At 71.7% G+C, this 51,785-nt stretch carries 69 protein-coding genes and 1 pseudogene (2 of these 70 only partly in view); 33 read left to right on the top strand and 37 right to left on the bottom strand.

Features of this window, described 5'->3' with window-relative positions; translation table 11 throughout:
- The 5 genes from lepB to ACFVXG_RS20275 all read left to right on the top strand — a co-directional run.
- Positions 1–555 carry the 3' portion of a signal peptidase I gene (gene lepB / locus ACFVXG_RS20255; protein WP_387929285.1) on the top strand. 201 nt of this gene lie to the left of the window's left edge, so 555 of the gene's 756 nt are visible here — the last part of the coding sequence; the start codon falls outside the window, past its left edge; it ends in the stop codon at positions 553–555.
- Between the two features lie 112 nt (positions 556–667).
- Positions 668–1,141 carry an NUDIX hydrolase gene (locus tag ACFVXG_RS20260; RefSeq protein ID WP_387929287.1) on the top strand — a complete coding sequence of 158 codons (474 nt, stop codon included), beginning with the start codon at positions 668–670 and terminating at the stop codon, positions 1,139–1,141.
- Between the two features lie 54 nt (positions 1,142–1,195).
- On the top strand, positions 1,196–1,522 hold the full coding sequence (locus ACFVXG_RS20265; protein ID WP_030056781.1) for a DUF2469 domain-containing protein: 327 nt from the start codon (positions 1,196–1,198) through the stop codon (positions 1,520–1,522).
- A gap of 168 nt (positions 1,523–1,690) precedes the next feature.
- Entirely contained in the window at positions 1,691–2,203 is a 513-nt protein-coding gene (locus ACFVXG_RS20270) for a YraN family protein (protein ID WP_387929289.1), read from the top strand.
- Position 2,204: 1 nt separating this feature from the next.
- Entirely contained in the window at positions 2,205–4,085 is a 1,881-nt protein-coding gene (locus ACFVXG_RS20275) for a recombinase family protein (RefSeq protein ID WP_387929291.1), read from the top strand.
- 60 nt (positions 4,086–4,145) lie between these two features.
- On the opposite strand, the gene ACFVXG_RS20280 is transcribed toward ACFVXG_RS20275, so the two are convergent.
- Positions 4,146–4,940 carry a helix-turn-helix domain-containing protein gene (locus ACFVXG_RS20280; protein ID WP_387929293.1) on the bottom strand — a complete coding sequence of 265 codons (795 nt, stop codon included), beginning with the start codon at positions 4,938–4,940 and terminating at the stop codon, positions 4,146–4,148.
- Between the two features lie 119 nt (positions 4,941–5,059).
- On the opposite strand from ACFVXG_RS20280, the gene ACFVXG_RS20285 reads away from it, so the two are divergent.
- The 13 genes from ACFVXG_RS20285 to ACFVXG_RS20345 all read left to right on the top strand — a co-directional run bounded on the left by ACFVXG_RS20285 (position 5,060) and on the right by ACFVXG_RS20345 (position 13,065).
- Positions 5,060–5,287: a helix-turn-helix transcriptional regulator gene (locus tag ACFVXG_RS20285; RefSeq protein ID WP_387929295.1), complete on the top strand. Its 228-nt coding sequence runs from the start codon at positions 5,060–5,062 to the stop codon at positions 5,285–5,287.
- Positions 5,284–5,484 carry a hypothetical protein gene (locus ACFVXG_RS20290; protein WP_387929297.1) on the top strand — a complete coding sequence of 67 codons (201 nt, stop codon included), beginning with the start codon at positions 5,284–5,286 and terminating at the stop codon, positions 5,482–5,484. Before ACFVXG_RS20285 ends, ACFVXG_RS20290 begins: the two co-directional genes overlap by 4 nt.
- Before the next feature lie 146 nt (positions 5,485–5,630).
- Positions 5,631–5,933: a hypothetical protein gene (locus ACFVXG_RS20295; RefSeq protein WP_387929298.1), complete on the top strand. Its 303-nt coding sequence runs from the start codon at positions 5,631–5,633 to the stop codon at positions 5,931–5,933.
- On the top strand, positions 5,930–6,142 hold the full coding sequence (locus tag ACFVXG_RS20300; protein ID WP_387929300.1) for a hypothetical protein: 213 nt from the start codon (positions 5,930–5,932) through the stop codon (positions 6,140–6,142). Before ACFVXG_RS20295 ends, ACFVXG_RS20300 begins: the two co-directional genes overlap by 4 nt.
- Positions 6,139–6,546, top strand: coding sequence for a hypothetical protein (locus ACFVXG_RS20305; protein ID WP_387929302.1), 408 nt, complete (start codon positions 6,139–6,141; stop codon positions 6,544–6,546). The genes ACFVXG_RS20300 and ACFVXG_RS20305 overlap by 4 nt, the downstream gene beginning before the upstream one ends.
- Positions 6,543–7,577 carry a bifunctional DNA primase/polymerase gene (locus tag ACFVXG_RS20310; RefSeq protein ID WP_387929304.1) on the top strand — a complete coding sequence of 345 codons (1,035 nt, stop codon included), beginning with the start codon at positions 6,543–6,545 and terminating at the stop codon, positions 7,575–7,577. The genes ACFVXG_RS20305 and ACFVXG_RS20310 overlap by 4 nt, the downstream gene beginning before the upstream one ends.
- Positions 7,574–9,175 carry a phage/plasmid primase, P4 family gene (locus ACFVXG_RS20315; RefSeq protein WP_387929306.1) on the top strand — a complete coding sequence of 534 codons (1,602 nt, stop codon included), beginning with the start codon at positions 7,574–7,576 and terminating at the stop codon, positions 9,173–9,175. The genes ACFVXG_RS20310 and ACFVXG_RS20315 overlap by 4 nt, the downstream gene beginning before the upstream one ends.
- 520 nt (positions 9,176–9,695) lie before the next feature.
- Complete coding sequence (locus tag ACFVXG_RS20320) at positions 9,696–10,157, top strand: hypothetical protein (RefSeq protein WP_387929308.1); 462 nt, start codon at positions 9,696–9,698, stop codon at positions 10,155–10,157.
- Positions 10,158–10,242: 85 nt separating this feature from the next.
- On the top strand, positions 10,243–10,785 hold the full coding sequence (locus tag ACFVXG_RS20325) for a hypothetical protein (protein ID WP_387929310.1): 543 nt from the start codon (positions 10,243–10,245) through the stop codon (positions 10,783–10,785).
- Positions 10,786–10,892: 107 nt separating this feature from the next.
- Entirely contained in the window at positions 10,893–11,120 is a 228-nt protein-coding gene (locus tag ACFVXG_RS20330; protein WP_387929311.1) for a hypothetical protein, read from the top strand.
- Complete coding sequence (locus tag ACFVXG_RS20335) at positions 11,117–11,563, top strand: hypothetical protein (RefSeq protein WP_387929313.1); 447 nt, start codon at positions 11,117–11,119, stop codon at positions 11,561–11,563. The genes ACFVXG_RS20330 and ACFVXG_RS20335 overlap by 4 nt, the downstream gene beginning before the upstream one ends.
- A gap of 102 nt (positions 11,564–11,665) precedes the next feature.
- Positions 11,666–11,974 (top strand): helix-turn-helix domain-containing protein, encoded by a 309-nt coding sequence (locus ACFVXG_RS20340; protein WP_387929435.1) that lies wholly within the window; start codon positions 11,666–11,668, stop codon positions 11,972–11,974.
- 92 nt (positions 11,975–12,066) lie between these two features.
- Complete coding sequence (locus ACFVXG_RS20345) at positions 12,067–13,065, top strand: tyrosine-type recombinase/integrase (RefSeq protein WP_387929315.1); 999 nt, start codon at positions 12,067–12,069, stop codon at positions 13,063–13,065.
- A 320-nt stretch (positions 13,066–13,385) separates the two neighbouring features.
- On the opposite strand, the gene ACFVXG_RS20350 is transcribed toward ACFVXG_RS20345, so the two are convergent.
- Entirely contained in the window at positions 13,386–13,739 is a 354-nt protein-coding gene (locus ACFVXG_RS20350) for a hypothetical protein (RefSeq protein ID WP_387929317.1), read from the bottom strand.
- 115 nt (positions 13,740–13,854) lie between these two features.
- Here ACFVXG_RS20350 and ACFVXG_RS20355 point away from each other — a divergent pair, with 115 nt between their 5' ends.
- Entirely contained in the window at positions 13,855–14,112 is a 258-nt protein-coding gene (locus tag ACFVXG_RS20355; protein WP_387929319.1) for a hypothetical protein, read from the top strand.
- A gap of 93 nt (positions 14,113–14,205) precedes the next feature.
- On the opposite strand, the gene ACFVXG_RS20360 is transcribed toward ACFVXG_RS20355, so the two are convergent.
- The 26 genes from ACFVXG_RS20360 to ACFVXG_RS20485 all read right to left on the bottom strand — a co-directional run bounded on the left by ACFVXG_RS20360 (position 14,206) and on the right by ACFVXG_RS20485 (position 26,431).
- Positions 14,206–14,469, bottom strand: a complete 264-nt coding sequence (locus ACFVXG_RS20360) for a hypothetical protein (RefSeq protein WP_387929321.1) — start codon at positions 14,467–14,469, stop codon at positions 14,206–14,208.
- 43 nt (positions 14,470–14,512) lie between these two features.
- Positions 14,513–14,677 (bottom strand): hypothetical protein, encoded by a 165-nt coding sequence (locus tag ACFVXG_RS20365; RefSeq protein WP_387929323.1) that lies wholly within the window; start codon positions 14,675–14,677, stop codon positions 14,513–14,515.
- A gap of 58 nt (positions 14,678–14,735) precedes the next feature.
- Positions 14,736–14,882: a hypothetical protein gene (locus ACFVXG_RS20370; protein WP_387929325.1), complete on the bottom strand. Its 147-nt coding sequence runs from the start codon at positions 14,880–14,882 to the stop codon at positions 14,736–14,738.
- Positions 14,883–14,924: 42 nt separating this feature from the next.
- The gene (locus tag ACFVXG_RS20375; protein ID WP_387929327.1) at positions 14,925–15,272 is read right to left on the bottom strand and encodes a hypothetical protein; all 348 of its coding nucleotides are present in this window, start codon (positions 15,270–15,272) and stop codon (positions 14,925–14,927) included.
- A gap of 38 nt (positions 15,273–15,310) precedes the next feature.
- Positions 15,311–15,493, bottom strand: a complete 183-nt coding sequence (locus tag ACFVXG_RS20380; RefSeq protein WP_387929329.1) for a hypothetical protein — start codon at positions 15,491–15,493, stop codon at positions 15,311–15,313.
- A gap of 50 nt (positions 15,494–15,543) precedes the next feature.
- Positions 15,544–15,894, bottom strand: a complete 351-nt coding sequence (locus tag ACFVXG_RS20385; protein ID WP_387929331.1) for a DUF6248 family natural product biosynthesis protein — start codon at positions 15,892–15,894, stop codon at positions 15,544–15,546.
- A gap of 7 nt (positions 15,895–15,901) precedes the next feature.
- Positions 15,902–16,108, bottom strand: coding sequence for a hypothetical protein (locus ACFVXG_RS20390; RefSeq protein ID WP_387929333.1), 207 nt, complete (start codon positions 16,106–16,108; stop codon positions 15,902–15,904).
- 14 nt (positions 16,109–16,122) lie between these two features.
- Positions 16,123–16,725: a hypothetical protein gene (locus tag ACFVXG_RS20395; RefSeq protein ID WP_387929335.1), complete on the bottom strand. Its 603-nt coding sequence runs from the start codon at positions 16,723–16,725 to the stop codon at positions 16,123–16,125.
- Between the two features lie 58 nt (positions 16,726–16,783).
- Positions 16,784–17,017 (bottom strand): hypothetical protein, encoded by a 234-nt coding sequence (locus tag ACFVXG_RS20400; protein ID WP_387929336.1) that lies wholly within the window; start codon positions 17,015–17,017, stop codon positions 16,784–16,786.
- A gap of 1 nt (position 17,018) precedes the next feature.
- Positions 17,019–17,300 carry a hypothetical protein gene (locus ACFVXG_RS20405; RefSeq protein WP_387929338.1) on the bottom strand — a complete coding sequence of 94 codons (282 nt, stop codon included), beginning with the start codon at positions 17,298–17,300 and terminating at the stop codon, positions 17,019–17,021.
- Positions 17,301–17,400: 100 nt separating this feature from the next.
- Positions 17,401–17,706: a hypothetical protein gene (locus tag ACFVXG_RS20410; protein ID WP_387929339.1), complete on the bottom strand. Its 306-nt coding sequence runs from the start codon at positions 17,704–17,706 to the stop codon at positions 17,401–17,403.
- 31 nt (positions 17,707–17,737) lie between these two features.
- The gene (locus ACFVXG_RS20415) at positions 17,738–18,103 is read right to left on the bottom strand and encodes a hypothetical protein (RefSeq protein WP_387929341.1); all 366 of its coding nucleotides are present in this window, start codon (positions 18,101–18,103) and stop codon (positions 17,738–17,740) included.
- A gap of 256 nt (positions 18,104–18,359) precedes the next feature.
- On the bottom strand, positions 18,360–18,788 hold the full coding sequence (locus ACFVXG_RS20420) for a hypothetical protein (RefSeq protein ID WP_387929343.1): 429 nt from the start codon (positions 18,786–18,788) through the stop codon (positions 18,360–18,362).
- A gap of 20 nt (positions 18,789–18,808) precedes the next feature.
- The gene (locus ACFVXG_RS20425; protein ID WP_387929344.1) at positions 18,809–19,045 is read right to left on the bottom strand and encodes a hypothetical protein; all 237 of its coding nucleotides are present in this window, start codon (positions 19,043–19,045) and stop codon (positions 18,809–18,811) included.
- A gap of 14 nt (positions 19,046–19,059) precedes the next feature.
- On the bottom strand, positions 19,060–19,305 hold the full coding sequence (locus tag ACFVXG_RS20430) for a hypothetical protein (protein WP_387929346.1): 246 nt from the start codon (positions 19,303–19,305) through the stop codon (positions 19,060–19,062).
- A gap of 215 nt (positions 19,306–19,520) precedes the next feature.
- Positions 19,521–21,977, bottom strand: a complete 2,457-nt coding sequence (locus ACFVXG_RS20435) for a hypothetical protein (protein WP_387929348.1) — start codon at positions 21,975–21,977, stop codon at positions 19,521–19,523.
- Positions 21,978–22,059: 82 nt separating this feature from the next.
- Positions 22,060–22,230 (bottom strand): hypothetical protein, encoded by a 171-nt coding sequence (locus tag ACFVXG_RS20440; RefSeq protein WP_387929349.1) that lies wholly within the window; start codon positions 22,228–22,230, stop codon positions 22,060–22,062.
- Positions 22,231–22,276: 46 nt separating this feature from the next.
- Entirely contained in the window at positions 22,277–22,789 is a 513-nt protein-coding gene (locus tag ACFVXG_RS20445) for a hypothetical protein (protein WP_387929351.1), read from the bottom strand.
- Between the two features lie 44 nt (positions 22,790–22,833).
- A complete protein-coding gene (locus tag ACFVXG_RS20450; RefSeq protein WP_387929353.1) occupies positions 22,834–23,025 on the bottom strand; it encodes a hypothetical protein in 192 nt (63 codons plus the stop codon).
- Between the two features lie 112 nt (positions 23,026–23,137).
- Positions 23,138–23,578, bottom strand: a complete 441-nt coding sequence (locus ACFVXG_RS20455) for a hypothetical protein (protein WP_387929355.1) — start codon at positions 23,576–23,578, stop codon at positions 23,138–23,140.
- 54 nt (positions 23,579–23,632) lie between these two features.
- Positions 23,633–23,875 carry a hypothetical protein gene (locus ACFVXG_RS20460; protein ID WP_387929357.1) on the bottom strand — a complete coding sequence of 81 codons (243 nt, stop codon included), beginning with the start codon at positions 23,873–23,875 and terminating at the stop codon, positions 23,633–23,635.
- Complete coding sequence (locus tag ACFVXG_RS20465) at positions 23,872–24,015, bottom strand: hypothetical protein (protein WP_387929359.1); 144 nt, start codon at positions 24,013–24,015, stop codon at positions 23,872–23,874. The genes ACFVXG_RS20460 and ACFVXG_RS20465 overlap by 4 nt, the downstream gene beginning before the upstream one ends.
- Before the next feature lie 85 nt (positions 24,016–24,100).
- Positions 24,101–25,345, bottom strand: coding sequence for a hypothetical protein (locus tag ACFVXG_RS20470; RefSeq protein ID WP_387929361.1), 1,245 nt, complete (start codon positions 25,343–25,345; stop codon positions 24,101–24,103).
- Positions 25,342–25,611, bottom strand: a complete 270-nt coding sequence (locus ACFVXG_RS20475) for a hypothetical protein (protein WP_387929363.1) — start codon at positions 25,609–25,611, stop codon at positions 25,342–25,344. The genes ACFVXG_RS20470 and ACFVXG_RS20475 overlap by 4 nt, the downstream gene beginning before the upstream one ends.
- Complete coding sequence (locus ACFVXG_RS20480; RefSeq protein WP_387929365.1) at positions 25,608–26,129, bottom strand: hypothetical protein; 522 nt, start codon at positions 26,127–26,129, stop codon at positions 25,608–25,610. Before ACFVXG_RS20480 ends, ACFVXG_RS20475 begins: the two co-directional genes overlap by 4 nt.
- A complete protein-coding gene (locus ACFVXG_RS20485) occupies positions 26,126–26,431 on the bottom strand; it encodes a WhiB family transcriptional regulator (protein ID WP_387929366.1) in 306 nt (101 codons plus the stop codon). The genes ACFVXG_RS20480 and ACFVXG_RS20485 overlap by 4 nt, the downstream gene beginning before the upstream one ends.
- Before the next feature lie 213 nt (positions 26,432–26,644).
- Here ACFVXG_RS20485 and ACFVXG_RS20490 point away from each other — a divergent pair, with 213 nt between their 5' ends.
- On the top strand, positions 26,645–27,448 hold the full coding sequence (locus ACFVXG_RS20490) for a GntR family transcriptional regulator (RefSeq protein WP_387929368.1): 804 nt from the start codon (positions 26,645–26,647) through the stop codon (positions 27,446–27,448).
- 241 nt (positions 27,449–27,689) lie between these two features.
- On the opposite strand, the gene ACFVXG_RS20495 is transcribed toward ACFVXG_RS20490, so the two are convergent.
- From ACFVXG_RS20495 to ACFVXG_RS20505, 3 genes are read right to left on the bottom strand one after another with little or no spacing between them, the layout of a single operon-like run.
- Entirely contained in the window at positions 27,690–28,031 is a 342-nt protein-coding gene (locus ACFVXG_RS20495; RefSeq protein WP_387929370.1) for a hypothetical protein, read from the bottom strand.
- A complete protein-coding gene (locus ACFVXG_RS20500) occupies positions 28,028–28,669 on the bottom strand; it encodes an RNA polymerase sigma factor (RefSeq protein ID WP_387929372.1) in 642 nt (213 codons plus the stop codon). Before ACFVXG_RS20500 ends, ACFVXG_RS20495 begins: the two co-directional genes overlap by 4 nt.
- Positions 28,666–29,148, bottom strand: a complete 483-nt coding sequence (locus tag ACFVXG_RS20505) for a hypothetical protein (RefSeq protein ID WP_387929373.1) — start codon at positions 29,146–29,148, stop codon at positions 28,666–28,668. Before ACFVXG_RS20505 ends, ACFVXG_RS20500 begins: the two co-directional genes overlap by 4 nt.
- A gap of 123 nt (positions 29,149–29,271) precedes the next feature.
- On the opposite strand from ACFVXG_RS20505, the pseudogene ACFVXG_RS20510 reads away from it, so the two are divergent.
- The 4 genes and pseudogenes from ACFVXG_RS20510 to ACFVXG_RS20525 form a co-directional block, all read left to right on the top strand.
- Positions 29,272–30,624: pseudogene (locus tag ACFVXG_RS20510) on the top strand (YifB family Mg chelatase-like AAA ATPase); the annotation flags it as partial.
- 158 nt (positions 30,625–30,782) lie between these two features.
- Positions 30,783–31,967 (top strand): DNA-processing protein DprA, encoded by a 1,185-nt coding sequence (dprA, locus tag ACFVXG_RS20515; protein ID WP_387929375.1) that lies wholly within the window; start codon positions 30,783–30,785, stop codon positions 31,965–31,967.
- 523 nt (positions 31,968–32,490) lie between these two features.
- Positions 32,491–33,297: an RNA polymerase sigma factor WhiG gene (gene whiG, locus ACFVXG_RS20520; RefSeq protein ID WP_387929437.1), complete on the top strand. Its 807-nt coding sequence runs from the start codon at positions 32,491–32,493 to the stop codon at positions 33,295–33,297.
- Between the two features lie 112 nt (positions 33,298–33,409).
- Positions 33,410–33,994: a TetR/AcrR family transcriptional regulator gene (locus ACFVXG_RS20525; RefSeq protein WP_387929439.1), complete on the top strand. Its 585-nt coding sequence runs from the start codon at positions 33,410–33,412 to the stop codon at positions 33,992–33,994.
- 93 nt (positions 33,995–34,087) lie between these two features.
- Here the strand turns inward: ACFVXG_RS20525 and ACFVXG_RS20530 are convergent, their stop codons facing one another.
- Positions 34,088–34,627 carry a peptidoglycan DD-metalloendopeptidase family protein gene (locus ACFVXG_RS20530; RefSeq protein ID WP_387929376.1) on the bottom strand — a complete coding sequence of 180 codons (540 nt, stop codon included), beginning with the start codon at positions 34,625–34,627 and terminating at the stop codon, positions 34,088–34,090.
- Positions 34,628–35,319: 692 nt separating this feature from the next.
- On the opposite strand from ACFVXG_RS20530, the gene rpsB reads away from it, so the two are divergent.
- From rpsB to rlmN, 6 genes are all read left to right on the top strand, one after another.
- Positions 35,320–36,198 carry a 30S ribosomal protein S2 gene (gene rpsB, locus ACFVXG_RS20535; RefSeq protein ID WP_387929378.1) on the top strand — a complete coding sequence of 293 codons (879 nt, stop codon included), beginning with the start codon at positions 35,320–35,322 and terminating at the stop codon, positions 36,196–36,198.
- A 129-nt stretch (positions 36,199–36,327) separates the two neighbouring features.
- Positions 36,328–37,167, top strand: a complete 840-nt coding sequence (tsf, locus tag ACFVXG_RS20540; RefSeq protein ID WP_188307062.1) for a translation elongation factor Ts — start codon at positions 36,328–36,330, stop codon at positions 37,165–37,167.
- Between the two features lie 262 nt (positions 37,168–37,429).
- Positions 37,430–38,194, top strand: a complete 765-nt coding sequence (pyrH, locus tag ACFVXG_RS20545; protein WP_030056790.1) for a UMP kinase — start codon at positions 37,430–37,432, stop codon at positions 38,192–38,194.
- 96 nt (positions 38,195–38,290) lie between these two features.
- Positions 38,291–38,848: a ribosome recycling factor gene (frr, locus tag ACFVXG_RS20550; protein ID WP_350508283.1), complete on the top strand. Its 558-nt coding sequence runs from the start codon at positions 38,291–38,293 to the stop codon at positions 38,846–38,848.
- A 341-nt stretch (positions 38,849–39,189) separates the two neighbouring features.
- Positions 39,190–40,488 (top strand): phosphatidate cytidylyltransferase, encoded by a 1,299-nt coding sequence (locus ACFVXG_RS20555; RefSeq protein ID WP_387929440.1) that lies wholly within the window; start codon positions 39,190–39,192, stop codon positions 40,486–40,488.
- Positions 40,489–40,561: 73 nt separating this feature from the next.
- Positions 40,562–41,662 (top strand): 23S rRNA (adenine(2503)-C(2))-methyltransferase RlmN, encoded by a 1,101-nt coding sequence (rlmN, locus tag ACFVXG_RS20560; protein ID WP_387929380.1) that lies wholly within the window; start codon positions 40,562–40,564, stop codon positions 41,660–41,662.
- Between the two features lie 15 nt (positions 41,663–41,677).
- On the opposite strand, the gene ACFVXG_RS20565 is transcribed toward rlmN, so the two are convergent.
- The 4 genes from ACFVXG_RS20565 to ACFVXG_RS20580 all read right to left on the bottom strand — a co-directional run bounded on the left by ACFVXG_RS20565 (position 41,678) and on the right by ACFVXG_RS20580 (position 45,726).
- A complete protein-coding gene (locus tag ACFVXG_RS20565; protein ID WP_387929381.1) occupies positions 41,678–42,829 on the bottom strand; it encodes a hypothetical protein in 1,152 nt (383 codons plus the stop codon).
- Positions 42,830–42,870: 41 nt separating this feature from the next.
- Entirely contained in the window at positions 42,871–43,626 is a 756-nt protein-coding gene (locus ACFVXG_RS20570) for an ABC transporter ATP-binding protein (protein ID WP_387929382.1), read from the bottom strand.
- A 235-nt stretch (positions 43,627–43,861) separates the two neighbouring features.
- Positions 43,862–45,256 (bottom strand): aspartate aminotransferase family protein, encoded by a 1,395-nt coding sequence (locus ACFVXG_RS20575; protein ID WP_387929384.1) that lies wholly within the window; start codon positions 45,254–45,256, stop codon positions 43,862–43,864.
- Positions 45,253–45,726, bottom strand: a complete 474-nt coding sequence (locus ACFVXG_RS20580; protein WP_030306695.1) for an Lrp/AsnC family transcriptional regulator — start codon at positions 45,724–45,726, stop codon at positions 45,253–45,255. The genes ACFVXG_RS20575 and ACFVXG_RS20580 overlap by 4 nt, the downstream gene beginning before the upstream one ends.
- A 268-nt stretch (positions 45,727–45,994) precedes the next feature.
- Here ACFVXG_RS20580 and ACFVXG_RS20585 point away from each other — a divergent pair, with 268 nt between their 5' ends.
- The 3 genes from ACFVXG_RS20585 to ACFVXG_RS20595 all read left to right on the top strand — a co-directional run bounded on the left by ACFVXG_RS20585 (position 45,995) and on the right by ACFVXG_RS20595 (position 50,248).
- The gene (locus ACFVXG_RS20585; RefSeq protein ID WP_387929386.1) at positions 45,995–47,470 is read left to right on the top strand and encodes a gamma-aminobutyraldehyde dehydrogenase; all 1,476 of its coding nucleotides are present in this window, start codon (positions 45,995–45,997) and stop codon (positions 47,468–47,470) included.
- Between the two features lie 145 nt (positions 47,471–47,615).
- Positions 47,616–48,974, top strand: a complete 1,359-nt coding sequence (locus tag ACFVXG_RS20590; protein ID WP_387929388.1) for an aspartate aminotransferase family protein — start codon at positions 47,616–47,618, stop codon at positions 48,972–48,974.
- Between the two features lie 71 nt (positions 48,975–49,045).
- On the top strand, positions 49,046–50,248 hold the full coding sequence (locus ACFVXG_RS20595; RefSeq protein WP_387929390.1) for a spermidine/putrescine ABC transporter substrate-binding protein: 1,203 nt from the start codon (positions 49,046–49,048) through the stop codon (positions 50,246–50,248).
- Positions 50,249–50,294: 46 nt separating this feature from the next.
- On the opposite strand, the gene ACFVXG_RS20600 is transcribed toward ACFVXG_RS20595, so the two are convergent.
- Positions 50,295–51,785, bottom strand: partial view of a PucR family transcriptional regulator gene (locus ACFVXG_RS20600; RefSeq protein WP_387929392.1) — the 3' portion only. The gene runs 165 nt beyond the window's last position; 1,491 of the gene's 1,656 nt are visible here — the last part of the coding sequence; its start codon lies off the right edge, out of view — the gene reads right to left on this strand; its stop codon occupies positions 50,295–50,297.

Here is a 51,785-nt window from a genome sequence, read left to right on the forward strand (position 1 = left end):
ACCGTGCTCGCCCGCAAGGTCGACGGCGGCGCCGTCGGCCGGGGCGACGTGGTGGTCTTCCGCGACCAGTCCTGGGGCGGGGAACTCATGGTCAAGCGGGTCGTCGCGGTCGGCGGCGACACCGTCGCCACCACGGCCGCCGACCCCCGGCTGACGGTCAACGGACAACCGGTGGACGAGCCGTACCTCGCGACCCAGGGCCGTCAGGGCGATTCGTTCAGCGTGACGGTGCCGCCGGGCCGGCTCTTCCTGCTCGGCGACAACCGGGTCGGCTCGCTCGACTCCCGCACCCACCTGGAGGTGGACGGCGGGACCGTCCCGGCCACGGCCGTCGAGGCCAGGGTCGAGGCCACCCTGCTCCCCATGGGCCGGACCGGCCTGCTGGACCGGACCCCGGCCTTCGACGGTTTCGCCGGCCCGCGGGCCGCGGACCCGGGCCCGCTGGAGCCCGCCGCCTACGCCACCGTCGCGGGTGCCGCGCTGATCGTCGTGACCTCGGCGGCGGGCGGGGTGGCGGGCCTGGTGCGCCGGCTCCGCCGGGGGCGCAGCTCCTGAGCGCGGGCGTCGCAGGTCGGGCCGCTCTGCCGAACATCGCCCCGGACGGACGCGGCGGGTGGCAGGATCGGAAGCGCCACCGATGCGAACGGAAGGAGCGTTGAGCGCTGCCATGACTGCACAGCGTCGCCGGGCGGCGCGGATCCTGCTGCTGGACGGGCAGGACCGCATCCTCCTCTTCCTGGGCGTCGATCCCGCGGTGCCCGACGAGGCGTGGTGGTTCACGCCCGGGGGCGGCTTGGAGCCGGGGGAGGACGTGCGGGCGGCCGCCGAGCGGGAGCTCGTGGAGGAGACCGGCTTGCGGGGTGTGGACCTGGGGCCCTTGGTGGCGTACGGCACGGTGTCGTTCTCCTTTCAGGGACAGCGCTACGAGCAGGAACAGTGGTTCCACCTGGCCCGGACCACGGAGACGGGTCTGGACCACTCGGGCATGGGCGAGGAGGAGCACGCCCAGCTGCTCGCGGCGCGCTGGTGGACGGTCGAGGAACTGCGGGGGACCGCCGAGACGGTCTATCCGGCCGGACTGGCGGACTTCATGGGACGGCTGCTGGCAGAGGGCCCGCCGGTCGATCCGGTACGGCTCTGAGCGTGGGTGCAGTGGTCCACAATGGGTGGACTGACAAGTTGAGGGGACGCCTGGATGAGTGCCGAAGATCTCGAGAAGTACGAGACCGAGATGGAGCTCAAGCTCTACCGGGAGTACCGGGACGTCGTCGGCCTGTTCAAGTACGTGATCGAGACCGAGCGACGTTTCTACCTCACCAACGACTACGAGCTGCAGGTGCACTCGGTCCAGGGCGAGGTGTTCTTCGAGGTGTCGATGGCGGATGCGTGGGTCTGGGACATGTACCGGCCGGCCCGGTTCGTCCGCAAGGTCCGGGTGCTGACCTTCAAGGACGTGAACATCGAGGAACTCGCGAAGAGCGATCTGGAGCTGCCCTCGGACGAGTCCGGCTTCGGGAACTGACGTTGGACGACTCCGTCCCGCGTTGTCCAGCCGAATTTCGCGTGACGGGGGCTTCTCACTCCTGCGGGTGACAAGAGTTGTCCACAGGCCCGGGTTATCCACAGGGGAAGGGAATTTCCCGGCGCCGGTGCGCACGGTGGTGCAGCCTCCTCGGCGGAGGTGGTCACCATGCAGAACACCATCGTGCAGGACCAGGCCGTACCGAACGCGGCCGCAACCGGAGCGGACGGCGGGGCCGGCGGGGCCGGTGAGGACCGCGGCACCAGGAACGCGCTCGGCCGCTACGGGGAGCGGGTCGCCGCCCGCCATCTCGTGGAGGCCGGGCTCCGCATCCTCGACCGCAACTGGCGCTGCGTCGAGGGCGAGCTGGACATCGTCGCCCTCGACGGCGACACCGTCGCCGTCTGCGAGGTGAAGACCCGCTCCGAGCGGGGCTTCCAACAGCCCAGCGAGGCCATCGACCGGGCCAAGGCCGCCCGGCTGCGGCGGCTCGCCGAGCGCTGGCTGGCCGAACGCTGGCCCGGGCACTTCGCCCTGCTGGCCGGGCCCGGGTACGACCCCGGGCCGTCCGATCCGCAGTGGCCGCCCGCCCCGCCGGGCGGGGTGCGGATCGACCTGGTGGCCGTGGTCAACCGGGCCCGGGGTGCGGCCCTGGTCGACCACCTGCGGGGGGTGGTCTGAGATGGCCTTCGCCCGTACCTGTTCCGTCGCGCTGGTCGGGGTCGACGGGGTGATCGTCGAGGTCCAGGCCGATCTGGAGCCCGGGGTGGCCGCGTTCACCCTGGTCGGCCTGCCCGACAAGGCACTCACCGAAGCCCGTGACCGGGTCCGCGCCGCGGTCTGCAACAGCGGGGAGGCCTGGCCGCAGCGCAAGCTGACGGTCGGGCTCAGTCCGGCCTCGGTGCCCAAGAGCGGCAGCGGCTTCGACCTGTCAACGGCTGGACGAAGACAGTTTTACGGGCCTACTCTGGGAGCCATGAGGACTCATCAGATGGAGGGGCGGCGCCGCAGAGTAGTCATCTACTGCCGAATCAGCGATGACCGCGAAGGTAGGCGCTGGGGCGTCGATAGGCAAGAGCGAGTCTGCCGCGAGCGAGCCGACGACAACGGCTGGGACGTGGTCGCCGTCCTGATCGAGAACGACGTCTCCGCCTACTCCGGCAAGCGCAGGCCCAAGTACGACGAATTGCTCCGCATGCTCCGCGACGGCGAAGCCGACGCCGTGCTCGCCCTCTCGAACAAGCGACTCCAGCGGCAGTACAAGGACGCCTTCGAGTTCCTCGACCTGGTCGAACTCCGAGACATCGCCGTAGACACGATCAAGTCCGGCAGGTACAACCTCAACACCGCCGAAGGCCGCGGTCGCGCCAGGAAGGCGGCGATCGAGGCCCAGGAGGAGTCGGAGGAGATCGGCGAGCGCGTACGCGACGCCAAGAATGACAACGTGGTCGCCGGCACCTACCGAGGCGGCCCCCGGCCATTCGGGTTCGAGGCAGACGGCGTCACCGTTCGCGAAGACGAAGCCCAGTGGGTGCGCTACGCCACCCGGGCGATCATCGACGGCGAGTCGTTGCGTTCCATCTGCCGCACGCTCTCCGAGAAGGGCGTGCGCACCGTCGCGCGCCGCAAGCGCCTGGAGGACGGCACCCGCACGGAACCGGAATCCCGTGAGTGGAAGCCCGAGGAACTTCGGAAGCTCCTGCTTCGCGCCCGCAACGCCGGCCTGATCGAGGTTGCGCCCCGGACCCGGGACGGCAGTAGGCAACCACGGGAGATCGTTGGCAAGGCCGTCTGGCCAGCGTTGGTGGACGAGGAGACCTGGCGCGCCTGCAAGAGTGTGCTGGAGAACCCCGCCCGCCGCACCACGACCGGCAACGGTCGAAAGTTCCTCGGCAGTGGGATCTACAACTGCTACTGCAGCTCCACGATGCGCGGCTCCACCACCGGCATCGGGGGCGTCCAGAAGGCGCTCAAGCTCGTTCGGCAGGACGACTCGGAGGATGGGTCCGCCAAGCCGAAGACGCACAAGCCGGCCTATCGGTGCAACGCAAGCGCCAGCCACAACATCCGAGACGCAGCCTCCCTGGATGCCTTCATCGAGGGCCAGGCCCTCGCGAGGCTTGCTCGGCCGGACGCCGCAGCTTTGCACCTGAAAGCGGTGCAGGAGAACCCGAGCGAAGATCTAGCTGCACAGGCCGGGAACCTGCGGGCCAAGCTCGACTCCATCGCAGCGGACTACGCCGAGGACCGGATCACCCGGCAGCAGATGCTCGACATGACCGCCATCTCACGCGAGAGGCTCAACGTCGTCATGGCGAAGATGGCCGGCCGGGCAGCGAACTCGGTCCTGGCCTCGCTGCCCCTTGGCAGCCAGAAGATCGAAGAAGCTTGGAAGGGCTACCACATCGACCGCCGCCGCCAGATCATCAGCGCGCTCATGGTGATCACGGTCAACAAGGCTCGCCGTGGCCGACCGCCAGGCTACAAGGCGCCCGCTAACGGCGAGCGTGGAAGCTACTTCGACCCCACCACGATCGACATCCAGTGGAAGCCGCCAGCGTAGCCCCACCGATGCAGAAGCGGCCCAACCGGGATGACCGGTCGGGCCGCTTTTTCCGTGCGCTCAGGGCTTCGGATTCGAGATGTCTTCGAGGGCTTCGTCTCGCTGCACGGCCACGTGCGAGACGAGGCCGGGGAACTGGGCCTTCAGCTCGTCCAGCCCGTCCCCCGTCTCTAGGACTTCCGCGACCTCTTCGAGGCTCGAGTTGATCGTGTCTACCCGACGCTTGGCCATGCGGATCCACCGCAGGCGATCGTCTCGGTCGCCAGGAGCGACGGCAACATCCTCGACGAAGTCTCGGAGTTGGGTCGCAACGTGAACCAACGGGTGGTCATCCGCCTGGCGGATCTCCGGCGGCAGCGAGAGCCGCATGTACTCGGTGCGCTGGCGTGAAAACTCCAGGTCACGCTCGAACGCCGCCTTCGCCATCGCGGGATCCGCGCTGGGATCGCCCAGACTGGCTCCCCCGCCGGGCTCCCAATCCATGGCGGGGCGCCGCCCGAGCGCCCACAGCCACGCTGCCCGGGCGGTCAGCGTGTGGGTAGTCGTCAGGTTGCACACCCGGCCATCGGCCCTCGGCGGAAGCAGGAGATCGAGCGGGCTGACATTCAACGCGAGTGCCAGAGCCACGAGATCGTCGCTATCGACCCGACGTACTTGCTTGGGCGTCGGAGTGCCCGGCGGAAGAGTCCGCCCGTTTTCGATCTTGTTGATCGCATCCGCGCTGAGCGTGCCACCAAGCTCACGCACCCGCTCCGATAGTGCACGAAGGCTGAGACTCCTCGCCTCGCGGAGCCGGCGCAGGTTGTCAGCGACCTGACGCCCAGTGCCACCCGTTCCCGTGTCTTCAGTCGCCATGTTTCAGAAGGTAACACGCCTGGATTTTCCAGGAGAGTGCATGGAGGGTTGCGACAGGTGTCGTCCGGGCGTACCGTCTAGAACATCCCGGAACTTCCCTGGACTACGCAGAGGAAATCATGGATATTCCAGGCATTGCCGCGCCTGCTGTCCCCGATGACACGTGGCTTACGTGTGACGAGACGAGCAAGTTGACGAAGCTCAGCCCCAAGACACTGGCGAACTGGCGGGCGCGGGGGATCGGTCCCGCCTACATCAAGCTCAGCCCCGGAAAGGCCGGCCGAGTGCGGTACTCCGCGTCCGCCGTGAAGGCGTGGCTCACCGAGCGGGGGGTTAGGGCCGCGTGAGCGACACGCCCGAACGCCTCGAAGATCGAAAGATCCGCGAAGCCGAAGCCTGCGGCGACCGCGCTGCAGCGCACATGTGGCAGGTGATCAAAGCCAACACCGACCGAGCCCCCGAACTCGGCCCCCGCCAGAAAGCACTGCTGAGCACCCTGCTCAACCCGCCGGTGCTCGCGCCGACAAGCCCGCAGGCTGCCTAGCAACGGAAACGGCCCCCGCCTGGCCGCCGGTCTCGACCGACGCACTGACGGAGGCCCCAGCCCAACCCTGAAAACGACGAAGCCCCGGTGTGAGCTGGCCGGCCCCCGGGGCTGTTCGTCTCCCTCGCAGAGAGGACGTGGTTCCAGTGAACCACAACAGCCCGTCCGGGATAGAGCGATACCCGGATCTCCTTCCCGCCGTCCTCGCCGATGGCGACAGGGCCACCATCAGCACGACGATGGCCAACGATGCCCTGCGCGACGCCGTCCAGCTTGCCCAGCAGTTCCGGGCCATCGGCTTCACCGCCAGCGACTTCGACCGCTTCGCCGGCGCGTTCACCGCGCCCGACCCGGCCGCAGTCTTCGCCTGCTGGGCCGACCGCGAAACCCGGACAGGCATCCGCCGCACGCTCCTCGCCACCCTCGTCACCATCGAGGAGGCCCAGTGAGCGTCCCGCAGCGGCCGCGCGCCGCCCTACTGCCGCTCCTCACCAACGCCAGCCGCCACCCGGTCCGGCCCGTCCAGGTCGACGCCGGCGTCTGGATCGTCGGCTACGACCGCTTCCGCGTCACCCGCGCCGAGGTCGCCGGCATCGTGCGGCACCTGTTCCAGGCGGACGTCGCCGTCATCGACGAGCCCGGGGGCACCGCCCAGTGACCAACCAGCACGCCGAGCAGCCCGGGGTGGGGCACCACCTACCCGCCCCGGGGCTGCCCGCCCGCACCATCCACCGGGGCACGCCCTCGCCCTCCGTCCCCGGCTCCCTCCCCGACCACTCCCACATCCCGGAGCCCCCCGTGCACACCTTTCCCGGCCGCCCGAGGGCAGAAGCGGCCAGCCCACGCCCCGTCGGCGCCTGGCCTGTCCCCCGCAGCCAGCAGGTCCGGACGACGTGCACCGACGAGACCCGCGTCCGCTTCCACGTCGTCCTCGACACGGCCAGGGTGATGCTGGAGGAGCAGCCGTCAGAGCGGACCGTACGCTCCACGGCCCGCAGGCTCTGCGCCGCCGTCACCCTTCTCGCCGACGAGATCGCTGCCGGGAAGCAGGAGGCGGAATGAACCGCCCCGACGCGCTCAAGGTGGCCACCTGGTGCATTGGCAAGGGCTGGTACGTCCACCTGCTGATCCCCGGCGGCAAGATCCCCCCGCGCGGCTGCAACCGGTGCTTCCGCGGCGCCGACGGCCGCCCGAACCCCGAGTACGTCGAGCACACCGCCGACGACTGCCCCTGCATCCCCGCCGGCCGTTGGTGTCACGGCGTCCGCGCCGCCACCAACAACGTCGAGACGTTCGAGCAGTGGCTCTCCCACCTGCCGAACGCCGGGGTGGCCGTCGCCATGGAACCGTCCAGGCTGATCATCCTGGATGTCGACAGCCACGACGTTACGCGGCCCGACGACGGGGACTATCTCCCCGGGCTGCAGCTGCCCGCAGACCTTAACCCCGATTCGATCCGGGACGGTTGGGACACCGTTGGCCTGCTCTGCGAGATCCGCAACGCACCGCTGCCCACCGTCGCGCCGCCGACCATGTGCGTCGCCACCCCGGGCGGCGGTGTCCAGGTCTGGTATGAGACCGGTGACACCTGGAGGCAGAGCGCCAGCCGGCTCGGCTGGCAGCTCGACATCAAGGCCGGTTGGGCGTATGGCATCTGCCCCGGGACCGTCACCAGCAAGGGCACGTACCGGCCGCTCGGCGACTGCCGGACGGTTGCCCCGCTGCCCAACTGGCTGGCCGCCGACCTCAAGCGCACCGGGCACCACCGGGTCGTCGAGACGGACGCGCCCAGGCCTACAGCCCGCCAGCTCCTGGAACGCCTCCAGCGACCCAAGGGCGCCCAGTACGTCAACGCCGCCATCCGGGCCGAGGTTGAACGCGTCGTGACCGCCAAGTCCGGGACCCGCAACGACACGGTCAATGCAGCAGGGCGGGCGCTCGGGCGCTTCGTCCCCGGCGGCCTGGTCACCGAGTCGGAAGTCGAGGAGCTCCTGGTGGCCGCCGCCGTCTCTGCCGGCCTTTCCGGCAACGAGGCCAGGGCCGCCGCCCGCTCCGGAATCAAGATCGGAATCACCAAGGGGAGGGCAGCGTGACCGACACCGCCATGACCGCCGACGTCGTCAGCATGCTGTCCGCCATGGCTGACCGGCTCGACAGCCAGGACAAGGACAAGACGACCACCGACAACGCCGAGAAGGAGAAGAGGCCCAAGAAGAGCCGCAACGTCTCCGGCATCGTCGCAGTCACCGACAGCTTCTTCGTCGAGCGTGTCGCCGACGAATGCCTGCGCGGCAGGTACTGCTGGTGCCCGCAATTCGGCTGGATGCACTGGAACAACCGGATCTGGGAGCGCATCGATGCCGAGGCCGTCCGCGACGAGGTCCGCCAGTACGTCGCTCAGTGGATCATCGAGCAGATCGCCCAACCCACCCTCGGCATCCCGCACGAGGACATCATCCGGCTCGCCAGCAAGGGACGCATCAGCGCGATCACCGACCTGGCCTCCGGGATCCTGCTGGTACCGGGCGAGACGTTCGACAACGACTCCGACGTCATCACCGTCGAGAACGGCGTCATCGACCTGCGGGAAAGCACGCTCCTCCCGCACGACCCCGACCGCTACCTCACCCGCTACGTGCCCACCGCGTACCATCCAGACGCCGCCCACGAAGACTGGACCGCGGCGCTCGGAGCAGTCGAACCGGAAGTCGCCACCTGGCTCCAGCTCCGACTCGGGCAGGGAGTCACCGGCCACACCCCGGACGACGACGTCATGCTGCTGCTCCATGGCGACGGAGAGAACGGTAAGTCCACGCTGATCGACGCGCTTACGGTCGCCCTGGGCGGGCGCGCCACGAACGGCGCGATCACCTTCCTGGACGACGCCGTACTGTCGGGCGACCGGGACGCCAAGGAAGAGCGAATGGCCCTTCGGGGTGCGCGTCTGGCATTCGCCGAGGAGCTGCCCGAAGGGCGTCGACTCAACGTGGTGCAGCTGAAGAAGGCAGTCGGCACCGCGCTGATGAAAGCCCGACACCTGTACCAGCGTGAAGTGCAGTGGGTCGCCAGCCACAGCCTGGTCATCACCACCAACTACAAGCCGGCCGTGGCCGAGACAGACCACGGCACCTGGCGCCGCCTGGCGATGGTCCCGTTCCCCTACACCTTCGTGAAGGGCGAGCCCACGGCGGAGTTCGAGCGTGCCGGGGACAGCGGCATCAAGGACCGGATGATGGGCCAAGAGCAGCGCGAGGCGGTGCTGGCCTGGTTGGTCGCTGGTGCCCGCCGCTGGTACGAGGGCAACCGGAAGGTGCCGGCTCATCCCGTAGCAGTACGGGAAGCCACCCGGCAGTGGCGCTCCGAGTCGGACATGATCATGCGCTTCTGGGACGAGTGCCTGACTGCCGATCGTGAAGCGCACGTCATGTCCACGGATCTTTTGGCCGAGCTGAACGCCTTCCTCCGAACCCAGGGCCAGAAGGAGTGGAGCCAGAAGACCGGGGCCGACCGCTTCGGATCTCACGAGGACACGAAGCGGTTCAAGGTCGTCAAGGACGTCATCCGTACGCGTCCCGGACTGTCGAGGCCGCCTCGGCCTGTGACCCCGGACAGCGCTTTCCAAGCGCCGCGCGCGCCGGTCCCTGCCCAATACACAGCGTGGTTGGGGGTCAGGTTCTCCAGCCTTGAGTAAGCCCCCACTGTGAAGGCTGTGAAGGCAGTTTGGAAACTACCTCTCCCCCTAGCGAATAGGAAGTTTCCAACGACCCTTCACAGCCTTCACAGGGGAAGCCTTGAAAGGGTCGCTGAACTGCGGATACGCCCATCGTTCCTGCCGTGGCAACACCGCTCAGAACAGGTCCAGCAAGGGGTGCCTTCGCCTCGCTCTGGACACCCACCCAACCGCCCGGCGTGGGATGCCCGAAGCATCCTCAAATTGATCACTCACAGTAATGATGGTCGAGAGGAAGTCGTGATCGGACCCGACCGCTACGGAACCTCCGAGCGCCTCCTGCGACGAGCCCTCGCCCCTTTCCTCGCCTCCCAAGGCATCGCCATCCACGTCGACTGCCGACCTTCCTCAACAGCCGTTCGGCTGCCCTGACCACCTCGTGGCTCAGTGGCTCGAATGCCCGAGGTCGTGACCGTCGGCCCCGGACCCGAACGTCATGACCATCCCCAGTACACGCCGGCCTGGACCCAGGAGCGCAGCCGTGTCTAACTACCCGTCGATCATCGCCCGCCCCACCCCCACGGGCTTCCACGGCCGGTACGTCGCCAACGACGGCCAACCCACCGCACGCGTCCCCCAGCTCCAGCACCTCTACCACCGCGCCTACCGGCACGACCTCGACGCGATGCTCGCCTTCCTCATCGACCAGCACCCTGCCGGCTGGTCCCAGCTCGGCACCGACCCCACCGCCGACTGCGGATGGATCAACCCGCTCCCGCCCATCGGGGACCGCGGCTTCCGCTGCTACTGCCACGGCGACCGTCACGAACCCGAGGCCCTGCTGACGAAGGAGACCGCCGACCCGCTCTGGCACGAGTGGATCTATGTGCTTCGGCCGGGAGGCATCACGGTCACGGCCGCCGACCCGGACGGAGACACCTGGCTGGAGCCGGTGTTCGTCCCGTGGTCCAACGACGCACGCCCCCGCATCGGAGCGGCCTGACCCAATGACCTGCCGGGTACGGCCCTCCAACAGCCGTGCCCCGAGAACCCCGCCAAACCGGCGATACCCCAGCAAGGAGACCACCATGGCCGACCAGTTCGTCGACCTCGCGGACGAGGCCCAACACAAACTCGACACCGCCACCGTGCTGACCACCGACCAGCTCCAGCACCTCATCGGCCTGGCCGGCCGCATCTACGGGCCGGCGTTCCTCGCCCAGGCCTACAGCGACGGCAAGGTCGACAACGGCACCGTCCGGGCGCTGGTGGGCAACGTCTGGTCGGCGTGCGAGTACCCAGACCGGGAGCTCGACCGGGACACGTGGCAGTGGCTGTTCGACGTCGCCGGCTACACCGAGGACGGCGAGCTCGCCGAGCGGCCGACCGAGCCGGTCGAGCTGTGGCGCGGCTCGGTGCCCGAGCGGCGTACCGACTGGTCCTGGAGCAGCGACCGGGCGGTGGCCGAGAAGTTCGCCGCCGGGATCCGTGGCCGCCGACCGGGCCACCTGTACCGACTGGTGTGTCCGCCGGAGGCGCTGCTGGCCGCGAACAACGACCGCTCGGAGGCCGAGTTCGTCGTCGACACGGCGATGGTCGAGCACCTCATCGAGGACGCCAGCGCCGACTAACTCCCTCGACTTGCCGGGGTCGGGCCCACCCGCAGTGAGCCCGCTCCCGGCACCCTCCAGGGTCCGGCATCCGGCCGGGCCCGGCCAACCCAGCAAGGAGCAGCACCATGAGCTACACCTCTGAGGCCAACCCCGTCCCGCACGTGCGTGCCAGACGCCTCGCCACTACCGGCCACCTCCAGGCGATCGTGAGGTGCCCGAAGTGCAACGAGCTGCACCGGCACCTGGGCCTGGGCGTTCGCCGCGGTCCGTGCGGCGTCATCTACGTCGTCCAGGCGCCCCGCATAGCGGCGCCGCGTCTTGTCCGCGCCGCGCTCGCGGAGGCCGGCCGATGACCGGGCCCTGGGAGACCTTCGACGGCATCGTCCCCGAGATCCAGCACGAGGGCCTGGCCTTCCACGCCGCCTTCAACGAGGCCCGCCAGGCCGCCAGACGCGCTGGGGAGTCCGTCGACGTCCGCGAGTACGGGCGCCGGGCCTGGCAGCAGCTCACTCCCGTCCAGCGCGCGTACGCCCTCGACGGCCTCTTCGGCGCCTACTTCTGGCGGATCCACGAGGAGGAGACCGAGCTGCGTCACCAGGCCGACACGGAGGCCGGTAGGACCTACCTTCACCCGGACGACCTGGTGACGCTGGGCGAGTCCCTGCTCTACCAGGATGGCGGGGGCGAGGAGGCGACGGTCACCACCCTGGCGTCCTCCCTGTCCAACGTCCTCAGCGAACTCGATCTGCTGCGGCACCAGCTGCGTCAGGCCCGCGCCGTCGCGGAGGACGAGTGAGACGGGGATCGAGTGCCGCCTTCGGGTGGGCCGGAGCCACGCGGGGACGCTTGGTTGGCCCGGCGTTGGTTGGCAGAGGCGCCAACGGCGGTTGTGGGGGTGATGGTCTTGCCGGGCGGTGACGTACCGGCGCCGGCGCGGCGGGAGCGCCGGCTGCCGCCGCCGGAGCTGGGCGGGGTGCTTCGGGCGGCTCGGCAGCGTGCCGGGCTGGGCCTGCGTGAGCTCGGCCGCCTGGTCGAGTTGTCGCCGGGGTACCTGGTGAATCTGGAGGGCGGGCTGCGCTGCCCGTCGCGGACGGTGGCGCTCAGGCTCGCCGATGCGCTCGCGCTCGCCGAGGGCGAGCGGGCCGTGCTGATGGGTGCCGCGGTCGGCGATGCGGGGCTCGACCACCCGTGGCGGACCGCCTCCTGATGCGGAACGACCGACTCAACCTGTTCTCCTAGGAAAGCGTTCTGACCCTCCATAAGTCAGGTTATGGAGGGCCAGAGCAGTGAGGCTGCAGCATGTCCAGCGAACTCGTCCCGGCGGCCGAGAACCTCCCGGCCCACCCGGACAACCAGATCTCCGACTCCACCCGCGACCGCATCGAGCAGTCCGTCCCCGAGAACACCCGCGCCGCCTACGCGCACCAGTGGAAGGCCTTCGCGGCGTGGTGCTCGCCAGCCGGCCGCACCGTGCTGCCCGCGACCGCCGAGACGCTGGCCGAGTACGTGGGCCACCTCGCCGACCTCGACCGGGCACCCTCGACCATCGAGCAGGGCATCGCCGCGATCCGCACCGTCCACCGCCACAACGGGCACCCGGGCCTGCCCGACACCAGCGCTGCCCTGGCCGTGCTGAAGGCGCACCGGCAGGACAGGGCCGCCGCCGGCAAGCGCAAGCGCAAGGCGCCGCCGATCACGCTCGATCCACTGCGCGCGATGATCGATGCCACCGCCCCGAGCACACTGGCGGGGCTGCGCGACCGGGTGCTGCTGGTGCTCGGCTTCGCGATGATGGGCCGCCGCTCCGAACTCGCGGCCCTGGACATTGCGGACGTGACGTTCACCGAGGACGGCCTGGTCGTCCTCATCCGCAAGTCCAAGACCGACAAGGACGCGGTGGGCGCCGAGGTCACGATCCCTCGGGGCTCCCACCCGGACACGGACCCCGTGCGCGTCCTCCGGGCCTGGCTGGATGCTCTCGCTGAGCACGGCCTCGTCGACGGGCCGCTTCTGCGCCGGATCAACCGCTGGGGCCGGCTACAGGACGGCCGGATGAGCGGGGCGGCGGTCAACGAGCGGGTCCGCTGCCTGGCTCGTGCGGCCGGCCTTCCGCGAGCGGACACGTTCACTGCTCACGGGTTGCGGGCCGGTGGCCCGACCGAGGCGGCGAAGGCCGGCACACCGGTGGCGTTCATCGCCGAGCATGGCCGCTGGTCGCCGATGAGCCCCCAGGTGCACGAGTACGTGCGCGCGGTCGACCGCTGGAGGGACAACCCGATGCGCGGCATTGGCCTGTAGGACCGCCCTGCGCACCGACCACGGAGCCTCGCACCAACTCGGTGCGGGGCTCCGTCTTGTTCAGGACCGCGGCCGGGTGAAGGCCTCAGTCTGCGTCCCGGGTTCCGGCGACCGCCGGCGGAGGGCCTGCTGGCCAGACCTGCGCGCCCTCTGCATAAGGGTGGGGTGCCCCCGGGTGCCACCGGGGTCATGAGGGTGGGGGTGCCGCCCCAGCTCGGGGCACCGAACTTCCCCGCGCCGGATCTCCTCAAAACTCTTCTCAGGCTGGAAAGCCGAATGGCCCGCTCCCCGAGTCCGGGGGCGGGCCATCAGTCGTGTCACTACTCGCCGTCGTACAGGTCCGCGGCGATCGTGATGTGCACGCCGTGGTAGTCGTCAATCTTGGCGCGGAGCCGCGCGCGCCCGCCCGGCCCGGCGTGCTCGGGCCAGCGGACTGCGTCGAGGTAGCTGGTCCACCGGTCGAACGCGGACCGCTTCTCTTTGCTGTCAAAGGTCGGCTGCTGCACGGTGCCGTACAGGCTGCTGCCGGTACCGAGGCGCCAGTCGAGGGAGGGCAGCTTCTCGTGGAACGCATGGGTCAGCAGCTCGACGAGCACTTTCGCCCCTTTGAGCTGCCAACGGGTCATGTCCTGCTCAGTGGCCGGACCGAGGAGGCTCGGAGTGTCGTTGCTCATGTCATGCACGCTTTCTGCTAGTTGGATACTTCGTCCGGATGTCGTCGCTCCGGAGGCTGACGGCGGGGCAGTACCGGGCAGTCGCCTGAGTACTGGAGAAGAGGAGGAAGCAGCGATGACCAAACGGGTGACCGTCGCCGGTGGCAGTAAGGGCCCGGTGCCGGCCCAGGCGAACGCCGCGCCGGCCGGCGGGAGCACGGCGATGGACCGCAGGTCCTGGTACATGCCGAAGGCCAGCGCGGACGCGCTCGCCGAGCTCGTGGACGATCTGCACTGGGAGACCCGCCGGCCGAAGCAGGAGATCCTGGCCGCCGTCGTCGCCGAGGTCCTCGCCCGCCGCGCCCAGGTCGAACGGCGCCTCAGGAAGTCCTGACGCACCCCTCGCAGGTCCCGCACTGCTCGCACGCTGCCCGCGAGTCCGGACAGCGGAAGACCCCGGCCGTAACCGGGGCCTTCCGTGCTTCCTCTAGGCCGCGCGGCAGCTGGCGGCGTGGGTGTTGGCGGCCTGGTTGGCCTTGTCGCGCTGGTGGGCCTGGTACGGGTCGCCGTGGACGTTGGAGGTCCCGCGGGTGCCGCAGCCGCGGCACTGCCAGACGATGCCGTCCACGGTCTGCTCCTCCGTGCCGGGGTAGCGGTGTCCGTGGGCGTACCGGGTGGTGAACCGGAGCGACTGGAGCTCGACGGTGGCGCCGCCGAGGGTGGTGAACCGGGCGAGCACGGTGTCGGTCATGGAGTGGTCCTCTCAGGTGCGGCGGGGGCCTGCCATGGCGGGGTCAGTACGGCCAGTACTCGCCGCGGTAGCCGTCGGGCCATCCGGCCTCGCCGCCGGCGAACGCCGAGACGGGGCAGTCGTCGTCGTGCTCTGCGGGTAGCTCGGGGCTGTCGGTGGTGCACCGGCCGGTGCACAGGTCGGCGACGGTGTCGGCGTTGACGTTCATGGTGAGCTCCTCGGGGTGGGGCCTGCCGCCGGGTGGGCGGCAGGCCGGGGTGGGTTGGTCAGCCTTCGTCGATCCGCTGGCCGTAGATGTCGCGGGGGCAGTCGCAGCCGCAGGCGCAGTCGGCGTGCTCCTCGCCGGTGCCGTAGCAGATGCAGTGGCCCTCGCCGCAGGGCTGGCGGTCGCTGATGTAGTCGTGGGTGTCCATCTCGGTCTCCTCGGTGGGTGGTTGGGGCCGCCAGTAGGTGGGCTAGCTGATGACGACGAGCGTGTACGGCACGGCGTGCTCGGCGTCCGGAGCGCAGTCGTCCATGACCCACATCCAGCACGGGTCCTCGTCCAGGTCGAGGCGGGGCCGGCGGAACTGGGCGTGCCCGCGGCGGATGTTGTCCACGGCGCTCCCGCTGGCGGTGATGGGGTTGCGCAGCCCGCTCCTTTGCCTGGCGTACCGGTTGCAGGCGGCGAGGACCCTGCGCGGCGGGTGGTCGCCGATGGCGAGCAGGTCGTCGTCGTCATCGTCTCCGGCGCCGATGACGGGGACGCCGTAGTGGGCGCCCTCTACAGCCAGGTCGGCGGCGGTGAGGTAGGTGTCGGGCATGTCAGCTCCAGGGGGTCAGGCGTGGTTGTTGATCCAGGTCAGGCGCTGGCCGCGTTCCAGATCTCCTCGCTCGTGACCCCGGCCGCCAGGGCCTCGTCGATCGCGTCACGAGCGGCCTGGCGGGCCGCCTCGACCTTCGAGGGGTCGTCGCCGTGTTCGATGGAGACCTGGGCGGCTGCGGCCATCGCATCCAGAGCTGCGCGGGCAAGGGGGTTTTCCATAGGGGCTCCGTCAGGCTCGGGCTGCGGCGGCGCGCAGCAGCGTGTGCTGGTCAGATCAGGGAGAGCTGGATGTCGCCGGCGTTGTTGTGGTCCGCCTGCTCCGGGAGCCTCCCGGTGTGGCAGGAGCACCCGCATCGCGTCCAGCGACAGGCGCGGTCGGCGAGCCATACCGGGGTGTGGCCGACCATCGGCACGCCGCTGGTGCCCGCCAGGTAGGTCTCCGGGTCCGGGCGGGTGGAGACCGGACCGCGGCAGGCACTGTGTCGGCCCGTGTGGCACTGGCCTGTGAGGGTCCACTGGCAGATGCAGCGGTCCCAGTAGTCGGGGGTGTCGTCGCGGTCGGACCGCATCCGGCGTGTCCAGACGTGGCGGCGGATCCATTCGGCGTCGGTGTCGAGCACAGCGTGCCTACCGCTGGGTGATGACCAGGTCGACGACCGTGCCGGGCAGGCCCAGCATGGTGGTGAGCTCGGCTGCGAGGGTGCCGAGAGTGCGCGGCTCGGTCACGGTGATGTCGCCCTCCTTCCAGCCTGCCGTGGTGGTGAGGGTCATCAGGTGGGTGCCGAGCGGAACGGCGGTCCCGGATCCGTAGTGGCGCAGGGACATAGTGGTCATGACGTCGGGTCCTCTCAGGTGCGGGCTGCGGCGGTGCGCAGCAGGGTGTGGACATCGGTCTGGGTGGTGCCGGGGCTGTCGTTCCAGGTGTCGACGGGGATCGGGGCGCCCTGGTAGCCGAGGGCGTTGCCGATCGCGAGGCGGGCCTGCCAGGCGGTGGCGGGGGTGCCGTAGCCGACGGCTAGGACGCGGACGTGGGCGCCGAGGACGCACACCGCGCCGTCCGTGTCCCAGAGCTGGCCCTGGGTCCAGCCGTGGGCGGTGATGTAGCGGTCCATCAGCTGGAGGTGTTGGCGGGCGGTGACGGGGACGGTCGGGCGTCGGCGCAGGATCCGGTCGGTGAGGGTGGGCGCGGGGGTGGGGTAGCCGTCCCACCAGGGCCCGGCCGGGGCCGTGTCCGCCGGGCTCGGGGCCTGGAGCGGGTCGGCCTGGAGGTGCTGGGCGATGCGGTACCAGGCCGGGCCGGGCAGGCCCGCGGTCTGCGGGGCCCGGGCGGGCGCTGGCGCCGGGGTGTGCTGGCGGGCGGCGGTGGCGAGGTAGGCCTCGACCTCGGCGACCAGGAGGGGGCCGAGCAGCTCGGCGAGGTCGACGTCGAGGTCGGCGGTCGTGGTGGGCATCTCGGCCTCCTTCCTGGTCAGCGTGTGTGCGAGAGGTGCGGGGAGTGGGAGGGGTGCGTCAGGCGGGGATTCGGCGGCAGGTGGCGGCGTGCTCGCGGGCCCAGCCGTCCGCGTCCTCCTGCGGCGGGATGCCGCCGAGGACGTTCGGGTTGACTTCCGCGGTGACGGCGGTGTCGCAGCCGGTGCACCAGGCGTCGTAGCTGGTGTCGAGCAGACCGAAGAGCGCGTTGCGTTGGACCTCGACGGTCGCCCCGCCGGCGGTGGCGTAGCGGGCGATGACGGTCATCGACATGTCAGTCCCCCAGCCCGGCGAAGAGGGCGTTGTACAGGTCCATGCGGCCGACCTCGTTCTTGGCGCCGGCGTACCTGTGGATCCGCTCGGTCAGCCGGGCCTGCAGCGCGGGGTCGCGGTGGGCGTCGCCGAAGGGGGTGGTGCCGGCGGTGGCGAAGATCCGGTCGGCGTCCGGGTCGGTCACGCGGAGGCGGGCGAGGTTGGCGTCGCAGCGGGCGGCGCCCTCCCGCTCGGTGCGGTCGTCGAGCCTGCCCCTGGCGGTGAGCTTGTCGAGGAGTCCCATCGGGGATGCCTTTCTCCTGGTCAGATGGCGTGCGATGAGTACGGGCTGTGCGAGAAGTGCGGCTAGTGCGGCATCTCGCACAGCCCGTGGCGATGAGAGGTCAGATGCTGAGGCGGATGTCCTTGGCGCCCTGCTCGGCGGCCTCCAGGAGGCGGCCGGCCTGGGTGAGGAGCGTGTGCTGGGAGGGGCCGGAGATCGCGAGGGCGGCCCGCAGGAGGGCGGCGGCCTCGACCAGGTCGTCGGCCTCTCCGTAGTGGGTCAGGGACTCCAGCTCCTCGACGGCCTCCTGGACCAGGTCGGTGAACTGCTCGGGGGTGAGGTCGGCGGCGGCCTTGCTGGTTTCGAGGCCGGAGGCGAGGTAGGTGACGTCGTCGGCGTAGCGGCGGATCAGGTCGGCGAAGGTCATGGCGAGTCCCGTCTGGTGGTTGTGGGGTGGGTTAGCAGCCGTACGGGCCGTAGTCGGAGCAGGCGCCGAGGTGCCCGCCAGCCATCCGGATGCACTCCAGGAAGTAGGCGATCGAGGCCTCGTCCCGGCCGGCGCGGAGGGCGCGCAGGGTCTCGGCGTCGAGGGTCCAGTCGGCCCAGTCCGCGATGTCGACCGCGAGTTCGAGGGCTGCGGCGCGGTCCCGGGTGGAGGCGATGTAGCGGCCGGAGTGGTGGCCGATTCGCCAGCGGCACGGGTCGGCGGGCTCGATCCCTGCAGGGATCTCGTAGACGTGGAGGCCGGACGCGAGCCGCTCGGCCTGGATGATGTAGGGGCCGTCGGTGGTGCGGATCTCGTGCGGGACGGTGGTGATGGTCATCTGCTCCCTCTCCTACTCGTGCGGGTGGTGCGAGGGGTGCGACATGTACGGTTCGCCGCACCCCCGCAAGTGGTGGGTGGTCAGCAGCTGTACGGACGGGGCGGGTAGCTGCCGTTCTCCACGCATCGGGCCCATCCCCAGACCCAGGTCGAGAGGTCCGAGAGCATGACCCTCCGGAGCTCGGCATCGAACACGGGGCGCCACTCCGTCGGCAGGGCGTCCTGGACGTCCGTGAGCGAGGCGGTGACCGGGAGCTTCACCTGGCCGGGTCGATCTCGTGGGTCCAGACGACGGAGTAGCCGCCGCCCCGGATGACGATCCCGATCAGGCCGTCCTGGTCGCCGGTGCCGACATGGGCGATCTCGGCGTGGGTGCCGACGGGGTGCTGGTCCGGGGCGGCCGGGTTGGTGATGACGACCTGGTCGCCGGGCTCGTAGGTGGCCATGGGGCAGACCTCCGCGATGTAGTGGTGTCCGTAGGCGCCGTCGTGGCCGGCGTCCTCGACGCGGGTCCAGCCGACGGTCCGGCCGAGCAGGGCGGCGGCCCAGGCCTGCGCGGCCCGGATGTCGTCGGCCTGCGGCGCGTGGAACGTGGGGTGGACCTCGGAGATGGTGCGGTCGTCGGAGGTGAACTCCCAGCCGTAGCTGTCGACGTCGTAGTAGCCGGGGGTGAGGGTGTACTGCATGGTTCGCTCCTGGTGGCGGGTCAGGTCTGGGCGGTGTAGCGGCGAGGCCCGCAGGGGTCGGCCCGGGCGGTGAGCACCCAGGTCTGCGGGGTGCCGAGCAGGTCGTCGGCCCAGGCCTGGGCGGCGCGGGCGTCGGCGGCCGGGTCGGAGTCGAACACGCCGTCGCGGTAGCCGAGGTCGCGCTCGGCTGCCGTGAGGAGCCAGCCCCAGCGGCGGCCGGGGCCGATGCCGCCGGAGGTCAGCGCGTAGGTCGTCACCTTCCTCAACCCCCTCACCGGAGGCCCCACTGGTCGGCGCCGACGAACAGCTGGTGGTAGTCGCCGGGGCGGCCCTGGCGGTGGGTGACGGCGCCGTACTCCTCCAGCTGGCGGGCGAGCTCGTCGCCGCGGCCGGTGCGGTGGGCCTCGGCGAAACCGACCTTGAAGATCCTGTTGAGGTCGGGGTCGCTGCGGCGGAGCCAGGTGAGGTTGTGGTCGAGGACCTGGTGCTCGCGCTCGGTCTGCTCGTCGTCGGTCATGCCTGGTTCCTCCTGGTTTGACGGGACCGGATGGCCCTGGTGGTGTCCTGATTTGCGGGTGTTTGTCACCCCGTCCTGCGGGGGCTGGGGGGCGTCCTGGGGACGGGGGTCCGGCCTGTCCGGACGGGGTGACATACCTGGTCAAAGCGGGCGCGGACGGGTGACGGGTGCCCGTGGACGCTCGGCTGGACGGGGGATGTATCGGGGTGAATCGGTCAGGCGGCGCGGGCGGTGGCGGCCTCGGCGAGCTGCTCGCGGAGGTAGCCGGACGCCTTCGCGACGCCGTCGACCGCGCCGATCCGGGCGGTGGTGCCCGCGCCGGCTTCGCGCAGGCGCACGCCGAGGCTGGTCTCGGTGAGGTCGTGCCAGTGCTCGGGGGCGAGGGCGGCCATCCACTCGGCGAGGACGACCAGGCGGGCGCGGTCGACGCCGTGGGCGTCCATCGCGGCGACCGCGTCGGTGAGGACCTTCTGGCGCTGGACGCGTTCGCGCTCGTCCTCCCAGCGGGCCAGGGCCTGGCCGGTCAGGGTGCCGCTCTTGAGCCGCAGGTCGCGGCCGCGCTCGCAGATCAGCCGGAAGTCGTCCAGGTTGATCACGTCGGCGCGGACGGTGTCGTGTCCCTCCTCGCCGCCGTCGTCGAGGACGACGACGCCCTTGTGGTGCTCCATCAGCAGGTGCGGTGCGGCTCCGTTGTCGACCGCGTCGTCCCCGAGCACCATCTTCGAGCTGAGGCGGCCCTTGACCCGGTAGCAGGCCCGCTTGGGGGCGACCTCGCGCAGGAGCGTGGGCACGCTGTTGGAGTCGGGCCGCTGGGTGATGATGACCTCCATGCCGCCGACGTAGCGGGCGACCCGGATGAAGCGGGCGAACAGCGAGACCAGGACGTCCTTCCCGTTGCGGCCCGCGGGCTTGCGGCCGCCCTCGTCGAGGTCGGCTTCGTCGTCGGTGGAGTGCAGCTTCATCCCGGCCGCGGCGTCGAGGATCTCCTGGAGCTCCTCGACGACGAGGAGCGTCAGCTCCAGGCCCTCGGTCCTGGCGAGCTCCGGCGTGATCTTCCCTTCCGGGCACGCCTTCGGGTCGTCCTCGAAGAGCCGCTCCAGGCGCTCGCCCTTCGCGGACATCTCCGCGATCGTGTCCTCCATGACGGTGTGCATCTGCCGGATCACCGCCGGGGAGTTCCCCGAGACGTAGGAGTCGGCGACCAGCTTGAGCGCGGCCCAGTCGGCGCCGGTCTTCCCGGTCAGGAGCACGATCTTCACGTACGGGTCGAGGGCCGCGGCCGCCGCGATCAGGCGCGCCAGGTAGGACTTGCCGTAGTTCATCAGCCCGCCGATCAGCAGGCTCGACCAGATCATGTTGAGGACCTTGCGCACGCCCCGGGCGTTGGAGCCCAGCGGTACGCCCTGGCTCCAGAACTCCCACCGCTCGGCGTCGATCAGCTCGGACTTCACGATCGGCCCGGCGTACGGGTTCGCCTTGTTCGCGCACCAGATGACGAACCGGCCTTCGTGGCCCTCCTCGCTGGTGTCCGCCGACAGCTGCAGCTGCGGGGCCTTGACCTTGAGCGCCGACGCGAGTTCGGTGTCCTTGCTGATCGCCTGCGCGGCCGTCTTCCCCCCGGGTAGTTCGATCGTGACGGTCCAGCCCGGGCCGTCGGGGCGGATGACCCCGATGACCTTCGTCTCGTCCTCCTCTCCCCGCCCGATGATGCCCGCCTTGAGGAGAGCGGTGATCAGGTCAGACGACCCCTGGACCTGGGCGGCCTGCTCGGCGGCCTCCGCCACCTGCCGGGCGGCGACCGCACCGGGGGTGACCGCCTGCTCCGCCGCCTGACGCGCGGCCAGCACGGCAGCGGCGAAGCCCGGACCTGGAACCTCCTCCTCCTGCACCTCCCGCTGCGCGGGCTCCGCGCCGGGCAGGCCCTGCGAGGCCATGACCGCCGGGGCGCCGTCCTCGCCGGGGACGGGCTCGTCGGCCCGCACCCCCGCCCGCCACAGGGCGACCGCGGCCGCCGGGAGGCTCGCCAGCAGCAGGCGGGGGTCCTGCATCGGCAGGACGACACCGCCACCGACCACACCTCCCACCAGGGCGGCCGCCCGGCCCGCCTTCCGGCCCCAGCGGGCCCGGGCCAGCTCACCCTCCGTCGGAGCCACCGCCATAGCCTCGCCCGCAGTGTGCTGGTGCTCCTCCAACTGGGCCTGGACCAGTTCCCGGCGGCCCTTGAGCGCGACGACCTCGGGCCCGTCGCGGTGCGGGTCGTTGTCGGCCCGGGTGGTCTCGGTGCGCTTCGCCGTGACGATCTGGGACGAGATCCGCGCCAGCTCCTGGCGCAACTGGGTCTCGCGGGCCTGGTACTGACGGCGCCGGTCCTCCAGCACAGCGGTGGTGACGTCCTCGGTGGTGAGGTCGTCGGTCCGCAGCCACGACCGGGTGTTGCGGGCCGCGCGGCGCAGGTGGGCGGCGAGCGGGCCGTCGGCGGCCGCGGCCTCCCCCGCACCCTCCTTCAAGCGGCTTCCCAGCCCCCGGCGCTCCTCCTGGGCGGGCCGGGCTTCGTCGCCGGGCACCGCCTGGCCGTGGCGGGCGTCTGGGGCGGTGGTCTTGGTCAGGTCGACGGGAACAGCGGGCGGCTGCTCGGGCTGGGCCGGGATGCCGGCCGGGACGGTGGTGGTCACCTCGGGTCCTCTCTCATCCGTGCGGGTGGTGCGAGGGGTGCGACACGTGCGGTGCGTCGCACCCCTCGCGGCTGGCGGCCGGTCAGGCAGCGGGCAGGAGCCCGTACAGGCGGTTGATCTCGGCGCCGACCTCGCGGATCCGGTCGGCCAGGCGCCGGCGCTCGGCCGGGTCGTCGGCCGCGTCCACCAGGTCCTGGACCAGCCGGTCGGACTCGATCTCGGCGGCGGCCAGCTGCTGCTCGATGGTGGTCATGGCGGTCCTCCTGTAAATGCGGGTGGTCGAGGGGATACGGGGTCGGTCAGGCCGCGATGGCGGCGACGGTGGCCGGGTAGGCGTGCTCGATCCGGCGGCTGAGGTTCTGGTAGTCGGCGGTGGCGTAGAAGCGCCGGAGGGCCTCCTGCGCCATCCACGGCTCGATCCGGGCCTCGAGCTGGGCGTCGGCGGCATCCTGGTCGCGCTGCGTCCACTGCCGCTCGGTGGACAACGGCCCGCACTCACGCCACAGGCCCCAGCTGGTCGCGTTGCTGTCCGCTGCGATCCACTGGCCGGTCAGCGGGCCGAACTTGGAGCGGCGGTCGAACACGACGTCGGTGTGGATGGGGCGCTGGATGTGGCCGGCCAGGACCAGGTCCATGCCCAGGGTCGGCAGCACGGTGTAGTAGGGGACGCCGGGCTGAACCTCGGCGGCCCACTTGTCGTGCTCCGCCCGCACCTTGCGCATCGCGCGCTCGCTGGTCATCCGGTCGTCGATCCGGGCGATCCGGCCGGCCGCTCCGGCGGCTCCGCGGCTGATCAGGTCTCGCAGGCCCATCGTGGTCTCCTGTCCGCTCAGGTGATCGGGTGGTGGTGGGTGGGTCAGAGCTGGGTGAGGTGGACGCTGTACCGGTAGCCGGGCCGGCGGAGGTGCGCCGGCAGGTCGTTGATGATCGACTGGCAGATCGAGTCCTTCGACTCGCTGTCGTCGGGGACCGTGTTGTCGCCTCCCAGCTCGGCGACCAGGCGGCCCGCCTCGTCGGTGACGTTCACGTGGAAGTTGAAGCGGCGCATGTGCGTCTCCTTCGGTCATGAGCTGCACCTTCTGGCGGCTCTCCTTGCCGCCCCGGCCTGGGGTAGGTGTGTGGGGGCCGGGGCGACGTGGGCAACCGTCAGCTGGGCTGCATCAGCGCATGGTGGTCTGGCCGACCGTGTTGGAGACGGAGTTGCCGACCGAGTCACCGGTCGACTTCACGGTGCTGTTGAAGATCCCGAAGATGCCCCAGGACCCGATCAGCACGGTCGCGACGGCGCCCAGGACGAACGCGCGCTTGACCTCCTTGGCCTGCTGCTTCCACTTCGCGGCGGTCCAGATGATGATTCCGAGGCCCAGCAGGGCGCCGCCGGACAGGCCCGCGATGGCGCCGCCGCCGGGGCTGCCGGCCTGGGTGTAGGCCGGGGTCACCTGCTGGGCCTCGGCGATCTGCACGACCGCCTGGGTGTGGCTGGCGGAGGCGTAGGAGGCGTGCAACAGAGTCGGCATGTGCGCGGTCGCGGTGGTGCCGGACGCGGTGGTCCAGGCGACGGGGACGGTGGTCTGGGCGGCGGCGGTGATGGCGAGGGTCATGACGGTGGGCTCCTTGGCGGACGGTCTTGACGGTGCGGGGGGACGGGTCGGGGGTCAGCGGAGGCTGTCGCCGGGCCCGGAGGCGAGGGTGTTCGGGCGGGTCTCCGCCTCGATCTGGGCCTGGACGGCGGCGGCGGCGATGAGGGCGTGGCTGACGGCGACCCAGGCCTGGGCGGTCTCCGGGCGCGGCGGGTCGATCCGCAGGGCGGACTCGGCGTTGGCGGCCGCGGCGATGGCCCGGCGGCGGAGCTCGTCGGTGGTGAGCGGGACGCCCTTGCGGTCGTTGATGGCGGTCATCGCGGGTTCTCCTTCGCGGTGGTGCGGATCGGGCAGTCGGGGTCGGGGCAGGGGATCGGCCGGCCGCCGTCGCGGGGGACGACGGTCCCCCAGTCCTGGCAGGTGGCGCAGCGGAAGCGGGGGCAGGAGACGATCGGCATGGGGGTGCCTCCGGGGTGGTGCGAGGTGTGCGAGTCATGCGGTGGGTGCGAGAAGTGCGAGGACTCGCACTCGTTGCGGCTGCTGCTAGCGGGCGCCGGCCATCTCGGGACCGTCGCCGCCGTCCTTGGGCTGCACGGCGTTCCGCAGGCGGATCGCGTACTCGTTCCGGCAGCCGATGAGCTTGCGGATCTGGGGGGCGGTCAGGGCCTGGCCCGCGTCGGAGAGGACCTTGGCCAGGGCCCGGACCTTCTCCAGGTGCTCGGGGTCCAGGGGCCGTTCCCCGCCCGTCTCACGGCCGTTCCCGGCGAGATCCTTCCGGGGCGCCGAAACGGCCTTCTGCGGGCCTCCCCGGGGCGCCTGGAGCCCAATTCCCCCAAGGGATTCCGGGTTCTCCAGGCGCCAGCGGGACGCGGCTTCCAGCGCCTCGGGAACAGCGGCCCGGTAGACCGAGTCCTCGTCGTCGAGGAAGGGGTCCGGCGGCATGTCCGGGTCCACGGTGACCGGCCTGGGGACAGCGACCTCGGTCACCCGGGCCTGGGCCTGGAGCTGGGCGGCGATCAGGTCGGAGGTCACTCCGGTGACCGCGACACCGTGGACGTAGTGCCACGCGGTCTGCCAGGCGTCGTCCGGGTTCAGCGCGCCGAACGGGCTCGCGGACAGCAGCCGTTCGGCGACCTCCATGACCTCGGGGTGGTGTGCGGCCCTGGCCTTGGCGTGCGCGGCCCGCTCGACGGCGGCCTGCTTCTCCGCCTTGGTGGGCCCCTTGCCCCCGTGGGTCTGGAGATCGGTGATCCACACCGCCGCGACCGAGGACAGCGCGAGCACGACCGCCACCCACCGGTGCTCGGTGTACTGGCTCCAGCCGTGGGCGAAGTTGATGGCTCCCGCGATCGCGCCGGCCACCCAGGCACCCGCCCGGTAGGTCCGGGTCGACCGCTCGCCCTCGGCCTTCGAGCCCATCGCGACCAGGGCCCAGGCCAGGCCCTCCAGCATGGTCGCCAGCAGCGCGGCCATCAGCACGAAGACCGTGGCGTCGGTGAGGGCACCGACCTGCGAGACGACCGCCGGGACGATCGAGCAGACCTGGACCAGGCGGACGAACGCCCTCGCGGGGTCGGCCCGGACCCAGCCGGTCAGCCGGGCGACCTTCGCGGCCCGCTTGCTGCGGGCCTCTGCCTTGCGCTGGTCGCGCTCCTTGCGGTCCGCGGCCTGGCGGCGGCGCTCGGCGTCGGCGTCCTTGCGGGCCTCCGCCCTCTCCGCGGCCAGGTCCTGCCGGGCCTCGGCCCGCTCGGCGGCCTTGTCCTTGCGGCGCTCGGTGTAGAAGCTCACTTCTCCTCACCACCCTTGCGATGCGGCGGGACCGTCGGGGCGACCTTCGGGGTCGTGGTCGGGGAGGTGGTCTTCCTCGGCTTGCCAGCCGGGGCGGCCGGCACCCGGGCGGTCGCCAGGAAGGCGCCGACCGCGAGCAGGACGATCCGGGTCAGGCCGTCGGCCGGCGCGTAGAGGGCGAGGGCCAGGACCAGCAGCGGCCAGCCGACGGTGAGCCGGGCACGGACGTTGGCGAGCGCCTGGTCGAGCATCGGGTGCGCGGTCACCGGGCACCGTCCCTCGGGCCGTAGCCGAACAGGGCCGCGATCTTGTCCGCCTGGTCCTCGACCATGGCCTCGTCCTGGATCGCGCGGACCCGGATCCGGCGCCACTCGTCGCCCGTCATGCCGACCGGGCGGGCGGTCAGGTCTACCCGCGACGCCTCCCAGGTCCTCAGCGCGGCGGAGGCGTCCTCCATCCGACCCCGGACCAGCTCGGCGGTGGGGAACTCGGCCTCGACCGCGGCGCACTCCTCGCAGGCACCGTCCCTGGGGGTGTAGCCGTACAGGTGGGCGATGCGCTCCGCGTACTCGTCGACCTGGCGCTCGGCGCGGGCCTCCCGATCCTGCCGCTCGCACCAGTCGTCGTCCGTCAGGCCCTTCGGGCCGCGCTGCAGATCGGCCTGCGCGGAGCTCCGGGTCGACAGGGCGGTGGACGCCAGCTCCAGCAGGATCTGGATCCGCTGCCCGGTCGAGTAGTGCATGACCGACGGGTAGAGGCGGTCGTGGCGGTGGTAGGCGTTCACGCGGCGACTCCGATCAGCTTGGCGGCCTGCCGGCCGCGGATGATGGTCTTGCGCTGGATGGCGGTGGTCCCGCCAACGACGCCGTACTGGTCGTCGAGGGGGAAGCTCAGGGCCTCGTCGAGGCAGGCGGCGCGGCGGGCGAGCGGGCAGGTGGCGCACACCCGGAGGGCGATGCGCTCGCGGGCGGTGGGGTGGCGGAAGTTGGAGCCGTCGGTCTGCGGGAAGAAGACGCTGAGGTCGTCGAGGCTCCGGCAGGGGGCGGTGGGCTCACCCCGCTTCTCGGATCCGTTGATGCTGGGCATGGCGAATAAGCCCTTCTGGGATGGATGGTTGAGCGGACCGTCCGCAGAGGAGGCGGACGGATTCTGGGATGGCGAAGCCACTCCGAAACAGTTAGGTGCTAGCACCTAATCGGTAATCTGATGGTGGCTCAGGGTGGCCGTCGCCGTCAAGGGGAACGTGCTAGCACGTAAGCTTGGGTTGCCCCACCGGGGACCGACTGAGAGGAACCCCCAATGCCACGATCCGCAGAGGAGATCGCAGCTGGCCTGCGTGAACGCATCCACAGCGGCGAACTCCAGCCCGGCGACCGGCTTCCCACGATGGAAGCCCTCGTCGACGAGCACGGCGTCAACCGCCAGACGGCCCGCCAGGCGCTCACGATCCTGAAGAACGAGGGCCTGGTCGAGTACAAGGGCGGCCGCGCCGGAACCTTCGTGCGCCAGAGGCCCACCACCCGCATGGTCCGAGCCAGGGCCATGGAGCGAGACAACCTCGGCTACTACTCCGGAGCCAACGTCCAGCACTGGCGCCTCATCGAGGGCACCCGCACCGAGGTCGGCGAAGAACCGGTGCCGGCCGACATCGCGGGCTACCTCGGCGTCGAGCCCGGGACCCCCGTCGTGGCCCGCAAGCGGATCAACGGCGACCCCGACGTGCCGGCCTACCGTCAGCTGACCGACAGCTACCTGCACCCCGACGCCGTCGCGGCCGTCCCCGTCATCGCCGGAAACTCCGGCCTCGGCGGGATCTACGACCGCATCGAGGAGTGGGCACAGCAGCCCATCAGCTGGGAGGAGGAGATCACCGCGATCACCCCCAGCCCGGCCGAGACGGCAGCACTGCTGATGCCGCCCGGCGTCCCGCTCCTGCGGGTCATCCGGACCTCGACCGTCAAGGTCGACGGGAAGCAGCTGGTCGTCGAGGTCAACGACATCAGGTTCAGCGCCGAGGTGTTCTCGATCCGCTACCCGATGACCCGCCGCGGTGAGGCGAAGTGGCCGGTGCAGCCCGCATCGGCCGACTTCTACACCTCCTGACCCTGCGGGAGCTGTGCCCTGGCCGACCCAACCGGCCGGGGCACAGCCGTTCGTTAGGCCGGCACAGCCAATCCGCTCGCACGGTCCAGCAGCTTGCGGATCAGCAGAACCGCCAGCCGGTCCCGCCGACGAACCGCCACGGCGAGGTGCCTCAGCAGCATCGCCGACGACGGGACCCGGCACTCACGGACCCGGGCGAGGGCGGCGTCCTCGGTCGGCCGAGGCACCTTCGACGGGCGGCTCACCGCTCCGCCTCCGGCCCATCGACCGCGAGGCGAGCCGACCCGAACACCGGGATCCCGTGCAGCGCCGCGTGGACGTACAGGAACTGGACCCACCCGCCGTCCCTGGACTCCACCCTGCCGCCGTCCTCGACCTCGACGCTGAAGCCCTTCGCGATGGCCTCGATGTCCGTGCGGCGCTGCGGGTCGGTGCCCCGGAACGCGAACGAGATGTCGTTCGACTCGGCCATCCAGTACGCCGGCAGCGCGGCCAGGCCGGGATGGGCGGCGAGGAAGACGTGCAGCGCCGCGACTGCCGGCAGGACGCTCTCCTCGGGCGCCGTCCTCTTGTTCTCGCTCACCGGGCACCCGCCAGCGCGGTGCACTCCTGGGCCGCGGCGTTCCAAGCGGCGCGAGCCCGAGCGACCCGCATAGCCGCCGCCGAGAACTCGGCGAGCCTCACCGAGAGCGTGGCGCTCGTCGCCGCCGCCCGCGCAGCACACCGCCCGACCGCCTCGGGCCGGACCGCGTTGGACACCGACCGGCGAGCCATGGCGTCATCGCCGGCCGCCGCCCGGTACCGCCGCGCGGCCTCGGCCAACCGCGACTTGGCTTCCTCCAGCTCGGCGTACAGACCCGCCAGGTGCGGGACGTCGATCGGCGAGGCGGCCATCATGCGGGCGACGCGAATACGGGGGTCCGTGAAGTCGAGGGCCACCTCGTGGCTCCGCATGCGGCGCAGGTGGTGGCAGATCATCTGCCGGGCGATCCGGGTGAGGAGTCCGAACACCCGCTCGTCGAGGGGGACGCCGCGGCTGATGTGGTACCGCCACAGGTGCACGAAGGTGTCCTGGGTGAGGTCCTCGGCGAGCTGCCAGTCCTGACGGGCCAGGTGGGCCGCGATGTAGCCGACGACCCGCTTCTCGTAGGTGGCGAGGATGTCGGTGAGGATCTGCTCGGGCGTCCCGGTGAACGCCGGCGGGAGGGCGACGGTGGTCATGCCGCCACCGCCTCGGCGAGCACCGGCACCTCGACCAGGGTGACCTTCAGCGACGGCGCCGACTGCTTCATCGGCACGGCGCCCAGGCCGTGGGCCTTGAAGATGGCGCGCACCGCGTTCAGGTCGACGGTCTCCCGGCCGGACGGCACGCGCTCGACGGACCAGCCGGAGTAGACGCCGGCGGGGAGACGGTCGAGGACCTTCTTCGCGGCGCGCTTGGCGCGGTCGGAGCGGCGGGCCTGGTCGGCGGCGTGGTAGTAGGAGCGGGCGGCGGCCTCGATGGCCTCGGCGGCCGGCATCTCGTCCGGCGTGTACTCGCCGGTGATCTCGGCGGGCACCGTCGGGGCCAGCGCCGGAACGGCGGCGGTGGTGAAGAGCGAGGCCGGGTTGACCGCCGAGCGGATGGCCCGGGCGATACCACGGAATCGGGCGGGGCTCTCGCCTACACGGCGGGCACCGGACATGAGAAGCTGCAACACAGCTGGTCTCCCTGGTTCAGTCAGGTGAGCTCGGTCAGGCCCGATAGGGGAGGTCAGAGACCCCTGTCGGGCCGTTTTCGTCGGCGCTGTTCCTGTCGACGAAAGAACTGTCTCACTCTCTGATTCGACCTCGCGGTGGCCTGCGCCGTGCTGGCCGCCGCCGAACGGCTCGACCCGTCCTCGATCGCCGACCTGCTGCTGATCGGCGAGCTGGGGCTGGACGGCCGGGTGCGGCCGGTCCGCGGGGTGCTGCCCTCGGTGCTGGCCGCCGCCGACGCCGGGTACGAGCGGGTCGTGGTCGCCGAGCAGACGGCGCCCGAGGCCTCGCTCGTGCCGGGGGTGACGGTGATCGGGGTGCGCAGCCTGCGCCAGCTGGTCGCCACCCTGACCGGTGCGACGGCGCCGGAGGAGCCGCCCGACCCGATCGGCGGCCGACCGGATCCGCTCATGGCCGGCCTGATGCTGCCCAGCGCGGGAGTCCGGGGCCTGCCCGACGACCGGGCCCTGCGCCTCGACATGGCCGACGTGGCCGGCCAGTACGAGGCCCGGCGAGCCCTGGAGATCGCCGCCGCCGGAGGCCACCACCTCTACCTCAAGGGGCCACCGGGCGCGGGCAAGACGATGCTCGCGGAGCGGCTGCCCGCGCTGCTCCCGCCGCTGACCCAGAAGGAGTCGCTGGAGGTCACCGCCGTCCACTCGGTGGCGGGCCTGCTCCCGGCGGGGCGTCCGCTGATCGACACCGCGCCCTACTGCGCGCCGCACCACTCCACCACGATGCCCGCGATCGTCGGCGGCGGCAGCGGCCTGCCGAGGCCGGGGGCGGTCTCCCTCGCCCACCGGGGCGTGCTCTTCCTGGACGAGGCGCCCGAGTTCCCCGTGCGGGTGCTGGACGCGCTGCGCCAGCCGCTGGAGTCGGGCGAGGTGGTGATCGCCCGCTCGGCCGGATCACTCCGGCTCCCGGCCCGGTTCCTGCTCTGCCTGGCCGCCAACCCGTGTCCGTGCGGCCGGTACTCACGGCGGGGCGAGGGCTGCGAGTGCACTCCGGTCATGGTCAGCCGGTACCAGGGGCGGCTCTCCGGGCCGCTGCTGGACCGGGTCGACCTCCAGGTCCAGGTCGCCCCGGTGACCAGGATCGAACTCATGGAGCGGGACACCACGGCGGAGACCACCGAGACCGTCGCGGCCCGGGTGCTGGCCGCGCGGGAACGGGCGGCCGCCCGGCTGGCGCACACCCCGTGGCGGACCAACGCGGAGGTGCCGGGCCATGAACTGCGCACCCGCTGGCAGCTCGCGGCCGGCGCGCTCAACGACGTCGCACGGCAGTTGGAGCGCGGACTGCTGACCGCCCGCGGCCTGGACCGGGTGCTCCGGGTCGCCTGGACGGTCGCCGATCTGGCCGGCCGCGACCGACCGGACCAGCGGGACGTGCGCACCGCCCTGGTCCTGCGCACCGGCGTCGAGCAGGGGCTGCCGCTGCCCGAGCGCCCGTACGGCCGGCTCGGGGGCATCCCGGCCCAGCGCCGGAGCGGCCCCGACGACGACTGGCCCGGAGCACGGCCGGAGCCCCCGGAAGCCCCGGAGCCCCCGGAGGCCCCGGAGCCCCCGGAGCCCCCGGCGAAGGACGAGGAGGCGGCATGAACCAGCTGTTGCGGCACCCCCGAGCACCCCACCCGGACGGGAGCGGTCCGCCGGCCGCGCCCGAACCGGAGCGCCTCGCCCGCGTGCTGCTCAACCGGCTCAGCGAACCGGGTGACGCCGTGGTCGGCCGCTGGCTCGGCGAACTCCCCGCCGTGGAGGTGGTGCGGGCGATCCGGGAGGGCGCCGTCCCCGACCACCCCGGGCTGGACACCGCCCGGCTGGCCGCCTACCAGGCACGACTTCCGGGCCTCGACCCGACGGTCGACCTGAAACGGGTACGGGACGTCGGTGGACGCTTCATCATTCCGGGGGACACGGAATGGCCCAGTCAACTGGACGACCTGGGCGACGGACGCCCGATCGGGCTGTGGACCGCCGGCACCGGTTCACTGCGGCTGCTCGCCCTGCGCTCGGTTGCGGTGGTGGGCTCCCGCGCCTGCACGGCCTACGGCGCGCACGTCGCCGGGGAGCTCTCGGCCCAACTGGCCGAGCGCGGCTGGGTCGTGGTGTCCGGAGCCGCGTACGGGATCGACGCGGCGGCCCACCGAGGAGCGCTGGCCGTCGGCGGGATGACCCTCGCGGTGCTCGCCTGCGGGGTCGACGTGGCCTACCCGAAGGGGAACGCCGAACTGATCCGGCGGATCGGCGTGCAGGGCCTGCTGGTCAGTGAGCTCCCGCCCGGCGAGCATCCGAACCGGTTCCGCTTCGTGCTCCGCAACCGGGTCATCGCGGCGCTGACCAGGGGCACCGTGGTGGTCGAGGCGGCCCTGCGCAGCGGCGCCCTGAGCACGGCCAGACGGGCGCGGGACCTCAACCGCCACACCATGGGTGTCGCCGGCCCCGTCACCTCGGAGCTGTCCGCCGGGGTGCACGCCCTGATCCGCAGCGGCGGCGCCACGCTGGTCACCGACGCGGCCGAGATCGCCGAGCTGGTCGGGGCGATCGGGGACGACCTGGCCCCGCAGCGCAGCGGCCCGGTGCTGCCGAGGGACTTGCTGGAGCCGCCGGTGGCCCGGGTACTGGAGGCCGTCCCGGCCACGGCCGAGGGCGCTCCGGTCGAGCGGTTGGCCCGTCAGTCCGGTCTTCCGCCGGACGAAGTCCTGCAGCGGCTCTACGAGTTGGTCTCGCTCGGCTTCGTGGAGCGACACGGCGCGCACTGGCGCGTGGTACGGAGGAGGTGATCGCCGGGAGTGCGAACACGGGTGCGCCCGGGGAAGAGCGGGCCGGAACAGTCCGGCTGACCTGCTGATCCGGCCCTTCCGCTCGTGTGCCCGGATCCGATGGGTGAACGCCACCGGATCGGGGGACGACCGAGTGGCGGTAGCGCTTTGCAGTGAGTCGGTCACGCTACGCTCCACATGCCTTCCCTATCAGCACATGACTCGGCAGAACGGCGCAGACCTACGTATGCCCACACACATTCCCGGACACAGAGTGACCGGTGGCGCTCGGTCCGCGGGAGGGCCGCGGACCGAGCGGCGCCCCGCGACCGAGTTCCCGCCCAAGTCGGCGGGGACGATGGGAGGCCTGTCGCGTCAGGGCGGCAGGCCGACGGTGGTGCCGGGCCAGCCGGCGGACACGGCCAGGGACGCCGACCCGGTCCAGCATGCCGACGCCGCCCACGCGGTCGAGACGGTCCACGGCACCGGGGCGCTCGACGAGGCGGACGCGCCGGGGGGTGTGGCCGTCACCAGCGCCCCCCGGTTGCCTTCGAGCGCCCCCACGCCGGACGCCACCTCCCCACCCGTGGCGCGCAGCGCGCTCGAAGAGCTCTGGCGCTCCTACAAGGAGACGGGCGACCAGCGGCTGCGCGAGCAGCTGATCCTCCATTACTCACCACTCGTCAAGTACGTGGCGGGGAGGGTCGGGGTCGGCCTGCCCTCCAATGTCGAGCAGGCCGACTTCGTCTCCTCCGGGGTCTTCGGGCTGATCGACGCGATCGAGAAGTTCGACATCGACCGCGCCATCAAGTTCGAGACCTACGCGATCAGCCGCATCCGCGGCGCGATCATCGACGAGCTGCGCGCCCTGGACTGGATCCCCCGCTCGGTCCGGCAGAAGGCGAAGGCCGTCGAGCGGACGTACGCGACGCTGGAGGCCCGGCTGCGCCGGACGCCGCACGAGCCCGAGGTCGCGGCCGAGATGGGCATCGCGATCGAGGATCTGCACGCGATCTTCAGCCAGCTGTCGCTCGCCAACGTGGTGGCCCTGGACGAACTGCTGCACCCGGTGGGGGAGGGCGGCGACCGGCTCAGCCTGGTGGACACCCTGGAGGACCACGGCGCGGACGACCCGGTCGAGGTGGCCGAGGACCGCGAGCTGCGCCGACTGCTGGCCCAGGCGGTCAACACCCTCCCCGAGCGGGAGAAGACCGTGGTGACGCTCTACTACTACGAGGGCCTCACCCTCGCCGAGATCGGACAGGTGCTGGGGGTGACGGAGAGCCGGGTGAGCCAGATCCACACCAAGTCCGTCCTCCAGCTGCGGGCCAAGCTCTCGGACATCCGGTAGCGGGCGTCGGAGCCGCCCGCCGGGCCCGCTCCTCGCCCGAATGCGCGGCGCCGTTCCGGTCGCGAGTAGGGCTCCGTACAGTGGGTCCGTGCCGAAGATCCGAGCGGCCACGGTGGCCGAGCATCGCCAGCTGCAGCGGGCAGCCCTCCTGGACGCTGCCCGCACCCTGCTCACCGAGGGCGGTATGGAGGCCCTGACCTTCCCGTCGCTCGCCGCCCGTACCGGGCTGGCGCGCTCCTCGGTCTACGAGTACTTCCGCTCCCGTGCCGCCGTGGTCGAGGCACTGTGCGAGGTGGACTTCCCGCTCTGGGCGGCCGAGATCGAGGCCGGGATGGCGAGTTGCGAGACCGCCGCCGAGCGGATCGAGGCGTACGTCCGGGGCCAGCTGGCGCTGGACGGGGACCCGAGGCACCGGGCGGTCACCGCCATCTCGGCGCTGGAACTGGACGAGGCCGCGCGGGAGCGCATCCGGGCGGCGCACGGCGGGCTCGTCGGACTGGTCGTCCGGGCCCTGGAGGACCTCGGCCACGACCAGCCCCGGCTCGCCGCGGCACTGCTGCAGGGGGTCGTCGAGGCGGCCGTCCGCCGGACCGAGCAACTCGCTGCCGGGGACCGCGGGGGCTGCCCGGTCGAGTCCCCCGAGGCGGTTGCCGATGCCGCCGTCGCCCTGGCACTGCACGGCCTCGACCGGACCTGAGCAGTCCGGCGCGAGCGGCCCGACCCGAGCCGCCGAGCCCGAGCGGCCCGGCCCGAGCAGTCCGGCCAGACCCGTTCCGCGCGGCCCGAGCCGTCACGTACCGCCCAGTGGCAGCAGGCGGGCCCGCCCCGTGCCGAGCAGGGCCAGTGGATCGAGGTAGCGGTTGCCGCGCAACAGCCCCCAGTGCAGGCAGTCCCGTGCGCCGCAGTGCCGCCCGTCCGGGGTGAGCCGTCCGATGACCTGCCCGGCGGCCACCTCGGCGCCGACCGGGAGGGTGCCGGTGACGGGGAGGTAGGTGGTCCGCAGCGGGGGAGCCCCGGAACCGGGATGGAGCACGGTCACCACCGGCCGCCCCGCCACCAGCCCGGAGAACGCGACCACCCCGGCCGCCGCCGCCCGCACCTCCACCCCGGGCCCGGCGGCGAGGTCCACGCCCCGGTGGCCGGCTGCCCAGGGCTTCGCCGGCGGCTCGAAGCGCCCCAGCACCCCGCCGGGCCCGCCCACCGGCCAGGCCCGCGCCGGCCCGTGGCCGGAACCCCCGCCCGGTGTGATCCCGTCGTCCGCCGAGGCGCGTACCACCCCCGCACTCCCCAGCAGGGCGAGCACCACCCCCAGCACGATCCCCCGCCCCATCCTCCGGCCCGCCCCGGTGGCCGTCCGTCGAACCCCACTCCCTCGAACCCCACTCCCTCGAACCCAACCCCGTAGAACCCCGCTGCGCCCAGTCATGCCCCGAGACTGGCCGCGCCCCGCCTCCCAGACCACCCGCTTCCGGATTCCTGTGGACAAACCGCCCCCGCCGCCGGCCGCCGTCCCCCCGACGGGTGTACGGGTGCCGCCATCCGGTGTACGGACGGCATGCGGGGGCTGGTGGGCGGGCAGTGGGCCGACCAGCCGGCAAGCGTCCGCCGGCCGCTGCGGCCCCGTCCGCCGCCGCCGTTTCCCGGGCTTCCCCCAGGCCATCGGCAGCCCGTGCGCAGTCCGCCCGCAGGCCCCCGGACGCCCGTGAAGTCGCTCGCGGCTCGGCGCTTCCCGTACACTTCACACGCGACCCGGTCCACCGGGTCGACTTCGCACGCCCCGCCACCGGTGGTCGGATGCGGTTCATCCGCAGCGCCGCCAGGTGCGAGTGCCGCTCGGTCCGCCGAGCCCGACCGGTCCCCGGACCGAGCGGGTGGAAGCGGCTCGGCACGATCGGGGCGTCAGGCGTGGCTGTCACCTGGCCGCCACGGACAACCGAGACTGACCCGGCCGTAGGCAATCGCCCGAGGGAGAACTTCCCGCGGGCCGCCACAGTCGGGCCGTAACACCTGAGGAGCACGGCAATGGCCGTCGTCACGATGCGGGAGCTGCTTGAGAGCGGCGTCCACTTCGGTCACCAGACCCGCCGCTGGAACCCGAAGATGAAGCGCTTCATCATCACCGAGCGCAACGGCATCTACATCATCGACCTGCTGCAGTCGCTGAACTACATCGACCGCGCCTTCGAGTTCATCAAGGAGACCGTTGCCCACGGCGGCAGCGTCCTCTTCGTCGGCACGAAGAAGCAGGCCCAGGAGGCCATCGCCGAGCAGGCCACCCGCGTGGGCATGCCCTACGTGAACCAGCGCTGGCTCGGCGGCATGCTGACCAACTTCTCGACCGTCTACAAGCGTCTGCAGCGCCTGAAGGAGCTCGGCGAGCTGGACTTCTCGGACGTGGCCGGTTCCGGCCTCACCAAGAAGGAGCTCCTGGTCCTCCAGCGCGAGCACGACAAGCTGGAGAAGACCCTCGGCGGTATCCGCGACATGCAGCGCGTTCCCAGCGCTGTCTGGATCGTGGACACCAAGAAGGAGCACATCGCGGTCGGCGAGGCCCGGAAGCTCAACATCCCGGTCGTCGCCATCCTCGACACCAACTGTGACCCCGACGAGGTCGACTACAAGATCCCGGGCAACGACGACGCGATCCGCTCCGTCACCCTGCTGACCCGCGTGATCGCCGACGCCGTGGCCGAGGGCCTGAAGTCCCGCGCCGGTGTCGCCAAGGGCGACACCAAGGCCGAGCCGGGCGCCGACCAGCCGCTGGCCGACTGGGAGAAGGACCTCATCGAGGGCGAGAAGAAGGCCGAGGAGGCCCCCGCCGCCGCCGAGGCCGAGGCCCCCGCTGACGAGGCTCCGGCCGCTGAGGCCCCGGCCACCGAGGCTCCGGCCGAGCAGGCCTGACGTACCAAGGGTGAGGGGCACTCGCCGGTACACCACCGGCAGGTGCCCCTCTCTCCCGCGCCGGGACCGAAACATCGGTCCCGGCGCCACTCCACGCAGACACGCGAGACGCGAGAAGAGATTCACACCATGGCGAACTTCACCGCCGCGGACGTCAAGAAGCTCCGTGAGCTCACCGGCGCCGGCATGATGGACTGCAAGAAGGCCCTGGACGAGGCCGAGGGCAACGTCGAGAAGGCCGTCGAGCTCCTGCGCATCAAGGGCCAGAAGGGCGTTGCCAAGCGCGAGGGCCGTGACGCCTCCAACGGCGCCGTCGCCGCGCTGATCGCCGAGGACAAGAAGTCCGGCGTTCTGGTCGAGCTGAACTGCGAGACCGACTTCGTCGCCAAGGGCGAGAAGTTCGTCGAGGTCGCCGACGCGATCGCCGCCCACGTCGCCAAGACCGCCCCGGCCGACCTGGACGCCGCCCTGGCTTCCGAGATCGAGGCCGGCAAGACCGTCCAGCAGTTCGTGGACGAGGCCAACGCGACCCTGGGCGAGAAGATCGTCTTCCGTCGCTTCGCGCAGTTCGACGGTGACGGCTTCGTCGCGGTCTACCTCCACAAGACCAGCCCCGACCTGCCGCCGGCCGTCGGCGTCCTGGTCGAGCTGGACAAGGAGAACGCCGAGGTCGCCAAGGACGTCGCGCAGCACATCGCCGCCTTCGCGCCGAAGTTCCTGTCCCGCGAGGACATCCCGGCCGAGGACCTCGAGAACGAGCGTCGCGTCGCCGAGGCCACCGCTCGCGAGGAGGGCAAGCCGGAGGCCGCCCTGCCGAAGATCGTCGAGGGCCGCGTCACCGGCTTCGTGAAGGAGAACTCCGTCCTGGAGCAGGCCTTCGCCAAGGACAACAAGAAGACCGTCGCCAAGGTCCTCGAGGAGAACGGCGTCGCCCTCAAGCGCTTCGCCCGCTTCCGCGTCGGCGCCTGAGCCACGTTCCACCCGGTCCCCGGCCCCTCTAGGCTGGGAACCGCCGCTGCCCGCTGACCAGGGCGGGCGGATCGCCGAACGGGCTCACCCAGCGCCAACCGTCCATGGGCGGGCCGTGTCGGCACCATGAACGACGAGGAGGCCATTGCCGTGCAGGACACCGAACCGGTTCCCGCGGCAGTGGCCTCCTCTCGTGTACACGCAGGCCGGGCATCCGCACGCCCAGGCCTGTGAGCCAGCAGGTGCAATAAAGGAGAAGTCCATGCAGGAGACGCAGGAGACCGCGCAGGACCCCAAGGCGGGCTCGCGCCGCCGGGTGCTGCTCAAGCTGTCCGGTGAAGCCTTCGCCGGTGGCGGCGGGCTCGGCGTCGACCCGGACGTCGTGCATGCGATCGCCCGTGAGATCGCCACGGTCGTCCGCGCCGGTACCGAGGTCGCGGTGGTCATCGGCGGCGGAAACTTCTTCCGCGGGGCCGAGCTCCAGGTCCGCGGCATGGACCGGGCCCGCTCCGACTACATGGGCATGCTCGGCACCGTCATGAACTGCCTGGCGCTGCAGGACTTCCTGGTCAAGGAAGGCATCGAGACCCGGGTCCAGACCGCCATCACCATGGGCCAGGTCGCCGAGCCGTACCTGCCGCTGCGGGCCGTCCGGCACCTGGAGAAGGGCCGTGTGGTGATCTTCGGCGCCGGTATGGGCATGCCGTACTTCTCCACCGACACCACGGCCGTCCAGCGCGCCCTGGAGATCCACGCCGACGTCCTGCTGATGGGCAAGAACGGCGTGGACGGCGTCTACGACTCCGACCCCCGGACCAACCCGGACGCGGTGAAGTTCGACGCGCTGGAGTACTCCGAGGTCATCGCGCGCGACCTCAAGGTCGCCGACCTCACCGCGATCACCCTGTGCAAGGACAACAACCTCCCGATGCTGGTCTTCGAACTGCTGGCGGAGGGCAATATCGCGCGTGCGGTGAAGAGTGAGAAGATCGGCACACTCATCAGCCAGGATTCTGTCCGGGCCTGAGCAGCAACCCGCCGTACGGGACGGCGTCCGCCGCGACCGGCCCCGATGCCGACGCCGGTCGGGACAACAGCAGATGAACCGGACAGGGAGATCACAGTGATCGAAGAGACCCTCCTCGAGGCCGAGGAGAAGATGGAGAAGGCCGTCGCCGTCGCGAAGGACGACCTCGCGGCGATCCGCACCGGCCGTGCCCACCCGGCGATGTTCGCCAAGATCGTCGCCGAGTACTACGGCGCCATCACGCCGATCAACCAGCTGGCCTCGTTCTCGGTGCCGGAGCCGCGCATGGCGGTCGTCTCGCCGTTCGACAAGACCGCGCTGAAGGCCATCGAGCAGGCGATCCGCGACTCCGACCTGGGCGTCAACCCGTCGAACGACGGCTCCATCATCCGGGTGGTGCTGCCGGAGCTGACCGAGGAGCGCCGCCGGGAGTTCATCAAGATCGCCCGGACCAAGGGCGAGGACGCCAAGGTCTCGATCCGCGCCGTCCGCCGCAAGGCCAAGGACGCCATCGACAAGCTGGTCAAGGACGGCGAGGTCGGCGAGGACGACGGCCGCCGCGCCGAGAAGGAGCTCGACGACACCACGGCCAAGTACGTGGCCCAGGTCGACGAGCTGCTGAAGCACAAGGAAGCCGAGCTGCTCGAGGTCTGATGAACGACGCCCCTGACGCCCCTGGCTACTGGGGCCCGTCCGACCAGCAGTTCCAGCCCTACCGCCCGGCGCCGCAGCCGCAGGCACCCCGGCAGCCGGCCAGTCCGGCGCCGGGGTACGGCGAGCAGCCGGCGCCGGTCCAGGGACCGCCGGCCCCCGGCCGGTCCGGCCCCGGTGCGCCGGTCGAGGCGCAGCCCTTCCCGGGGCACCCCGGTCAGCCGGGGGCCCGGGCCGCCCACCAGGGCGGGCCGGATGCCGTCCCGGGGGACGAGGGCCTCCGTTCGGATCACTCGCAGCAGCCTCCGGTGTACTGGGGCGGCGACGCGGAGGAGACTCAGGTCATGCCTCCCGTACCGGCCGACCCCGGCCCGCACCCCGGTGCGCCCGACCGCGGGCCGGCCGACGGTCCGGCCCAGGGCCAGGCCCACGGCCCGGCCGGCGGTGCGGCCCAGGGCCCGCCCCGGGGCCGGTCGGCGGCGCCCGGTCAGCCCGCGGCCCCCGGTCGGCACGCCGCGGAGGGCCGCCCGACCGACCCCGCTGCGGACCAGGCCCGGGAGGCCGGCCGACCCGGCGGACCGCTGTTCCGGGACGAGCAGCCCCAGTCGGCGCCGCCCGGTGTGACGGAGACGGTCGTGCTGCGCGCGATAACCGACGACGTCACCCCCGCCCCCGGCCACGGCACCCCGCCGTACCCGGGGGCTCCGGTGCATCCCGCGCCGCCGCAGAGCCACTGGGCGGCCGGGCAGCCCCCCTTCGTGCCGTCGTCCCATCCAGGGCAGGAGACACCCGTGGCCGCCCAGCCCGCCCCGCAGCCGGAGCCGCGCAAGCAGCGCGGCGGCCGTAACCTCCAGGCCGCCATAGGCGTGGGGGTGGGCCTCGGCGTGGTGATCATCGCCTCGCTGTTCGTGGTGAAGGCGCTGTTCCTGTTCGTCGTGATGGCCGCGGCCTCGGTCGGAGTCTGGGAGCTGACCAGCCGGCTGTCCGAGCGCAAGCAGATCAAGGCGCCGCTGGTGCCGCTGCTGGTGGGCGGCATCGCCATGATCGCCACCGGCTACTGGGCCGGCGTCGAGTGGGCCGCGGCCTCGCTCGCGCTGACCGGGCTGGCGGTGATGGTCTGGCGGATGGCCGAGCCGCCGGAGAACTACCTGCGGGACATAACGGCGGGGGTGTTCACCGCCTTCTACGTGCCGTTCCTGGCGACCTTCGTGGCGATGATGCTGGCGGCCGACGACGGCCCCCAGCGGATCGTGCTCTTCCTGATCGTCACGATCTGCAGCGACACCGGCGCCTACGCGGTGGGCTACAAGTTCGGGAAGACCAAGCTGGCCCCGACGATCAGCCCCGGCAAGACCCGTGAGGGCCTGGCCGGCGGCATCGGCCTGTCGATGCTGGCGGGCGCCGTGCTGATGCAGCTGATCATCGACGGCGGCAGCTGGTGGCAGGGCCTGATCCTGGGCGGCTGCGCCGCCGTCACCGCGACCCTGGGCGACCTGGGCGAGTCGATGATCAAGCGCGACCTCGGGATCAAGGACATGGGCACGCTGCTGCCCGGCCACGGCGGGATCATGGACCGGCTGGACTCGCTGCTGCCCACCGCCCCGGTGGTCTGGCTGCTGCTGGCGGCCTTCGTCGGGAGCTGACCAGCGGATCCGCAGCGGGGCCCCGGACGCCAGGCGTCCGGGGCCCCCGCGCGTCTGCGACACTGGAACAACCATGCCTAAGCCCGGAGAACTCACCTTTGTCGCGCCGCGCGGCGCAAAGCCCCCGCGACACCTCGCCGATCTGAGCCCCGCCGAGCGCAAGGAGGCCGTCGCCGAGCTGGGCGAGCAGCCGTTCCGCGCCAAGCAGCTCTCCAACCACTACTTCGGCCGGATGTCGAACGACCCGGCGGACTGGACGGACATCCCCGCCGCCAGCCGGGAGAAGCTCACCGGGAGCCTGCTGCCCGAGCTGATGTCGGTGGTGCGCCACGTGTCCTGCGACGACGACACCACCCGCAAGACGCTCTGGAAGCTGTTCGACGGCACGCTCGTCGAGTCCGTGCTGATGCGCTACCCGGACCGGGTCACCATGTGCATCAGCTCGCAGGCAGGCTGCGGCATGAACTGCCCGTTCTGCGCCACCGGCCAGGCGGGGCTGACCCGCAACCTGTCCACCGGCGAGATCGTCGAGCAGATCGCCGCCGGGATGCGCGCGCTCAAGGCCGGGGAGATCCCGGGCGGCGAGGCGCGGCTGTCGAACGTGGTCTTCATGGGCATGGGCGAGCCGCTGGCCAACTACAACCGGGTGCTGGCCTCGATCCGTCGGCTGACCGACCCGGCGCCGGACGGCTTCGGCCTGTCCCAGCGCGGCATCACGGTCTCCACGGTCGGCCTCGTCCCGGCGATGAACCGGCTGGCCGACGAGGGCCTCAGCTGCCGCCTGGCGCTGTCGCTGCACGCCCCGGACGACGAGCTGCGCGACGAGCTGGTCCCGGTGAACACCCGCTGGAAGGTCGCCGAGGTGCTGGACGCGGCGTGGAACTACGCGGAGAAGTCCGGTCGCCGGATCTCCATCGAGTACGCGCTGATCAAGGACATCAACGACCAGGCCTGGCGTGCCGACCTGCTCGGCCGGCTGATCAAGAACCACCGGGTGCACGTCAACCTGATCCCGCTGAACCCGACCCCGGGTTCCAAGTGGACGGCCTCCCGGCCCGAGGACGAGCGCGAGTTCGTCCGCCGGCTCCAGTCGCACGGCGTGCCGACCACCGTCCGCGACACCCGCGGCCAGGAGATCGACGGCGCCTGCGGTCAGCTCGCCGCGGCGGGCTGACGAGCGGGTCGGGAACTACCGCAGCCCGGCGGCCGCCAGCGCGGCGGTCGCCCCGCCGGTCAGCAGCAGCGTGGTGCCGACCGCGAGGGTGCGCAGCGCGATCGCGCCGAACAGCAGCCGGGGCGAGGCACCGAGGCGCAGCAGCGCCTCGGTGATCTCCCGGCGGTCGGTGCGGACCTCGGCGAGCCGGGCGATCACCGCGGCGGCCGTGCAGCCGAGCACCAGGCAGGCCTCGACGGCGGGCAGCGCGTCGACGCTGTCGGGGGTGCCGATCCAGTAGCGGACGGTGGTCAGCACCAAGGCGACGACCAGGGTGAGGACGGCCAGCGGCGGGCCGAGCCGGCGGGCCTGGGCGGTGAGGCCGCGTCCGGCCAGCAGCCGCAGCGGGGTGGGCCGGCCGAGGGCGAGCAGCCGTCCGGTCCAGGCGAGCAGCGGGCCGGTGAGCAGGGCGAGGCCGAGTGCGCCGGCGGCCCAGCCGCCGAGGGCAGCGGTGCTGGTGCTGCCGAGTCCGGCGGGCAGGTGGATCGGACGGCCGTCGGCGGGGGCGCCGGGCCGCAGCGCGATGAGTTCGAGCGCGGCGCCGATCACCACGAGTCCGACCGGTACGGCGATCCGCAGCGGACCGAAGCCGGTCCGGCCGTGGGTGCGGCCGCCGGGCAGGGTCTCGGCGACGGGCACCGAGCAGCCGGCGGCGAGGCCCGCGGTGAGCGGGACCAGGGCGAGCAGGGTGACCGGTGCGGCGGGGGGCAGCGGCACGCCCATGCCGAGGTCGGGGGCGAGCGAGGGCCCGGCGATGTCGTTGCGCAGCACCAGGAAGAGCAGCAGGGTGAGCACGCTGCCGAGGGTGCAGGCGAGGGCGACCTCGCCGGCGATCAGGGTGCGGATCCGGCGGGAGCCGGCCCCGGCGGCGGTGAGGCCGGCGATCCGTTCGGGCCGTCGGGCGGGCACCGAGCGGGCGGCGACGGCCGCGAACCAGGCGACGGCGGCGAGCGGCGGCAGGCACCAGAGCAGCCGCGCCAGCGCGTCGGTGCCGCCGAGCGGGTCGCTCAGCGCGCGGCCGAGGGAGCGCAGCAGGAACGCGGCGACGACGGCGGCCGCCAGTGCGGTGAGCAGCCAGCGGCCGAGGTCGGGCACCCGGTAGCCCCGGGCCAGACGGAGGTAGAACACGTCGACTCTTTCAGCGGCTCGGCTCTGGCAGCGACTGGGCGTCAGCGGCGGGTGGCCGTGACGGCGGAGGCGCCGGCCGTGCCCGGGGCGGGGGTGCCGCGCGGGACGGGGGCGGCGGGGGCGGTGAGCCGTCCGTCGACGAGGGCGACGGCGCGGTCCGCGAACCGGACGAGCTCGGGGTCGTAGGTGGCCAGGACGAGGGTGAGCTGGTGGGAGCGGGCCGCGCTGGTCAGTATCCGCAGGACCTGGTCGGCGGCCTCGCGGTGCAGCGGGGCGGTGGGGTCGTCGGCGAAGACGACGGGCGGCAGCGGTGCGAGGGCGCGGGCCACGGCGATCCGCTGGCGCTGGCTCTGGACCAGCCGGTCGGGGCGTTGGCGGGAGATGTCGCCGACGTCGAGGCGTTCCAGCCACTCGTCGGCGGCGGTGTAGGCGGCCTTGTTCCCGGCGCCGGCGAGCAGCAGCGGCAGGGCGACGTTCTCGCGGGCGCTGAGTTCGGGCACCAGGTGCGGTTCGGAGCCGACGAAGCCGAAGCGGTCGCGGCGCAGCCGTTCGCGGCCGGCGCGGCCGAGGGTGTGGACGGGGGAGCTGTTGAACCAGACCTCGCCCTCGTCGACCGGGAGCTGGGCGGAGAGGCAGCCGAGCAGGGTGCTCTTGCCGCAGCCGCGCGGGCCGGTGACGGCGAGCACCTCGCCCTCGCGGACGCCGATGGAGATGCCGCGCAGGGCGGGGGTGCCGTCGTGGGACTTGACGATCCCTCGGGCCCACAGCACGTCGTTGTCAGGCGGTGCCGCTGACATGAGGTTCCATCCTGGGTGGCCGCAGGGATATGACAGTCGTCAGATTAGAACGACCGGGGCCGGTCGGGGTTGCGGCGCTCTGGTCCATCACGGGCAAATCACCCGCATTCAGGCATGTTTGGTCGTTCGACTGTGATGTTCCGCGGCTGGGGCGGGCGGGGGCGGGAACGCCGAAGGGCGGCCCCGCGGGTGCGGGGCCGCCCTTCGGCGGAGGGTGGGGAGAGGGCTCAGGGGATCAGAGCTTGGCCCACGCGTCGGTGAGGCTGGTCCGCAGGATCTGCTCGATCTCGTCGAAGGTCGACTGGTCGGAGATCAGCGGCGGGGCCAGCTGGATGACCGGGTCGCCACGGTCGTCGGCGCGGCAGTACAGGCCGTTGTCGAACAGGGCCTTCGACAGGAAGCCGTAGAGCACGCGCTCGACCTCGTCGTCGTTGAAGGTCTCCTTGGTGACCTTGTCCTTGACGAGCTCGATGCCGTAGAAGTACCCGTTGCCGCGGACGTCGCCGACGATCGGCAGGTCGCGCAGCTTGTTCAGGGTGCCCAGGAAGGCGGCCTCGTTGTCGAGGACCTTCTGGTTGAGGCCCTCGCGCTCGAAGATGTCGAGGTTGGCGAGCGCCACGGCCGAGGAGACCGGGTGGCCGGCGAAGGTGTAGCCGTGCAGGAAGGTGTTGTCACCCTTGTAGAACGGCTCGGCGATGCGGTCCGAGATGATCGTGGCGCCGATCGGGGAGTAGCCCGAGGTCATGCCCTTGGCGCAGGTGATCATGTCCGGCACGTAGCCGAACTTGTCGGCGCCGAACATGGTGCCGAGGCGGCCGAAGGCGCAGATGACCTCGTCCGAGACCAGCAGCACGTCGTGGCGGTCGCAGATCTCGCGCAGGCGCTGGAAGTACCCGGGCGGCGGCGGGAAGCAGCCGCCGGCGTTCTGCACCGGCTCCACGAAGACGGCGGCGACGGTCTCGGCGCCCTCGTTGAGGATGGCGACCTCGATCTCGTCGGCGCACCAGCGGCCGTAGGCCTCGGGGTCGACGGTGCCGTCCGGGCCTTCGAGGAAGGCGGGGGCGCGGTAGATGTTGGTGTTCGGGGCCTTGTGGGTGCCCGGCACCAGCGGCTCGAACGGGGCCTTGAGGCCCGGCAGACCGGTGATGGACAGCGCGCCCTGCGGGGTGCCGTGGTAGGCGACGGCGCGGGAGATGACCTTGTACTTGGTCGGCTTGCCGATCAGCTTGAAGTACTGCTTGGCGAGCTTCCAAGCGGTCTCGACGGCCTCGCCGCCACCGGTGGAGAAGAAGACCTTGTTGAGGTCGCCCGGGGCGTAGTTGGCCAGGCGCTCGGCCAGCTCGACGGCCTTGGGGTGCGCGTAGCTCCAGATCGGGAAGAACGCGAGTTCCTTGGCCTGCTTGGCGGCGACCTCGGCGAGCTCGGTGCGGCCGTGACCGGCCTGCACGACGAACAGGCCGGCCAGGCCGTCGATGTACTTCCGGCCCTTGTCGTCCCAGATGTACGTGCCCTCGCCCTTGACGATGGTCGGCACGGGGGAGTTCTCGTACGACGACATGCGGGTGAAGTGCATCCACAGGTGGTCGTAGGCGGTCTTGGAAAGGTCCTTCTGCGCCGGGTCGGCTGTCATCGGGTGCCCCAGGTGTAGGTCTGTTTCCGGAGCTTCAGGTAAACGAAGCTCTCGGTGCTCCGCACGCCGGGAAGCGCGCGGATGCGCTTGTTGATCATTTCGAGCAGGTGCTCGTCGTCCTCGCAGACCAGTTCGGCCAGGAGATCGAACGAGCCTGCGGTGCAGACGACGTAGTCGACCTCGTCGAGGGCGGCCAGCGCGTCGGCGACGGGCTCGATGTCGCCCTCGACCCGGATGCCGACCATCGCCTGGCGGGTGAAGCCGACGGTGAGCGGGTCCGTGACGGCGACGATCTGCATCACGCCTTGGTCGAGCAGCTTCTGGACGCGCTGCCGTACGGCTGCCTCCGACAGGCCGACGGCCTTGCCGATGGCGGCGTACGGGCGACGCCCGTCCTCCTGGAGCTGCTCGATGATCGCCTTGGAGGCGGCGTCGAGGGGAACACTCGCGTTCCGGTCGCGGTTGGCCACGCGGCCACTGTGCCTGATCGTTCCCGTGTTCGCAAGCGTGGAAACTGCTGATTTCGTCGCGCTTCCGGAAATCCCATGCGGATTTCATCGTGTGTGCGCACAGAGGCTGTCGATCCCAGCAGTCTTCCGGCTACCCTGGCACGGTACGCGCGCGCCCCCGCAGGGCGGCGCGCATTCCGCCACCAGTGGACCGCGCCGCCTCCGGCCGGGCCACTCGGCACCCTTCGTAGGCCCGATCCGCCGACGTACCATGGCGCCGGAATCTGCAATGCCGCAGGCCCAGACCGAGGAGAGACCCGTGAGCGACCTTCGCACGCTGCGCAACTACATCAACGGTGAGTTCGTCGACGCGGCAGACGGCCGCACGCTCGACATCGTCGACCCGACCACCGGCGAGGTCTACGCGACGTCGCCGCTGTCCGGTGCCGCTGACGTGGACGCGGCCATGGCCTCGGCCGCCGCCGCCTTCCCGGTCTGGCGCGACGCCACCCCCAGCACCCGGCAGAAGCTGCTGCTCAAGATCGCCGACGCGGTCGAGGCCCGGGCCGACGAGATCGTCGACGCCGAGGTGCGCAACACCGGCAAGCCCCGGGCGCTGACCCTCTCCGAGGAGATCGGCCCGATGGTGGACCAGATCCGCTTCTTCGCCGGTGCCGCCCGCATGCTGGAGGGCAAGGCCGCCGGTGAGTACATGGACGGGATGACCTCGATCATCCGCCGCGAGCCGGTCGGCGTCTGTGCCCAGGTCGCGCCGTGGAACTACCCGATGATGATGGCGGTCTGGAAGTTCGCCCCGGCCATCGCCGCGGGCAACACCGTGGTCCTCAAGCCCTCGGACACCACCCCGGCCTCCACCGTGCTGCTGGCCGAGATCATCGGCGGCATCCTCAAGGACCTGGAGCTGCCGGCCGGCGTCTTCAACGTCATCTGCGGCGACCGCGAGACCGGCAAGCTGATGGTCGAGCACCGGACCCCGGCGATGGCCTCCATCACCGGCTCCGTCCGGGCCGGCATCCAGGTCGCCGAGTCGGCCTCCAAGGACGTCAAGCGGGTCCACCTGGAGCTGGGCGGCAAGGCCCCGGTCGTGGTCTTCGAGGACGCCGACATCGCCGAGGCCGTCGAGGGCATCTCGGTGGCGGGCTACTTCAACGCCGGCCAGGACTGCACCGCCGCCACCCGCGTACTGGTGCACGAGTCGATCCACGACGCCTTCGTCGAGGCGCTGGCCAAGGCCGCGGCCGAGACCAAGACCGGCGGCGTGGACGACGAGGACGTGCTGTACGGCCCGCTGAACAACGCCAACCAGCTCAAGCAGGTGGCCGGCTTCATCGAGCGGCTGCCCGCCCACGCCAAGGTCGAGGCCGGTGGCCACCGGGTCGGCGACAAGGGCTACTTCTACGCCCCGACCGTCGTCTCCGGCCTGCTGCAGGACGACGAGATCATCCAGAACGAGGTCTTCGGCCCGGTCATCACCGTGCAGAAGTTCACCGACGAGGAGCAGGCCGTCGAGTACGCCAACGGCGTCGAGTTCGCGCTGGCCTCCTCGGTGTGGACCAAGGACCACGCCCGCGCCATGCGGATGTCCCGCCGCCTGGACTTCGGCTGCGTCTGGATCAACACCCACATCCCGCTGGTCGCCGAGATGCCGCACGGCGGCTTCAAGAAGTCCGGCTACGGCAAGGACCTGTCGGCGTACGGCTTCGAGGACTACACCCGGGTGAAGCACGTCATGACCGCCATCTGAGGCTGCGCACAAGTCGTCTGAACTGACAAGGGGCCCGGGTCTTTTCGACCCGGGCCCTGTCGCTTTGCACCGTGTCGGCGGGTCGCGTGTCCGGCTGACAGGATGAAACTGCACTTCGGGGGCGCTCGGCCCTAGCCTTACCGGCATGAGCATCCCCACCGCTGACTCAGCCGCCGGCCAGGCGGTCAAGGCCACCGACCGCGCGCACGTCTTCCACTCGTGGTCCGCCCAGGCGCTGATCGACCCCCTCGCGGTGGCCGGCGCCGAGGGCTCGTACTTCTGGGACTACGACGGCAACCGCTACCTCGACTTCTCCTCGCAGTTGGTCAACACCAACATCGGCCACCAGCACCCGAAGGTGGTCGCCGCGATCCAGGAGCAGGCGGCGAAGCTCTGCACCATCGCCCCCGGCTTCGCGGTCGAGGCGCGCAGCGAGGCGGCCCGGCTGGTCGCCGAGCGCACCCCGGGCGACCTGGACAAGATCTTCTTCACCAACGGCGGCGCCGAGGCGGTCGAGAACGCCATCCGGCTGGCCCGGCTGCACACCGGCCGGCAGAAGGTGCTCTCCACCTACCGCTCGTACCACGGCGCCACCGCCAACGCGATCGCCCTCACCGGCGACCCGCGGCGCTGGGCCAACGAGACCGGCGTCTCCGGCGTGGTGCACTTCTGGGGCCCGTACGCCTACCGCTCCAACTTCCACGCCGAGAACGAGGCGCAGGAGTGCGAGCGCGCGCTGGAGCACCTGGAACAGGTGATCGCCTTCGAGGGACCGGGCACGGTCGCCGCGGTCATCCTGGAGACGGTGGTCGGCACCGCCGGCATCCTGATCCCGCCGCCGGGCTACCTGGCCGGGGTGCGGGAGATCTGCGACCGCTACGGGATCGTGTTCATCCTGGACGAGGTGATGGCCGGCTTCGGCCGCACCGGCGAGTGGTTCGCCGCCGACCACTGGGGCGTGGTGCCGGACCTGATGACCTTCGCCAAGGGCGTCAACTCGGGTTACGTCCCGCTGGGCGGCGTGGCGATCAGCGCCGAGATCGCCGCGACCTTCGCCGAGCGGCCGTTCCCCGGCGGGCTCACCTACTCGGGGCACCCGCTGGCCTGCGCCTCGGCGGTGGCCACGATCAACGCCATGGCGGAGGAGGGCATCGTCGAGAACGCCAAGCACATCGGCGAGACGGTGCTCGGCCCCGGCCTGCGCGCGCTGGCCGAGCGGCACCCCTCGATCGGCGAGGTGCGCGGCCTCGGCGTGTTCTGGGCGCTCGACCTGGTGAAGGACCGGGAGACCCGGGAGCCGCTGGTCCCGTACAACGCCGCGGGCGCCGCCAACGCGCCGATGGCCGAGCTGGCCGCGGCCTGCAAGCAGCGCGGGCTCTGGCCGTTCGTCAACATGAACCGCTTCCACGTCGTCCCGCCGTGCACCGTCACCGAGGAGGAGGCCAAGGCCGGCCTCGCGGTGCTGGACGAGGTGCTGTCGCTGGCCGACGCGCACACCGTCTGACGTACCTACCAGGACGGCCCCGGGCGCACCCGCGTGTTCCCGGGGCCGTTCCACGCTCCGGAAGGCCCCCCATGTCCCGCAGCTCCACCCCGACCCGCCGACCCTCCCCCTCTCCCGCCGTACGCCGACGTTCGGTGCTCGGCGGGGCCGCGCTGCTCGGCGCCGGCACGCTGACCGGCTGCGGCATCCCGTCCGCGTACGTCGCCGAGGACCGCCGCTCGGCGCCGGACCGCTCGGAGCGCGACATGCGGCTGAACTTCTCCAACTGGACGCAGTACATCGACACCGACGACCAGGGGAAGCGCCCGACCCTGGACGCGTTCAGCGAGAAGACCGGGATCGCGGTCACCTACACCGAGGACATCAACGACAACGACGAGTTCTTCGGCAAGATCAGCCCGGTGCTCACCCAGGGCGCCGACCCGGGCCGGGACCTGATGGTGATCAGCGACTGGATGGCCGGGCGGTACGTCTCGCTCGGCTGGGTACAGGCGATGGACCGGGCCAACCTGCCCAACGTCACCGCCAACCTGGACCCGCAGCTGGCGAACCCGGTCTTCGACCCGGGGCGCCGGCGCAGCGTGCCCTGGCAGTCCGGGATCACCGGCATCGCGTACAACCGCAAGGCGCTGGGCCGGGAGCTCAAGTCCACCGCCGACCTCTGGGCGCCCGACCTCAAGGGCCGGATCACGCTGTTCGCCGGGCTGGACGAGGCGCTCGGGCTGCTGATGCTCTCCCAGGGCGCGGACATCGCGCGGTTCGGCGACGACGACGCGCACAAGGCGATGGACCTGGTGCAGAAGATGGTCGACACCGGGCACGTCCGCCGCTTCACCGGCAACGACTACACCAGCGACCTCGCCTCCGGTGCCGCGGTCGCCTGCCAGGCCTACTCCGGCGACGCCGTCCAACTCACCGCCGAGAACCCGGACATCGCCTTCGTGGTGCCGGAGGAGGGCGGCGAGCTGTGGGCGGAGAGCCTGATGATCCCGAACCGGGCCGTCCACAAGCGCAACGCCGAGCTGCTGGTCGACTACTACTACCAGCCCGAGGTGGCCGCCGAACTGGCCGCGGCCGTCCAGTACATCTGCCCGGTGCCGGCCGCCCGCGAGGTGCTGGCGAACAGCGGGGACAAGGACAAGGCCGAACTCGCCGGGAACCCGCTGGTGTTCCCGACCGAGGAGATGCGCGCCCGGCTGCACGGCATGCGGGACGTCACCTCCGCCGAGCGGCCGGAGCTGCACAAGGTCTGGGGGCGCATCACCGGGGTGTGACCCCCTCGGCCCCCCGGACCTACCGGCGCCACCGGCGCTACCGGCGCTACCGGCGCACGGCGTCCAGCGCGAGCAGCGCCACGTGCAGGGACAGGCAGGACTCCACCTGGTCGAGGTCGACGCCGAGGATCCGCTCGACCTTGTGCAGCCGGTCGTAGAAGGACGGCCGGGACAGGTGGGCGGCGTCGGCCGCCGCCGACTTGTTCCGGCCCTGCTCCAGGTAGATCCGCAGCATCTGCACCAACTGGCCGTTGTGCTCCGCGTCGTGGGCCAGCAGCGGGCCCAACTCCCGTTCCACGTACGTCTGCAGGCGGGCGTCGTCGCGCAGCAGGTGGAGCAGGCCGCGCAGCCGGACGTCCGGCAGCCGGTAGTAGGAGGCGGTCCGGCCCCCGCCGGGCGCGTCGTGCAGGGCCGCGTCGGCGACCTGGGCGGCCTCCAGCAGGGTGCGCCGGGCGTCCCGGACCGAGCCGACCGAGGAGCCGACCGCGACCACCGGGCCCGGGGCGTCGGCGCCCTCCCGGCCGGCCTCGGCGGACATCCGGCGCAGGGTGGCGGAGAAGGTCTCCAGGGCGGCGTGCTCGTCCTGCTGGGCGCCGAGCGCGATCAGCAGGCCGACGCCCTCGTCGTCCAGCGCGCCGACCAGGGCGGAGAGCCGGCTGGCCCGCACCGCGCCGGCCGCCAGTTCGGTGAAGTCGCGCAGCCGGGCCTGGGCCTCCAGCGCGGCGGGGATCGGCCCGCGGCGCTGGCGCAGCACCACGCCGACCAGTCGGCGGCCGTCGAGCGGGACGCCGAGGGCCTGGGCGCGCAGGGCCACCTCGGAGACGGTGAGCGCGTGGGTGAGGATGCCGGAGAGCAGGGTGCGGTGGGTCTGCCGCTCCAGGCTCTCCCGGTCGCGCACCACCAGCCGGTTGAGCGCCAGGGCGGAGGCGCCGCGCTCCAGCAGCATGGCGTGCGGGTGCGCCTGGCCCTCCGGCAGCGGGCCGGGCTCCAGGGCCAGGACCAGCCGGCCCCAGTCCTGGCCGCGGGCGCCGACGGTGGTCACCAGCCAGCCGCTGCGCGGGTCGTGGCCGGTGCGGCCGGGCGGGCGGACCCCGCGCGAGCGGCGCTCCCAGTCCTCCAGCAGCTCGGCCTCGGGGCGTCCGGCGCTGTCGTGGGCGAGCACCTGGTGGGCCAGGTTCTCCAGGACGACCGGCGCGCCCGCCATCCGGGCCACCTGGCGGATCACCTCGGGCGGCTCGGCGCCCTCGACCACCAGCTCGTTGAAGACCTGGTGGACCGACTCGGAGACCCGCAGTTGCTCCAACTGGGCGTTCACCACCAGGGCGTGCACGGCCTCGGTGACGGCGACGAAGCGCACCTCCCGGCGGAGCGCGATCAGCGGCAGTCCGCGCTGCTCGGCGGCGTGCACCAGGGCGCGCGGCAGCGTGTCGAAGTAGCGCCGGCCGAACTCGACCACCAGACCGGCCACGCCGACCTCGTCCAGGTCGCGGACGTAGCGGGCCAGGCCCTCGCGGTCCTCGGGCAGGGCGATGCCGGT

Origin of the sequence: Kitasatospora sp. NPDC058162, assembly GCF_042884005.1 — a bacterium.
In the GTDB taxonomy this organism is placed as follows: domain Bacteria; phylum Actinomycetota; class Actinomycetes; order Streptomycetales; family Streptomycetaceae; genus Kitasatospora.

Excerpts from the sequence above, each read along its gene's own strand:
- ACFVXG_RS20390 (WP_387929333.1), bottom strand. The coding sequence starts at position 16,108 with ATGACCACTATGTCCCTGCGCCACTACGGATCCGGGACCGCCGTTCCG.
- ACFVXG_RS20445 (WP_387929351.1), bottom strand. The coding sequence starts at position 22,789 with ATGGGCCTGCGAGACCTGATCAGCCGCGGAGCCGCCGGAGCGGCCGGC.
- ACFVXG_RS20400 (WP_387929336.1), bottom strand. The coding sequence starts at position 17,017 with ATGTCGATGACCGTCATCGCCCGCTACGCCACCGCCGGCGGGGCGACC.
- ACFVXG_RS20350 (WP_387929317.1), bottom strand. The coding sequence starts at position 13,739 with ATGAGCAACGACACTCCGAGCCTCCTCGGTCCGGCCACTGAGCAGGAC.
- ACFVXG_RS20260 (WP_387929287.1), top strand. The coding sequence starts at position 668 with ATGACTGCACAGCGTCGCCGGGCGGCGCGGATCCTGCTGCTGGACGGG.
- ACFVXG_RS20500 (WP_387929372.1), bottom strand. The coding sequence starts at position 28,669 with ATGACCACCGTCGCCCTCCCGCCGGCGTTCACCGGGACGCCCGAGCAG.
- ACFVXG_RS20365 (WP_387929323.1), bottom strand. The coding sequence starts at position 14,677 with ATGAACGTCAACGCCGACACCGTCGCCGACCTGTGCACCGGCCGGTGC.
- ACFVXG_RS20310 (WP_387929304.1), top strand. The coding sequence starts at position 6,543 with ATGAACCGCCCCGACGCGCTCAAGGTGGCCACCTGGTGCATTGGCAAG.
- ACFVXG_RS20360 (WP_387929321.1), bottom strand. The coding sequence starts at position 14,469 with ATGACCGACACCGTGCTCGCCCGGTTCACCACCCTCGGCGGCGCCACC.
- ACFVXG_RS20270 (WP_387929289.1), top strand. The coding sequence starts at position 1,691 with ATGCAGAACACCATCGTGCAGGACCAGGCCGTACCGAACGCGGCCGCA.
- pyrH (WP_030056790.1), top strand. The coding sequence starts at position 37,430 with ATGCAGGAGACGCAGGAGACCGCGCAGGACCCCAAGGCGGGCTCGCGC.
- ACFVXG_RS20375 (WP_387929327.1), bottom strand. The coding sequence starts at position 15,272 with ATGCCCGACACCTACCTCACCGCCGCCGACCTGGCTGTAGAGGGCGCC.
- ACFVXG_RS20410 (WP_387929339.1), bottom strand. The coding sequence starts at position 17,706 with ATGACCTTCGCCGACCTGATCCGCCGCTACGCCGACGACGTCACCTAC.
- ACFVXG_RS20280 (WP_387929293.1), bottom strand. The coding sequence starts at position 4,940 with ATGGCGACTGAAGACACGGGAACGGGTGGCACTGGGCGTCAGGTCGCT.
- ACFVXG_RS20330 (WP_387929311.1), top strand. The coding sequence starts at position 10,893 with ATGAGCTACACCTCTGAGGCCAACCCCGTCCCGCACGTGCGTGCCAGA.
- ACFVXG_RS20335 (WP_387929313.1), top strand. The coding sequence starts at position 11,117 with ATGACCGGGCCCTGGGAGACCTTCGACGGCATCGTCCCCGAGATCCAG.
- ACFVXG_RS20465 (WP_387929359.1), bottom strand. The coding sequence starts at position 24,015 with ATGCCGATCGTCTCCTGCCCCCGCTTCCGCTGCGCCACCTGCCAGGAC.
- ACFVXG_RS20430 (WP_387929346.1), bottom strand. The coding sequence starts at position 19,305 with ATGACCGACGACGAGCAGACCGAGCGCGAGCACCAGGTCCTCGACCAC.
- ACFVXG_RS20450 (WP_387929353.1), bottom strand. The coding sequence starts at position 23,025 with ATGCGCCGCTTCAACTTCCACGTGAACGTCACCGACGAGGCGGGCCGC.
- ACFVXG_RS20275 (WP_387929291.1), top strand. The coding sequence starts at position 2,205 with ATGGCCTTCGCCCGTACCTGTTCCGTCGCGCTGGTCGGGGTCGACGGG.
- ACFVXG_RS20455 (WP_387929355.1), bottom strand. The coding sequence starts at position 23,578 with ATGACCCTCGCCATCACCGCCGCCGCCCAGACCACCGTCCCCGTCGCC.
- rpsB (WP_387929378.1), top strand. The coding sequence starts at position 35,320 with ATGGCCGTCGTCACGATGCGGGAGCTGCTTGAGAGCGGCGTCCACTTC.
- ACFVXG_RS20340 (WP_387929435.1), top strand. The coding sequence starts at position 11,666 with ATGGTCTTGCCGGGCGGTGACGTACCGGCGCCGGCGCGGCGGGAGCGC.
- ACFVXG_RS20395 (WP_387929335.1), bottom strand. The coding sequence starts at position 16,725 with ATGCCCACCACGACCGCCGACCTCGACGTCGACCTCGCCGAGCTGCTC.
- ACFVXG_RS20530 (WP_387929376.1), bottom strand. The coding sequence starts at position 34,627 with ATGGGGCGGGGGATCGTGCTGGGGGTGGTGCTCGCCCTGCTGGGGAGT.
- ACFVXG_RS20380 (WP_387929329.1), bottom strand. The coding sequence starts at position 15,493 with ATGGAAAACCCCCTTGCCCGCGCAGCTCTGGATGCGATGGCCGCAGCC.
- ACFVXG_RS20415 (WP_387929341.1), bottom strand. The coding sequence starts at position 18,103 with ATGACCATCACCACCGTCCCGCACGAGATCCGCACCACCGACGGCCCC.
- ACFVXG_RS20265 (WP_030056781.1), top strand. The coding sequence starts at position 1,196 with ATGAGTGCCGAAGATCTCGAGAAGTACGAGACCGAGATGGAGCTCAAG.
- ACFVXG_RS20595 (WP_387929390.1), top strand. The coding sequence starts at position 49,046 with ATGTCCCGCAGCTCCACCCCGACCCGCCGACCCTCCCCCTCTCCCGCC.
- ACFVXG_RS20555 (WP_387929440.1), top strand. The coding sequence starts at position 39,190 with ATGCCTCCCGTACCGGCCGACCCCGGCCCGCACCCCGGTGCGCCCGAC.
- ACFVXG_RS20345 (WP_387929315.1), top strand. The coding sequence starts at position 12,067 with ATGTCCAGCGAACTCGTCCCGGCGGCCGAGAACCTCCCGGCCCACCCG.
- ACFVXG_RS20370 (WP_387929325.1), bottom strand. The coding sequence starts at position 14,882 with ATGGACACCCACGACTACATCAGCGACCGCCAGCCCTGCGGCGAGGGC.
- ACFVXG_RS20575 (WP_387929384.1), bottom strand. The coding sequence starts at position 45,256 with ATGACAGCCGACCCGGCGCAGAAGGACCTTTCCAAGACCGCCTACGAC.
- ACFVXG_RS20585 (WP_387929386.1), top strand. The coding sequence starts at position 45,995 with ATGCCGCAGGCCCAGACCGAGGAGAGACCCGTGAGCGACCTTCGCACG.
- ACFVXG_RS20325 (WP_387929310.1), top strand. The coding sequence starts at position 10,243 with ATGGCCGACCAGTTCGTCGACCTCGCGGACGAGGCCCAACACAAACTC.
- ACFVXG_RS20405 (WP_387929338.1), bottom strand. The coding sequence starts at position 17,300 with ATGGGACTCCTCGACAAGCTCACCGCCAGGGGCAGGCTCGACGACCGC.
- ACFVXG_RS20460 (WP_387929357.1), bottom strand. The coding sequence starts at position 23,875 with ATGACCGCCATCAACGACCGCAAGGGCGTCCCGCTCACCACCGACGAG.
- ACFVXG_RS20420 (WP_387929343.1), bottom strand. The coding sequence starts at position 18,788 with ATGCAGTACACCCTCACCCCCGGCTACTACGACGTCGACAGCTACGGC.
- ACFVXG_RS20440 (WP_387929349.1), bottom strand. The coding sequence starts at position 22,230 with ATGACCACCATCGAGCAGCAGCTGGCCGCCGCCGAGATCGAGTCCGAC.
- ACFVXG_RS20485 (WP_387929366.1), bottom strand. The coding sequence starts at position 26,431 with ATGCCCAGCATCAACGGATCCGAGAAGCGGGGTGAGCCCACCGCCCCC.
- dprA (WP_387929375.1), top strand. The coding sequence starts at position 30,783 with ATGAACCAGCTGTTGCGGCACCCCCGAGCACCCCACCCGGACGGGAGC.
- ACFVXG_RS20355 (WP_387929319.1), top strand. The coding sequence starts at position 13,855 with ATGACCAAACGGGTGACCGTCGCCGGTGGCAGTAAGGGCCCGGTGCCG.
- rlmN (WP_387929380.1), top strand. The coding sequence starts at position 40,562 with ATGCCTAAGCCCGGAGAACTCACCTTTGTCGCGCCGCGCGGCGCAAAG.
- ACFVXG_RS20490 (WP_387929368.1), top strand. The coding sequence starts at position 26,645 with ATGCCACGATCCGCAGAGGAGATCGCAGCTGGCCTGCGTGAACGCATC.
- tsf (WP_188307062.1), top strand. The coding sequence starts at position 36,328 with ATGGCGAACTTCACCGCCGCGGACGTCAAGAAGCTCCGTGAGCTCACC.
- ACFVXG_RS20570 (WP_387929382.1), bottom strand. The coding sequence starts at position 43,626 with ATGTCAGCGGCACCGCCTGACAACGACGTGCTGTGGGCCCGAGGGATC.
- ACFVXG_RS20590 (WP_387929388.1), top strand. The coding sequence starts at position 47,616 with ATGAGCATCCCCACCGCTGACTCAGCCGCCGGCCAGGCGGTCAAGGCC.
- ACFVXG_RS20285 (WP_387929295.1), top strand. The coding sequence starts at position 5,060 with ATGGATATTCCAGGCATTGCCGCGCCTGCTGTCCCCGATGACACGTGG.